Below are 54,697 nucleotides of genomic sequence, written 5' to 3'. Positions count from 1 at the left end.
ACTCGCCGTTTTCAGTTGCAGAGGCCGCGCTGGGCCCCGTCGAAATGCAGGTGATCCTCGTGGGCGGCGTTGTATTCCGGGCCCAGAACCGTGGCGAACACCTGACAGGCGCCCCGGCTGAGACGGCGCAGGAACACGGAGCCCTCGCGCCCGTTCGGGCCCTCGCCGTCCCAGTCCGCGGACAGGGTCACGCGCCGGCCGTCCTCCAGGGTCACGCCCGCCACGTCCAGCGCATTGGCGCGGGCGTGCTCGCTGGGCCGGTCGCTGACCCGGTCCGAGCCATAGATCCGGCGGCAGGAATAGGAGCCGTAATTGTCCACCCGGGCCACGTCCGAGCCGAAGGTCTCCCGCGCGGCGGGGCGCAGCACCTGCCGGTCCCAGATCACATAGCGCATGGCCAGGGGGCACTGCATGACCAGCCCGCCGGGCGCCAGGGGCGTCACGTCGCCGCCGGTGATGCGCACGGCCCCGCGCACGATGCAGAAGCCGCCGTCTTCGCGGTCCTCGGCCCGCTCGACCTCCACCCCCGCGTCGCGCAGCATCCCGATGCAGGCGTCGGTGACGGCGGTCGCTTCCTCGGCCGCCGAGGTGCGGGTCAGCTCGAAGTCCGACACCTTGGCCGCCGTGGCCCGGCCGATAGGAGCGCCCAGATCCAGCGGCTTCCACGGCAGATCCTGGGGCGGGGCGAAGGCGTTCAGCAGGAAGAAGCCCGCCGCCACGCCCAGCGCCAACTCCCACAGCAGATTCCAGAAGTCGGCCAGATCGCGATCCATCAGCCCTCTCTAGACCACGCTGGTGACGACGCCAAAACGGTTCGCGTGACCCGGGTCAGGTCTCCGGACGGATCAGGCGCAAGGCCAGCCCCTGGGTCGCCGGGCCTCCCCTGCCATGGTCGTTGGAGGCGGCCACGGCGGCCAGCCCCCGCGCGGGGGCCACGATGGTTGTGACGTGCCACAGGGTGTTGGAGCCCTCGTGGGCCAGCATCGGGCCGCCGGTCAGCGGGCTGTTCGCCGCCACGGCCCAGCCCAGGGCGTACTCCGCCCCTTCCGGAGGCGTGGTCAGCCGGGTGAGGGTCCCGGGAGTCACGAACCCGCCGCCGTCGGTCAGGAACAGCACGAGGAACCGGCCATAATCCGCCAGCGTCATGTGCGCCGTGCCCGCCGGTCCGAGGAACGGGGGGTTGTCCGAACCGGGCTGGTCCGGCTGCACCGGCACGGGTCCGCCCATGTTCATGTGGCCGCGCGGCTGGTCGCCGGTCGGCGGGCCGAAACCGCCGCTGGAGATGCCTAGCGGGTTGAACAGCCGCGCCCGCATGGCCTCTTCCCAAGGGTTCCGCGTGATGCGCTCGATGGCGGCGCCCACAAGGATGTAGTTCAGATTGCCATAGGCGAAGACGCCCGGTTCGCCCGTTGGCGCCGCGCTCAGGGCGCGGCGGGCCAGGTCAGTGCGCTGGTCCTCCATGGGGCGCGGATCGCTGAACCCGCCGGATCGGGTGGGCAGGTCCAGCACGGCTTCATCCAGCAGGCCCGCCCGGTGGGTCATCAGGTCCTCGATGGTCGTCTCCGCCCAGGCGGCGTCGATCTCCAGATCGGGGAACAGCGCGGGCAGGGTCGCGCCCCACCGGGCCAGCCCCTCCTCCACCAGCTTTCCGTACAGCATGGCCGTCATGGCCTTGGTGTTGGAGCCCAGGTGCCACAGGTCCTGATCGGTCACGGCGTCCTCACCGCCCGCGGCCCGAACCCCGGTCGCGGCGGTCCAGACCAGCCCCTCACGACCGATGACGGCCCCGGCCAGGGCGGGGGCGCCGGAACCTTCGAACACGGAAGCCAACATCTCATCGCGGGGCGAGCGCATGGCCAGGGCGGGCTCGGCGGCGGCGCTCGCCGTCAGGGCGGCGGCGCTCAGCATCAGGCGGCGGCGGTCGATCATGGCGAGGTCTCCTGTCGCTCGCATCCAGTCTAGCCGGATCGGGCGCCACGTCATCCCCGCTTGCGCCTGCAGCCCGCCGGACGCAGTGTAAGGCCATGGGAAAAACCGACGGTTACAAGGCGACCCTCAAGCGGCTCCAGCTGGAGATGGTGCGGACCCAGGCCTGGCTGATCGCCGAGGGCCGCCGGGTGGTGGTGGTTCTGGAGGGGCGGGACACCGCCGGCAAGGACGGCGCTATCCGCCGCATGACCGCCCACATGGCGCCGCGCGCCACCCGCGTGGTCGCCCTGCCCAAGCCCACCGAGCGCGAGACCACCCAGTGGTATTTCCAGCGCTACACCCCGCACTTCCCGGCGGCGGGCGAGTTCGTGGTGTTCAACCGCTCTTGGTACAATCGCGGCGGGGTCGAGCCGGTGATGGGCTTCTGCACCCCGGCCGAGCATGCGGCCTTCCTCGAGGACGCGCCGGAGTTCGAGGACATGCTGACCCGCCACGGCATCGCCCTGATCAAGCTGTGGCTGGACATCAGCCGCGAGGAGCAGGCCGACCGGCTGGAGGCGCGCCGGGAGGACCCGCTGAAGAAGTTCAAGCTCTCCCCCCTGGACGGCGAGGCGCAGAAACGCTGGGACGCCTATTCCACCGCGCGGGACCAGATGCTGTGGGCCACCCACACCGGCCACGCGCCCTGGACCATCGTCGCCACGGACCGCAAGAAGGACGCACGGCTGGGCGTCATGAGCCATGTCCTGTCCCGGCTGGAGCGGCCGGATCGGGAGGAGCCGATCAATCCCGATCCCGACATCGTCTTTCCGTTCCATGAAGCCGAAGGCCGCATGGCGCCCTGAGCGCCGGCTCGCTAGACCCTCCTCATGACTGCTTCGCCGCTTCCTGACGCCGCGCGCGCCAACTGGGTGGACCGCTTCGCGCCCGAGGGCCTGAAGCCGTGGCTGAAGCTGGGCCGGTTCGACCGGCCCATCGGGATCTGGCTGCTGTTGCTGCCCGGCTGGCAGGGGATCGCGCTGGCGCTGGCCCAGAACCGGACGGCGCCGGACGCTTATGGCTGGTGGTTGGTCGGCGCGTTCGCCGTCGGGGCCTGCCTGATGCGGGCGGCAGGCTGCGCCTTCAACGACATCGTGGACCGCGACATCGACCGGCAGGTGGCCCGCACCGCCGCCCGGCCCGTGGCCTCGCGCCGCATCAGCGTGAAGGGCGCCTGGGCCTTCGTCATCGGCTGTTCGCTGGTCAGCCTGCTGATCCTGCTGACCTTCAACCTGACCGCCATCCTGCTGGGCGTCGGGTCGCTGGTTCTGGTGGCGGCCTATCCCTTCATGAAGCGCATCACCTGGTGGCCACAGGCCTGGCTGGGCCTGACCTTCAACTGGGGCGCCCTGATGGGCTATGCGGCGGCGCTTTCCACGGTGGCCCTCGCAGGTCTCGAACCGTGGGCCGAGGCGGCGAATGTCTGGACCCTGTTCGCGGCCGACCCCTACGCTGTCCAGCATCACTACTGGATCGCGTTGACCCTTGAAGGCTTTGCACCCGCACTGCTCCTCTACCTCGGCGGCGTGTTCTGGACCCTGGGCTACGACACCATCTACGCCCTTCAGGACATCGAGGACGACGCCATGGTGGGGGTGAAGTCCTCCGCCCGGCGGCTGGGCGGCAGGGTGAAGACCGGCGTCGCGGTGTTCTACGGCCTGGCCGTGCTGTGCGCGGCGGGCGCCGGGGTGCTGGCCGGGCTCGGCCCGCTGTTCGCCCTGGGCCTGCTGGCTTACGCCGGGCATCTGGCCCTTCAGGTGGCCCGCGTGAAGCCCGACGACGGCGCCCTGGCCCTGCGCCTGTTCAAGTCCAACCGCGAGGCGGGCCTGATCCTGCTGGCGGCCGTCGCGCTCGGCGCGATCTCGTTGTAGGCTCGCCCTTCCTTCCCCGAGGAGACGTCATCCATGAAAACCGCTTCCCGCGCCCTGATCCTCTCCGCCGCCGTGGCCCTGACGCTGGCCGCCTGCGAGCGCCGCGAGCGCGAGGCCGCCCCCGATGCGCCCGCCCCGGCGACGGACGAGGCGCAGGTCACGCCCGCCGAGGGCGCGGCGCCCATGACCTACGAGAGCGAGAACCGCTTCGCCCAGGTGGAGCTGGAGCTGCCCGACGCGGTGCGCGCCCGGCCTGACCTGCACGCCCGCCTGTACGCCGAGGGCGTGCGGGAGCTGCGCACCTTCTCCGAGGGCGCCCAGGCGGACCGCACCGAATATGAAGGCGACATGGATCTGCCGCCCTACGCCAAGCATATCGACTATGTGGCTGCGGGCGAGACCGGCAAGCTGATCAGCCTGCAACGCAACAGCTCCGAATACACCGGCGGCGCCCACCCCAACCCGTCCTATGGGGCGGTGATCTGGGACAAGGCCCTGAAGCGCATCGTGCAGCCGGCCCAGCTGTTCCGCCGGGGGGCGGACCTGTCCTCGCTGGACCAGGCCCTGTGCGACGCCGTCAACGCCGCTCGTCTGACGCGCAACCCGAACGCCGAGCGTATCGGCCTGAACGAGACACAGGGGGGCTGGTCCTGCCCCCGCGCCGCCGCCACGCCTTTCGTGCTGGCGCCGTCCACCACGCCGGGCAAGGCGGGCGGGCTGATCTTTCTGATCGGACCGTATCAGGTGGGGCCCTACGCCGAGGGCGGTTACGAGATCGCCGTGTCCCAAGCCGAGTTCCGCGCCCTGCTGGCCCCGGCCTATGTGGACGAGTTCGCGGGCGCGCCGGTGCGCGAGGGCGACGTCACCGATCCCGCCGGCTGATCAGCGGCACGCCCTGACGCAGGCGGCGGCCAGCACCTGGAGGGTGTCGATCAGCGGGACGGCCAGGTCCCGCTCGCCCAACACCAGCGGAACCTCGGTGCAGCCCGCCACCACCGCGTCGGCGCCCTGATCCACCAGCCGGGCGGCCAGCCGGGCCATCCCGGCGCGCACCGCTGCGCCTGTATCACCCGCCTTGATGCGCCCGATCAGGTCCATGAACGCCGCCTGGTCCGCCTCGGCCAGCAGCACGGCGTCCAGACGCTGCGCGTGCAGCATCCGCCCGGCGCCCGTGCCCAGCACGCCGGGGCGCCGCGCACCGCGCCCATGCACCGCCCGCGCCGTCTCCTCGATGATGTGGATCAGCGGCAGACCAGACGCTTCCTTGATCGCCGCCGCATGGGCGTGGGCGGTGTTGCACGGCATGGCCAGCACCTGGGCGCCCGCATCCCTCAGGGCCGCCGCCATGCCTGCCAGTTCGCGCCCCGCCGCCTCCGGCTCGGTGTTGCGGTTGGGCACGCGGGGGTTGATGTCGGCGATGACGCGGATGTGGTCGGCGTCGCCCGCCGCCGGGGTCAGGGCCTGAAGCTGCTCCAGAAAGGCCACCGTGGCCGCCGGCCCCATGCCGCCCAGAACCCCCAGCACCTTGCCCATTACAGCTTGCCGTCCAGCTCGCTGTGATAGCCGAACAGGCCTTGCGCCCCGCCGGTGTGCAGGAACACCAGCGTCTCGCCCTCGAAGCGGCCTTGCCCCGCCAGGGCGATCATCCCCTTCATGGCCTTGGCCGAATAGACCGGATCCAGCACCAGCCCGTCGGTGCGCGCCGCCAGCTTGAGGGCCTCGATCACCCCGTCGTCGATCAGGCCGTAGCCCTCGCCCACATAGTTGCAGTCGGCGACCACCAGGTCGTCCTTCATGCGATCGCCGTGGCCCAGCAGGGCGCAGGTCTCGTGGGCCAGCTTGCGCACATTGGCTTCCTGCTTGTCCTTCGGCGCGCGGACCCCGATGCCCAGCACCGGAATGTCGGCCCCCATCACCGCCAGTCCGGCCACCAGCCCCGCATGGGTGCCCGCGCTGCCCGTGGCGGTGACGATGCGGTCGATCTCCAGATCCAGCTCATCGGCCTGGACCACGATCTCGCGGGCGCAGTCCACATAGCCCAGCGCCCCGATGGCGTTTGATCCGCCGCCGGGGATCACATAGGGCCGCCCGCCGCGCGCCCGCACCTCATCCGCCGTGGTCTCCAGCTCGGCGGCCATGTCCGTGCCGCCCGGCACGGTGCGGATCGCCGCCCCGAACAGCCGGTCCAGCAGCACATTGCCGTTGCCCACATAGTCCGTCGCCGTGGACCCGGTGCGTTCCTCCAGAATGATCTCGCACGCCAGCCCGCAGGCCGCCGCCGCCGCCGCCGTCTGGCGCACATGGTTGGACTGCACCGCCCCCTGGGTCACAAGCGTGTCCGCGTCCTGGGCCAGCGCATCGCCCAGCAGGAACTCCAGCTTGCGGGTCTTGTTGCCCCCGCCCGCCAGGCCGGTGCAGTCGTCCCGCTTGATCCAGATCTCCACCCCCAGCGCCTCGGACAGACGCGGCGCCGGCTCCAGCGGCGTGGGCAGATGCGCCAGGCGCACACGGGGAAAGCGGGAAAGATGCATGGGCAGGCTCCTGTCTGAAGTTTCCGGCTTACACGGCTGCGGGCGTTTCGTCAGGCCCGCGTCACGGGCTGGTCGGAACCGTGAAATCGGCGTAGGCTGGCCGCCTGTTCTCCCGGGGGCGGCAAGCGAGCCGCTGAGATAGAGGTGTCCCTCTGACCGGTCGAACCTGATCCGGGTCATGCCGGCGAAGGGACGGGAACGGGCGGCCCTCACGCCCCGGCGCCACAGGACCGCTCCGCCTTTTCTGATCGTCGGCGCACCCTCTTGCGAACGAAGAGGCCGCGCCATGAACATCCACGCTTCCCCCAAGAAGAACCCTTCCCGTGCGCCCGAGACGGGCGACGTCACCGTCGGCCCCCGCATGGGCGGCAAGAAGATTTACGAGCCCGGCGCCCTATTCCCCCACATCCGCGTACCGCACCGCCAGATCGACCTGCACCCCACGGCCGAGGAGCCCCCGGTGGTGGTCTACGACCCCTCCGGCCCCTACACCGAGGACGCCCCGGCCATCGACATCGCGCGCGGTCTGGGCCGTCACCGCGAGGCCTGGCTGGCCCGGCGCGGCGACGTGGAGCCGGTGGCCGACCCCCGGCAGGTCAAGCCCGAGGACAACGGCGGCGCGTCCGGCGCCCATCTGGCCCCCGCCTTCGACGACAGCGCCCGCCCGGTCTGGCGCGCCCGTCAGGGCCGCCCCGCCACCCAGCTGGAGTACGCCCGCGCCGGGATCATCACGGAAGAGATGGAATACGTCGCCATCCGCGAGAACCTGGCCCGCGACGCCGCCCGCGCGGTCATCCGCGACGGCGAGGACTTCGGCGCGTCCATCCCCGATCATGTCACGGCCGAGTTCGTGCGCGAGGAGGTGGCCCGGGGCCGCGCGGTGATCCCCGCCAACATCAACCACCCGGAGCTGGAGCCGTGCATCATCGGCCGCAACTTCCTGGTCAAGATCAACGCCAACATCGGCAACTCGGCGGTGCTCAGCCACGTGGCCGACGAGGTGGACAAGATGGTCTGGGCCACCCGCTGGGGCGCCGACACGGTCATGGACCTGTCCACCGGCCGCAACATCCACAACATCCGCGACTGGATCGTGCGCAACGCCCCGGTCCCCATCGGCACCGTGCCCATCTATCAGGCGCTGGAGAAGGTCGGCGGCGTGGCCGAGGACCTCAACTGGGAGGTGTTCCGCGACACCCTGATCGAACAGGCCGAACAGGGCGTGGACTATTTCACCATCCACGCGGGCGTGCGCCTGCCCTTCGTGCCCATGACGGCCAGGCGCGTCACCGGCATCGTCAGCCGGGGCGGCTCCATCATGGCCAAGTGGTGCCTGGCCCACCACCGCGAGTCCTTCCTGTACGAGAATTTCGCCGAGATCTGCGAGATCATGCGCGCCTATGACGTGACCTTCAGCCTCGGCGACGGCCTGCGCCCCGGCTCCATCGCCGACGCCAATGACGAGGCCCAGTTCGCCGAGCTGCGCACGTTAGGGGAGCTCACGAAGATCGCTTGGGATAAAGGCTGCCAGGTCATGATCGAGGGCCCCGGCCATGTGCCCATGCACAAGATCAAGGCCAATATGGATGAACAGCTCAAGCACTGCGGCGAGGCGCCGTTCTATACCCTGGGCCCGCTGACCACCGACATCGCGCCCGGCTACGACCACATCACCTCAGCCATCGGGGCCGCCATGATCGGCTGGTTCGGCACCGCCATGCTCTGCTACGTCACGCCCAAGGAGCATCTGGGCCTGCCCGACCGCGACGACGTCAAGACCGGCGTCATCACCTACAAGCTGGCCGCCCACGCCGCCGACCTGGCCAAGGGCCACCCCGCCGCCCGCCTGCACGACGACGCCCTCAGTCGCGCCCGGTTCGAGTTCCGGTGGGAGGACCAGTTCAACTTAGGGCTAGACCCCGAAACCGCCCGCAGCTTCCACGACGAGACCCTGCCGAAAGACGCCCACAAGACCGCCCACTTCTGCTCCATGTGCGGCCCCAAATTCTGCAGCATGAAGATCAGCCAGGACATCCGCGACGCCGCCGCGGCGCAGAACGATGCGGGCGGGAGTCTGGAGGAGGCCGAGAAGGGAATGGCGGAGATGAGCGCGAAATTTCGCGCCGGGGGCGGGGAGATCGAGGTGAAGGTGTGACGGTGCCGCTTGCTGTCGATTGGAACGCGGTATCGGCAGTAGCGGCGGCTGGCGTTCTGGCTTGGGCGGTTTGGGAGCATGGTCAAGCAGCTCGACAGAGGCGCAACCGTGATCTCGCTTTGCTTCGGGCTTTGATTGTGGTGACGCGCGGCGCCGAGAAAATTCTCCGCCGTCGCCGGGCCGAGGCGACCGAACAAGGCCTTCCGGCTGCTAAAGTTGCCCAGGCGCTTCTGTTCACCCGCGGCCTTGAAATCTCGATGCGAGCGTTAGAGGGCGTGTCGCTGCTTGACCTGCCGACCGCCAATGCCGTTGACGCTCTATTGGCCGCTCGCGCCGGAGTGGAAAATGCATTGGCCGCTGCTGAACTGATCGCTGCCGAACAAGCGCCCATTGAGGCACTGGATGCGGGGATCGCTGCCTTGTTTAAGGCTGCGGAGAAGTTCGATAGCGAACGGACGAAGCTGCGCCCGCTGATCGACAAGCTGCGCCGGAAGCCAGTGGAGTCAATTGCTTAAGGCGGACGGGACCATGGTGGCGATTCACACCCTTTAAGTTCATGGTTTGTTCTCATGGCCCAGCTATCTGACATCGAGTGGACCGACATCACGTGGAACCCCGTCGCGGGGTGCCTTGTGATCACACCTGGCTGCACCAACTGCTACGCGATGCGAATGGCGGCTCGTCTGGAAGCCATGGGCCTTGACAAGTACAAAGGCCTCACGCGCAAGAGTGGCAAGCGATACGTCTGGACGGGCAAGGTCCGGCTGGATGAGGCCTCGCTGGAGGCACCACTGAAATGGCGCAAGCCGCGCAAGGTTTTCGTCAACTCAATGTCGGACCTGTTCCATCCTGACGTGCCCGCTGATTTCGTGGCCAAGGTCTGGAGCGTCATGGAACGGACGCCGCAGCACACCTACCAAATCTTGACCAAGCGGCCGGAACGCATGCGCGAGGTTATTACCGCGTCAGGCTTACCCGCGCTGGAGCATGTCTGGCTCGGAACCAGCGTTGAAGATGCGGCCGTTTTGTCGCGCTTGGACGATTTGCGAGCAACGCCCGCGATAATCCGGTTCGTTTCGTTCGAGCCGTTGATCGGGTCCGTCGCCGGGGCCAATCTGGACAACATCCATTGGGCTATCGTGGGCGGTGAATCCGGCCCACGGGCCCGGCCGATGGAAAAAGAATGGGTGGATGAGATCCGGCTGACCTGTCTGGCTGCTGGCACCGCCTTTTTCTTCAAGCAGTGGGGCGGGACCAATAAGAAGGCGGCCGGACGGATGCTGCACGGCAGAGAGTGGAATGAGCTACCGGAATCAGCCACAAGTCTTGGGTGACAACCGGGAGTTTCGCTTATGGCGCGAGACAAGGCATCATATCTGGGCCGAGAACAGGCCTTCGTTAAACACTATTTGCTTGAGACCTACCTTGAGCGGTTATTTCAAATCACCGCCAGCCGCTTCGATCAAATCGTCTACGTAGATGGCTATTCCGGCCCTTGGCAGAGCCAAGGCCAGTCCTTGGAAGATACGTCGTTCTGCATAGCGCTCAGCGCGCTCAGAAAGGCGAAATCATTCCAGGCCGCAAGAGGCAAGGCTATTCAAGTCCATGCCCATCTGGTCGAGAAGTCCCCTCGGGCCTATCGCCTCCTTGAGACGATAACACCCAAATTTCCGGACGTTCGGATATCTACCTACAAGGCAGATTTTCGCAGCCAATCTAAAGCCATCGCCGCTCAGATACCTGAGGGCGCGTTCACCTTTGTACTCATCGACCCAAAGGGCTGGAGAATAAACACAGCTGAGCTCGCTCCGCTGCTTCGGCGCAAGAACTGCGAAGTGCTTTTTAACTTCATGTTCGATTTCGTTAATCGTGCAGCCAGCATGACAGAGGCCCCGACGGTAGCCGGCATCAACGAACTCATCCCCGGCGGTGAGTGGCGTGAGCAGCTAGCGGCGCTAACCGCAACGGGCGCGACCCCTGCTGAGCGGAAGCAGATACTGATTGGTGCCTTCTCACAGGGGCTTGCTGATATTGGAAATTTCAAGTTCGTCGCCGAGACCCCGGTCCTCCGTCCCCTCCACGACAGGGTTCTTTACTCCCTGATCTTTGCGACCAAAAAAGCGCGGGGATTAGAAGTATTCCGTGATTGCCAACTTCTTGCCTTGACCGAACAATCCAAAATCCGTGGCGAGGCAAAACTAAGAGATATTTCAACCAAGGCAAATCAGTTTGAGATGTTCGGATCTGTCACAGAGATGGCTCCGGACGACACTTTGTTGGATCTTCCCGCCGAAATCCGCCGGGCGGAAGCCACTCTCATGTCTCTAATTCCCCTCACGCCGGACAGCGTCGCCTATGGTGACGTTTGGCCTCAAGTCCTTGCCTCACACGTCGTCCGCCGGATGCACGTGGGTCAGATGGCAGCTCAGATGAGAACCAAGGGCCAACTGCGATTCGAAGGTTGGCCGCCGCGCAAACGAACGCCTGACGATGAGTACCGGGTTTCTAGGATTTGATTACGCCCCCGCCATCTTCCTGAGCGCCTCCTCAAACACCCCCGCCGGCTGGCCGCCGGAGATCAGCCACTTCCCCTCCACCACCACGGCGGGCACGGCGTTGACGCCGCGCGCGCGCCACAGGGCCTGGGCCTCGCGCACCGCGTCCACATAGCGGCCCGAGGCCAGCACCTCGGCGGCCCCGGCGCGGTCCAGGCCGGCGGCCTGCGCGGCCGCGGTCAGTTCGCCCGCGTCGGTCAGGTTGCGGCCCTCGGTGAAGTGGATGTGGAACAGGGCCTTCTTCAACTTCGCCTGTTGCTGCGGACCCGCCGTCTCTCCGGCCCAGTGCAACAGCCGGTGGGCGTCGAAGGTGTTCCAGATGCGGCTGTCCGCATCCATGCGCATGTCGAAGCCGACCTCCGCCGCCCGCGCGGTGATGTTGGCCCGGTTGGCCGCCGACTGCTCGGGCGTCGCGCCATATTTGCGGCCGATGTGCTCGGTGATGTTCTCCCCCTCGGGCGCCATGTCGGGGTTCAGCTCGAACGGCTGGAACCGCACCTCCGCCTCGATCCCCTCGCCCTTGAGCGTCTCCAGCGCCGTCTCCAGCCCGCCCAACCCCACCACGCACCAGGGGCACACCACGTCCGAGACGAAATCGATCTTCAGGGTCTTTGTCATGGATGGCACATGGGGGGCGGTGCGGGCCGGGGGAAGGGGCGTCGCCCCCTTGTCATCCCGGACGCGCAAGGCGCGATCCGGGACGCACAGCTCGCTCCCATCACCCGCCCGGAAGGCGCGCCTGTCCGGGCGACCGGTCGTTGCGGCCGCGCGGCTCCCGGCTCAGCCCTGACGGGCTGTCCGGGAGAGACTGAATGGCTTCCGGGCCGTCCCGGCTCTTCGCCGCTGCGCGGCTCGGCCGGGATGACAAGGGGACTGTGCGCCGCCTTCGGCTCACCCCCCCGTGGGCGCGGTGGAGAAGTCGAACTGTTCCGGCTGGCGGCGGGGGCCGGAGCCGAAGCTGTAGCTGAGGCCGATGTAGAAGGCGCGCAGGCGGATGTCCTGCTGGAACCGCTCGCGGAACAGGGGCGTCTCGAACGTCGTGTCGTTGCTGAAGCTGTTCAGCACGTCGCGCCCGGTGATGTTCAGGGACAGCTTGTCCGTCAGCTTGCGGCGGTAGCCGATGTTCAGCATGCCGCCGGCCTCGCGCGTGCCCTGGGCCAGCAGGGTCTCGCCCTGCCAGAAGCCGGACACCTGCACGAAGTCCTCCTCCGTCGGCTGCCAGTTCAGGCTGACCCGGCCGCTGGCCAGGGTCGCCTCGCGCTCGCCGCCGCCGGGAATGCCGGTGGAGTCGATCTGCTGGCGGAAGACATTGACGCTGCCGTTGTAGCGCAGGGTCGGGCTGAGGCGGCCGCTGGCGGTCAGCTCCACCCCCGCGTCCAGGCGCGAGCCCAGGTTCTCGGGCCGGGTCAGCAGGACGCCGCCGCCCACGTCGGTCACGGCCTCGGTGAAGGCGCCCTCGGTGTCCCGCACATAGGCGGTGGCCTGCCAGAAGGTCTGGCCCTCGCGGCGCTGCCACATCAGCTCGAAGGAGTCCGTCTCCTGCGGCTCCAGATCCGGATTGCCCGAGCGCAGGTTCTGGGGATCCTGATACGAGACGAAGGGGTTCAGCTGAGTCAGCTGGGGCCGCTGGATGCGGCGCGAATAGCTGGCGCGCAGGGTCTGGTCGTCGGTCAGCTGATACTGGACGTGGGCGGACGGATAGGCGCGGAAGTAATCCTGGGAGGCCGAGACGCCGCCGGTCAGGTCGTCCACGCGGATGTCCGCCTGCTCCAGCCGCAGGCCCCACTGGGCCGACAGCTTCTCGCTCAGCGGCCGCTCATAGGTGCCGTAGAGGGCGTGCACCGTCTGGCGACCCTCGAACCGGTTGCTGAGGCCGGGGATGACGGTCAGGCCGGCCTCGGACGGGCCGCGGGCGAATTCCACGTCCTGTTCCGGGCGCTGCTGGTTCAGCTCATAGCCCAGACGCAGCTGGCCAGCCTCCTCGAAGGGCCGCACATAGGCGCTGGTGAGGCCCACGCTGGCCTGTTCGCTGTCCTGGGCGGTGCGCTCGTACAGGTCCGGCGCGGCCGGCGCGGCGAACCGGCTGACGGCCAGGCCGCCGCTCTCGTTGGTGTTGGCGTCATAGCGCAGCTCGTTGGACCACTCGTGGCCCGCGTCGTCGAACCGGTGCACCACCCGCGCCGTGCCGCCGAAATTGGCGAAGTCAAAGCCCACATCGGTGTCGCGCGTATAGGCGGCGGTCACCGCGCCGCCGGCGTCGCGGGTCTGGAACACCGCGCTGTTCAGGCCGTCGCCGGAGAAGGCCACCCCGCGCAGCTCGCCGCTGAGGCTGGTGCGGTCGGTCAGGCGGTATTCGGCGGTGAAGCGGCCGAAGGCGCCGCTCTGGTCCATGTCCATGGTCTGGTCGGTGGTGGTGGTGGACACCACGGCGCCGGTGGCCGGATCCAGCTGCTCCCGCTCGCGCTGGAACGAGAACTGGTTCGGGTCGGACCGGTAGCTGAGATCCCCCGACAGGGTCAGGTCGTCCTTCTGGCGCGAGCCGCTGAGCCCCAGGTTCCAGCGCCCGTCATCGCCCACATTGGCCCGCACCGAGCCGGTGGACTGCACCCCCCGGCGCGGCGCCGTGGGCCGGGTGATCAGATTGATGACCCCGCCGGAGCCCTCGGGGCTGTAGGCGGCGGACGGATTGGTCATGACCTCGATGCGGTCGTACTGGTCCGCCGGCAGTTGCAGCAGGGCCTGGCCCCGGCCGGGACCGGACAGGATGCCCGAGGGGCGCCCGTCCACCAGGATGGTGACGCTGGAGTCCCCGCGCAGGGACACCCCGCCCTCCGGGTCCACGTCCACCGAGGGGATGTTGCGCAGGGCGTCCGCCAGACTGCCGGTGGTCGCCTGCAGGTCGTTGGCCAGGCTGTAGCTGATGGAATCGATGGAGGTGCGCACGGCGGTGGGATCGGTGGTGACCACCACCTCCTCGACCGTGGTGGCCTCTTCGCCCTCGGCGGGGGCGTCGGCCGTTTGCGGCGGGGCGTCCTCGGCCGGGGCGGTCTGGGCGTGGGCGGGGGCGCCGATCAGGGCCACAGCGGCGCCGGCCAGCAGGAGAGTCTTCAGTCGCATCATGATGGTCAGCCCCCTCGGACACACACGGTCCGCTCATGGTCGCCGATAGCAGGGTTGCGGCGGGGGCCTGAGTTAAATCGCCGTCATGAAACGGCGCGATTTCAGAAGGTTACGGGGGCGTTACGCTTGGGGCGGGATTGGGGCGGTCTTGTGCGGGTAAGGCACCAGATCAAATAACGATGGACGACGAACGCTGGTCCATACATCCTCCGCGTGTTCATGGCGCTGGGAGGGGCATATGGATCTGGCTGCGAAACTCGGAGAGTTGCACAAGCGCACTCTCGAACACCGGGAAGTGCTGCTGACTGAAGAGGCGGCGAAGACCGCGCTGGTCATGCCGTTCATCCAGGCGCTGGGCTACGACATCTTCAATCCGGGCGAGGTGATCCCCGAGTTCACCGCCGATGTCGGGATCAAGAAGGGCGAGAAGGTCGATTATGCCATCTGCAAGGATGGGAAGGTGACCATTCTGGTGGAGTGCAAACCCGCCTCGGTCGAACTGAGCATCAACCACGCCAGCCAGCTTTTCCGCTATTTCAGCGTCACGGAGGCCCGTCTCGCGATCCTGACCAACGGCGTCGTCTACAAGTTCTTCTCGGACGTCGAACGCCCCAACAAGATGGATGACAAGCCGTTCTTCACCTTGTCGATGGACGCCATCCGGCCCACCGATGTGAAGACGGTCGAGAGCTTCTCGAAGGCCACCTTCGACGTGGACCGGATCGTTCAGGAGGCCGGCAATCTCAAGCTTCAGTCGCTGTTGCGAAAGGAACTGGAGCGGGAGTTTGCGGAGCCGTCCGAGGAGTTCGTGCGCATGATGGCGGCCCGCGTCCATGACGGGCGAGTGACCTCGGCCGTGAAGGACAATCTTCGCAAGCTTCTGGTCGGGTCCATCGCCAGTTTCGTGCGCGATCTAGTCAATGAGCGGCTCTCGTCGGCGCTGAACGCATCCGGCGGCGACAACGAGACGCCGAAGAGCGATGCAGAGATCGGCGACATCGGCATCGCCACCACCGCCGAGGAAATTTCAGCCTTCCACATCGTGCAGGCCATCGCCTCGCGCCACGTGGATCCCAAGCGGATCATCATGCGAGACGCCAAGTCCTATTGCGCCATCCTGCTGGACGACAACAACCGTCGGACGCTCGCGCGGCTGCATTTCAACGGGATCACGACGAAGTATCTGGGCACGTTCAAGGCCAAGGATGAGGAGCGGCACCTGCTCGACGACCTGACCGACATCTACAAGTTCGAGAAGCAGATCAGCGCGCGGATCGCAGAGTTGGAGAGCGGGAAGGGTGAGGGTTGATTAATGGCTGTGAGCATCGCACCACAACTAGGCCTCTCTTCATTCTCCTGCCCCCACTGTCATGCACTAGCACATCAAGATTGGTTCTTAGCGTACGCAAAAGAGGGGGATAAAGGATGGACTCCGACTTCTTGGGAACCACAAGAAGCTGAGGAGCGAATCAAGAAAGAGAAACTAGATGATGGACTAGTCGACTTTCTTCGGCTCCTTGCGTCCCCAAAGCCATTTAGGTCTTCAGAGGGAGCGAGCATATACGCCTATTGGATGCCCAACATATCTCTGAGCGAATGTTTTAGCTGCAAGCAAACTGCTGTATGGCTAAAAAACAAACTGATTTTTCCGAATAACGAATTCGCCCTTGAAGCAAACGATGATCTCCCGGCGGACATTAAGAGAGATTTTGAAGAAGCCGTATCCATTGTTGGAAATTCCCCGCGCGGGGCAGCGGCCCTTTTGCGGTTATGTATTCAAAAAATTTGCGTCGAACTGGACCAGCCGGGCAAAAATTTAAACGCTGACATCGCCGCTTTGGTGAAACTGGGGCTAAGCAAAAGGGTGCAACAAGCGCTAGATCTCGTAAGGGTCGTGGGAAATGATGCAGTTCACCCCGGTACGATTGATTTGAGGGACGACGAGGCTACCGCTAGGCAACTATTCATACTGGTGAATTTGATTGCCGACAGCATGATTTCGCAACCAGCTCAAGTTGATCGGATGTACAAAAATCTCCCCCAAGAAAAACTCGCTCAAATCGAGATGCGTGATCGAGATAGGACGGAATAGGTCTTTCAGATAAGCGCACTAATGCACCGCCGCCTTCCCGTCCCGGCTCTCCGCCGCGCTTCAGCCGGGATGAAGCCCGGGCAGCCCAGGTCCTAGTGGACCTGGGCTTTTCCTATAACCAACCCATCCGCCCCCGCTGACACCGCGATAACCCCGCCGTCCTCGATCTCGCCGGCGAGGAGCTTTCTCGCGATGGGGTCGACCAGGTCCTTCTGGATGACGCGCTTCAGGGGGCGGGCGCCGTAGACGGGGTCGTAGCCGCGGTCGGCGAGCCACGCCAACGCCGCGTCGTCTATGGACAGGGTCAGGCGGCGGTCGGCCAGCAGCTTTTCGAAGCGGGCCAGCTGGATGCGGACGATGCCGGCCATCTGGTCGCGGCCCAGGCGCTGGAACAGCACGATCTCGTCGATGCGGTTCAGGAACTCGGGCCGGAAATGGCCGCGCACGGCCTCCATGACCAGCGGGCGCACGGTCTCCACGTCATCGCCCTCGCCCTGCCCGGCCAGATACTCGGACCCCAGGTTGGAGGTCATGATGATCAGGGTGTTGCGGAAGTCGATGGTGCGGCCCTGGCCGTCGGTCAGGCGGCCGTCGTCCAGCACCTGCAACAGGGTGTTGAACACGTCGGGGTGGGCCTTCTCCACCTCGTCGAACAGGACCACCTGATAGGGGCGCCGACGCACCGCCTCGGTCAGGGCGCCGCCCTCGTCATAGCCCACATAGCCCGGAGGGGCGCCGATCAGGCGGGAGACGCTGTGCTTCTCCATGTACTCGGACATGTCCAGCCGGGTGATGGCGGCGTCGTCGTCGAACAGGAACTCGGCCAGCGCCTTGGTCAGCTCGGTCTTGCCCACGCCCGTGGGGCCCAGGAACAGGAAGCTGCCCAGCGGGCGGTTGGGGTCGTTCAGCCCGGCGCGGGCGCGGCGCACGGCGTCGGAGACGGCGGCCAGGGCCTCGTCCTGACCCACCACGCGAGCCCGCAGCGCGTCCTCCATGGACAGCAGCTTCTCGCGCTCGCCCTCCAGCATCTTGTCCACGGGCACGCCGGTCCAGCGGCTGACCACGGCGGCGATCTGGGCGGCGTCCACCACCTCGGGGGTCAGGGGGCCGGCGGCGTCGGCCTCGTTCTTCTCGGCCTCGGCCAGCTGTTTCTCGATGCCGGGGATCTGGCCGTAGGCGATCTCTGACGCGCGGGCCAGGTCGCCGGCGCGCTGGGCGGCGGCCAGTTCGTTGCGCAGGCGGTCGAGGGTCTCGCGCAGCTGGGCGGACTGTCCCACCTTGTCCTTCTCCGCCTTCCAGCGGGCGGTCAGGTCGTCGGACTCGGCCTGCAAGCCGTCGATTTCCTCGTCCAGCTTTTCGAGGCGCGCCTTCGAGGCCTGATCGGTCTCCTTCTTCAGGGCCTCGCGCTCGATCTTGAGCTGGACCAGACGGCGGTCGATCTCGTCCAGGGCCTCGGGCTTGGAATCCACGGCCATGCGCACGCGGCTGGCGGCCTCGTCGATCAGGTCGATGGCCTTGTCGGGCAGGAAACGGTCGGTGATGTAGCGGTTGGACAGGGTGGCGGCGGCCACGATGGCGCCGTCGGCGATGCGCACCCCGTGGTGGACCTCGTACTTCTCCTTGAGGCCGCGCAGGATGGAGACGGTGTCCTCCACCGTCGGCTCGTCCACGAACACCGGCTGGAAACGGCGGGCCAGGGCGGCGTCCTTCTCCACGTGCTTGCGGTATTCATCCAGCGTCGTGGCGCCGACGCAGTGCAGCTCGCCCCGCGCCAAGGCGGGCTTCAGCAGGTTGGAGGCGTCCATGGCGCCGTCGGTCTTTCCGGCGCCCACCAGCGTGTGCATCTCGTCGATGAACAGGACGATCTGGCCCTCGGCGGCGGAGACTTCGTTCAGCACGGCCTTGAGCCGCTCCTCGAACTCGCCCCGGTATTTCGCCCCGGCGATGAGGGCGCCCATGTCAAGGGCCAGCACCTTCTTGTCCTTGAGGGACTCCGGCACGTCGCCGTTGACGATCCTCAATGCGAGGCCTTCGACGATGGCGGTCTTGCCGACGCCGGGCTCGCCGATCAGGACGGGGTTGTTCTTGGTTCGGCGGGCCAGCACCTGAATGGTGCGGCGAATCTCTTCATCCCGACCGATGACCGGGTCCACCTTGCCGTCGCGGGCGGCCTGGGTCAGGTCGCGGGCGTAGCGTTTCAGGGCGTCATAGGCGTCTTCGGCCGCGGCGCTGTCGGCGGTCTTGCCCTTGCGCAGTTCGTTGATGGCGTCGTTCAGGGCGTCGGGCGTGGCGCCGACGGAGGCCAGCACGGTGGCGGCGACCCCGCCCTCTTTCGCGATGGCGTGCAGGACGCGCTCGGTGGTGACGAACTGGTCGCCAGCCTTTTTCGCGGAGCCTTCCGCGGCCGCGAAGACCCGGGCGGTGTCGCCGTCCAGATACAGCTGGCCCGAGCCGCCGGAGACCTGTGCCCGCTTGCTGAGGGCGGTCTCCACGGCGGTTTCCGCCTTGGCCGCGTCGCCACCGGCGGCGGTGATCAGATTACGGGCCAGACCGTCGCGCTCCTCCAGCAGCACCTTGAGCAGGTGCTCGGGCGCGAACTGCTGGTGGCGGCGGGCCAGGGCCAGGCTCTGGGCGGACTGGATCGCGGTCTTGGCGCGGTCGGAATAGAGGTCGAGGTTCATTCAAGCATCCCCTGCGCACCCCCTGATGGGCGACGCGCTTTCTCAGTGGGCCGATACGGACAAGCCGCATCGGTCGCGGCGGATAATGCGCCCCTCGGCGCCCTTCGGAAAGCGACGCCATGAGCGGTCGGGGTGGAAGTGGGTGTGGCGATTTCGCAACGCAAGGGGTCGCGGAACCGGCGGAGCGCCGCTACGCTCCGGTCCCATGATCAAGTCAAAGATGAACCCGCGCGTGTTCTGGGGCGCCAGCCTCATCATCGGCGCCCTCCTGGCCGCCGCCCTGATCGCGCCGGGCGCCTCGGACTACGCCTTCGGTCACGCCCAGGATTGGGTCATCGCCACCTTCGGCTGGTTCTATGTGGCGGCGGTGGCCGGGTTCCTGCTGATCGTGCTGTGGCTGGCCATCGGCCCCACCGGGCGGCTGAAGCTGGGGCCCGACGACTGCGAGCCGGATTTCCCCTATCTGTCGTGGCTGGCCATGCTGTTCGCCGCGGGCATGGGCATCGGCCTGATGTATTTCGCCGTGGCCGAGCCGGTGCAGCACTACGCCGCCCCGCCGGACGCCGAGCCGGGCACCTTCGCCGCCGCGCGCGAGGGCATGGTCATCACCTTCATCCACTGGGGCGTGCACGCCTGGGCCATCTATGCGGTGGTGGGGTTGAGCCTGGCCTATTTCGCGCACCGCAAGGGCCTGCCGCTGACCCTGCGCTCGGGGCTGCATCCGCTGCTGGGCCGGCGCATCAACGGGCCCATCGGCGACGCGGTGGACATCTTCGCCATCTGCGGCACCCTGTTTGGCATCGCCACCTCGCTGGGGCTGGGGGTGGCCCAGATCAACAGCGGGCTGAACTATCTGACCGGCATGCCGACGGGCGCCTGGGTTCAGGTGGGGCTGATCGCGGCGGTCATGGGGGCGGCGACCATCTCGGTGCTGACCGGGCTGGACCGGGGCGTGCGGCGGTTGTCAGAGCTGAATCTGGTCATCGCCGTGGGCCTGATGCTGTTCGTGCTGATCGCCGGGCCGACCGGCTTCCTGCTGAAGGCGGCGGTGCAGAATTTCGGCCTGTATCTGGATCATTTCTTCGAGCGCACCTTCAACCTCTACGCCTATGAGCCGCGCGGCTGGATGGCCGACTGGACCCTGTTCTATTGGGCCTGGTGGATCGCCTGGTCGCCGTTTGTTGGCATGTTCATCGCCAGCATCTCGCGCGGCCGCACGGTGCGCGAGTTCGCCGCCGGGGTGCTGCTGGTGCCCACCGGCTTCACCTTCCTGTGGATGACCATCTTCGGCAACACGGCCATCGCCATCGACATGGGCGTGGCGGCCGGCGCCATCACCCAGGCGGTGCAGACGGACCTGTCCACCGCCCTGTTCCAGTTCTTCGAATATCTGCCGGGCACGGCGGTCACCTCGACCCTGGCGGTCATTCTGGTGGCGGTGTTCTTTGTGACCAGCGCGGATTCCGGCTCGCTGGTGATCGACACCATCGCCTCGGGGGGCGCGGACGACACGCCCCGCTGGCAGCGGGTCTACTGGTGCTCCATGGAGGGGCTGGCCGCGGCGCTGCTGTTGCTGGCGGGGGGACTGGGGGCGCTGCAGGCCGCGACCCTTGTGGCCGCCCTGCCGTTCGCAGTGATCATGATCCTGTTGACCGCCGGGCTGGTGCGCCAGATGAACGCCGACGCCGCCGGGCGCGAGATCGACACCGAACAGCCGCCGCTGGCCGAGCGGGTCAAGCGGCTGCTGGCCCCGGCCCGGCGCCGCGACATCGACCGCCAGATCGAGCGCCACGGCGTTCCGGCCATGGAGGGCGTCGCCGCCGCCCTTAGCGCCGAAGGGATCGAGACGGCGGACGTGGCCCTGCGCGAGGACGGCGCCGACCTGACCGTGCACCATCCCGGCTGGGCCGACTTCACCTGGCGGCTGACGGCGGGCTCGCGGCCCCTGCCCGCCCTGTCGCCGCTGGAGGCGCCCGAGGACCGGCGCACCGTGGAATGGCGCCTGACCGCCCAGGCCCAGGGCGGCCGCCGTCAGGACGTGACCGGCTTCACCCGCGCCCAGATCGAGGCGGAGATCCTCGACGATCTGGCGAAATGGCGACGGGGCTGAAGCCCGGACAGCGCGTCAGGAAACAGCGTCCCGGCCGTTGGGAATCACGAGCCGGAACACCGTGCCTTCGGGGCCCGTAGAGGTCAGACTCAACGCGCCGCCGTGGTTGGCGGCCAGCTCCCGCGCTATGGCCAGACCCAGGCCCGTGCCCCCCCGCGAGCCGGCCACGAAAGGCTGAAACAGTCGCTCGGCCACACGGGGCGCGATGCCCGGCCCGTCGTCGGCGATGGTCAGGACGATCCTGCCGTTCTGGGCATCCGCCTCTACGGTCACCTTGCCCCGGGCGTCCTCGCCGCGCGCGGTCTGGATGGCGTGGCGGGCGTTGCGCATCAGATTGACCAGGATGCGGTGCAGCTGGTCCGGGTCCGCCTGGATTGTCGCTCCGGCGGGAATTTTACGCACCAGACGAACGCCGCGCGGCTCCAGCCCCGCGTCCTCGGCGGCGGCGGCCACGGCGGTCTTGAGCGCCAGGGACTGACGCTCAGGCTCAGGCTCGGCGGTCTTGCCGTAGTCCAGCACATGGGTGGCCAGGCTGGAGGCGCGATCCAGCGCCCGCTCGAGGCGAGGCAAGGCCTTGGCCACCTGGGGATCGGCGCTGGCGGCCAGACGGTCGGACGCCATCTGGGCCGAGGTCAGCATATTGCGCAGGTCGTGATTGATGCGGGCCACCGCCTCGCCCAGGGCCGCCAGACGGGCGCGGGAGCGCAGGGCCTGACGCACCTCTTCTTGCATGCGGGCCAGTTCGTCCTCGACCCGGCCGATCTCGTCGCGGCGGCCCTGCGGCGGTTCGGACGCGGCCTCGGGGTCGGCGCGGAACCGCTCGATGGAGGCGGTGACCCGGCGCATGGGGCTGAGCACCAGCAGGGCCAGGGCCGCATAGAGCAGGCCTCCCGCCGCGCCCGCCACCACCAGCGAAAGCAGCAGGCTGTTGAACAGATAGGCGCGCAGCTCCTGACGCAGGGGCTCGGCCGGGGCCACCACCTCGATGAAGTCGCCGGAGCGGTAGCGCGGCCGCGCCATCACCCGCAGCGAGCGCTCCGGATGGCCCACCAGGGTGCGCCAGGGATCCATCAGGCGAGCGCCGGGGTCGGACTGGCGCAGGTCGATCAGTTCGGGCGTGCGCGGCAGGGCGGGCGCCTGCAGCAGCAGACGGCGCACCCCTTCCTCCTGAACCGCCACGGCCTGGACGCCGCTGATCTGCAGCAACTGGCGGGCGGTGTCGTCCTCCACCAGCGAATAGGGCAGTGCCTCGACGCCCACCGAGGCCAGCTCGGCGGCGCGGATGCGGTCCAGCAGCCAGCGCTCGTGGAACGAGGCCGCGCTGGGCGCCAGGATCAGCCCCACCACCGCCAGGGTGAACACCCCGGTCAGCAGCAACAGCCGCGCCGACAGGCCGTCCGGCCCGCGCAGGCGCGGCAGGCGCGAGCGCATCATGCCGAGGCCGCCCGCCCGCATCATGCCGCCGTTTCCGGCGCGCGCCGCCTCAGCCGCCGCATGATGAGCGGCAGCGCCAGGGCCAGAAAGGCGACGCCCATCAGCGGCCATGCGAACTCGTTGAACAGGGCGCGCAGGTCAGGGTCCTCATTGACCGACAGAATGTCGTTCAGCCCGTCCCCGATCCAGCAATAGATGAGATGCGCGGGCAAAAGGCCGATGAAGGTGGCCAGGGCATAGGGCTTCAGCGGCGCCGAAACGATCCCTGCCGCCACATTGATCAGATGGAACGGCACGGTCACCACCAGCCGCGAGACCAGCACATAGCGGAAGGTGTCCCGGTCCACGCCCTCGCAGACCGCCTGCACCACCCCCTGCCGGCGGGCGGCCCACTCGCGCAGGGTCTCCCCCAGGGCCGATCGCCCGGCGGCGTATACAACCAGTGCGCCAAGGGTGGCCCCAAGGGCTGTGGCCACGCCCCCCACCCATGTTCCGTAAAGGTATCCGGCGGTGACCGTCAGGAACACCACGCCGGGAATGACGCTGGCGGTCAGCAGGGCGAACAGCAGGATCAGGCCCAGCAGGGTCAGCACATAATGGTCCGCCACAAAGGCGTGCAGGGCCTCGCCATGATCCTTCAGGGTGTCCAGCGACAGATAGCGGTTCCAGCCCATGCCCAGAATGAGGGCCGCCAGGGCGACGACGCCCAGAAGGGGCGCCAGCCGGATGACCCATTGCCTGACCGTGCGCTTGCCCATGGGCCGCTTCATTCTCCTGAAGGCGCGCGGAAAGCCCGTTCGCCGTTGACTCCCGGACCAGCCCGACTTATACGCCCGCCCTTCCTGCAGCGGACACCCTTGCCCGCCGCACCACTCAGATTGCCGGAGCCTTATCGTGAAGCGGACCTATCAGCCGTCCCGACTCGTGCGCAAGCGCCGTCACGGCTTCCGTTCGCGGATGGCCACCAAGAACGGTCAGAAGATCGTTGCGCGTCGTCGCGCCAAGGGCCGCAAGCGCCTGACGGCGTAAGCGCCCTCTGCGCTTTTTTCAAAGGGCGCATGACGGACCATCCGTTCAAAATCGAACGCCTGAAATCGCGGCCCCAGTTTCTGGCGGCCGCGAAAGGCGTTTCAAAGGCCTCCGGCGCCGTGGTTGTTCAGGCCCTGGACCGGGCCGACGGCCGGGCTGCGGTGGGGGTCGGCTTCACCGCCACCCGCAAGGTGGGCGGCGCCGTGATCCGCAACCGCGCCAAGCGCCGTCTGCGCGAGGCCGCGCGTGCGCTTTTGCCGCTGCACGCCCACCCGGGATACGACTATGTTCTGGTGGCCCGCCAGGGCACGCCCGACCGCCCCTGGGACCGATTGCTTGACGATGTGAAAAGCGCGCTGATAAGGCTCGCGCCCAATCCCGGCCCGGCGCCCGCGCCCCCGGCCGCTTCGTCGATCTCCGACGTCTCTTCAACGCCGACCCGCGACCCTTCCGGCCAGGACCGCTGACCCATGCAGAATGAGAGCACCCGCAACACGATTCTGTTCATCGTGTGCACCGTGGCGATCCTGCTTCTTTATCAGGTCTTCGTGCTGCAGCCCTCCACCGAGCGCCAGCGCGCCCAGCAGCAGGCGACCACCGAGGCGGGGGCCGACGCCCCCAACACGGCGCTGCGGCCCGAGACGGCGGTGTTCACCGACCGCCGCACCGCCCTGGCCACCGGTCCGCGCGTGCCGATCAGCACCCCGGTCCTGTCCGGCTCCCTGTCGCTTCAGGGCGCGCGCATCGACGACCTGTTCCTGACCAACTACCGCGAGACCCTGGACGGCGACGAGCCGGTCGAGCTGTTCCGTCCGCAAGGGACCGAGCACGCCTATTTCGCCCAGTTCGGCTGGCTGGGTCAGAACGTCCCCGGCGTTCCCGGCCCCAACACCGAATGGACCCTGACCGAGGGCTCGACCCTGGCGCCCGGCGCGCCGGTCACCCTGACCTATGACAACGGGCAGGGCCTGCGCTTCACCCGCCGCATCGAGGTGGACGAGCAGTACGTCTTCACCCTGACCGACACCGTGGCCAATCTGGGGACCCAGGCCATCACCCTGGCGCCCTATGGATCGGTCCAGCGGCACGGCGTGCCCGACGATCTGGGCCGCCAGTTCATCCTGCACGAAGGCGCCGTCGGCGTTCTGGACGACCGGCTGCGGCTGGAGAAGTACCGCGACTGGGAAGACGAGCCGCGCATCACCTACGAATCCACCGGCGGCTGGCTGGGCATCACGGACAAATACTGGATGGCGGCCCTGCTGCCGGACCAGTCCGAGACCATCGATGCGGAACTGCGCGTGCGTCAGGTGGGCGAGATGAACGTCCACGAGGCCAACATCCTGGGCGCGGCGCGGGTCATCAATCCGGGCCGCCAGATCACCGAGACCCAGCGCCTGTTCGCCGGCGCCAAGCGGGCCGAGATCCTCGCCGCCTATGAGGATGATCTGGGCATCCCGCGCTTCGACCAGGCCATCGACTGGGGCATGTTCTGGTTCCTGACCCGGCCCATCTTCCTGACGGTGGAGTTCTTCTACGGACTGGTGGGCAATTTCGGCGTCGCCATCCTGCTGCTGACCGTGGTCATCAAGCTGCTGCTCTTCCCCCTAGCCAACAAGAGCTACGAGAGCCTCTCCAAGATGAAGATGCTCGCGCCCAAGATGGAGGAGATCAAGAAGAAGCACGGCTCCGACCCGCAGAAGCAGCAGCAGGAAATGATGGCGCTGTATCAGCGCGAGAAGATCAATCCGCTGGCCGGCTGTCTGCCCATCGTGCTGCAGATCCCGGTGTTCTACGCCCTGTACAAGGTGCTGTTCGTCACCATCGAGATGCGGCACGCGCCCTTCTTCGGCTGGATCCGCGACCTGTCGGCCCGTGACCCGTCCAGCATCTGGACCCTGTTCGGCGCCATTCCCTGGGACCCGGCGACGGTTCCGCTGATCGGCGGCCTGCTGAACGGGCCGCTGCATCTGGGCGTGCTGCCGATCTTCTACGGCCTGACCATGTGGCTGCAGATGTCCATGAACCCGCCCGCGGCTGACCCGGTCCAGCGCAAGATCTTCGCCTTCATGCCGTTCGTGTTCACCTTCATCATGGCCCCGTTCGCGGCGGGCCTGCTGATCTACTGGGCGTGGAACAACATGCTCTCGATCCTGCAGCAGTACGTGATCATGCACCGCTTCAAGGCCGAGAACCCCATCGACACCTTCATCGACCGGTACATCCGCAAGAAGGCTTCATGAACCAGTTCACCGACGAGGAGATCGAGGCGGCGCGGGTGCTGTTCGCGCGGCAGGCGACCTTCGTCATGGGCTGCGCCAAGATCGAGCAGCTGCCCGATCCCGACCTGCCCGAGGTGGCCTTCGCCGGGCGCTCGAACGTGGGCAAGTCCAGCCTGATCAACGGGCTGGTGGGCATGCACAAGCTGGCCCGGGCTTCCAACGAGCCGGGGCGCACCCGCGAGGTGAACTTCTTCGATCTGGACGGCAAGATGCGTCTGGTGGACCTGCCCGGCTACGGCTGGGCCAAGGCCTCCAAGGGCGAGGTGAAGCGGTTCCAGAACCTGGGCCGGGACTATCTGCGCGGCCGGGTGACCCTGAAGCGGGTCTATCTGCTGATCGACAGCCGCCATGGGCTGAAGAAAGTGGACGACGAGGCGCTGGACGCCCTGGACGAGGCCGCCGTCAGCTATCAGATCGTCCTGACCAAGGCCGACAAGCTCAAGAAGGGCGAGGCCGAGGCCATGGGGGAAAAGACCCTCAAGGCCGTCTCCAAACGCCCCGCCGCCTATCCCTTCGTGGCCGTGACCTCGGCGGAAAAGGGCCACGGCATCCCCGAACTGCGCGCCGAGATCATGCGCACGACGGGGGTGGAAATCTGATTCTTCTCCCATCGGGAGAAGGGGGAACCCGCGCACCGGAGCGCAAGGCGCGAAGGTTCCGGCGCGGGGGATGAGGGGTTACGGCGCCCTGATCCCGACCACCGAACCCCCTCACCCTCCCGCCGCATGGCGGCGGGCCCCTTCCTCTCCCCTTGGGAGAGGGGAAACGGACCCCATATGGGCGTCATGCCCAAGCTCTCCGTACTCGACCTGTCGCCGGTGCCCGAAGGGTCCGACGTTTCCCAGTCCCTCGCCAACACCCTGGACCTGGCCCGCCACGCCGAGCGGCTGGGTTATCACCGCTACTGGCTGGCCGAGCACCACAACATGCCCGGCATCGCCAGCGCGGCCACCGCGGTGGTCATCGGCCATGTGGCGGCAGGGACGAAGACCATCCGGGTGGGCGCGGGGGGCATCATGCTGCCCAACCACGCGCCCTATGTGATCGCCGAGCAGTTCGGGACGCTGGCGGCGCTGCATCCGGGCCGCATCGATCTGGGGCTGGGCCGGGCGCCGGGCACGGATCAGGCCACCTCGCGGGCCCTGCGCCGCACGCTGGACGGCAGTGTCGACGACTTCCCCCGCGACGTCATGGAACTGATGAACTGGTTCGAGCCGGCCGAGGAAGGCCAGCGCATCCGCGCCACGCCGGGCGAGGGCCAGGAGATTCAGGTCTGGATGCTGGGCTCGTCCACATATGGGGCGCAACTAGCCGCCCATCTGGGCCTGCCCTACGCCTTCGCCAGCCATTTCGCCCCGGCCGAGCTGGAGCGGGCGCTGGCCATCTATCGCTCGAGCTTCCAGCCGTCCAAGCGCCTGTCCGAGCCCTATGTGATGCTGGGCTACAACGCCTTCGCCGCCGATACGGACGAAGAGGCGAAGGACCTGTTCACCTCGGTCCAGCAGGCGTTCGTCAATCTGCGCACCGGAAAGGCGGGCAAGCTGCCGCTGCCGCGTCCCGGCTATGCGGAGGCGCTGGACGCCGGCGCGCGCTCCATGATCGATCAGGCCCTGTCCTGCTCGGCGGTGGGCTCGCCGGAAACGGTGAAAGCCCAGCTGGACGCCTTCGTCAATCGCCACAAGCCCGACGAACTGATGGTCACCAGCCAGATTTTCGACCACACCGCGCGGGTGAAGTCCTATGAAATCCTGGCCGAGGCCGCCGGTCAGGATCGGTAGGTTGCCGCCGGGGCCCGTCCCGGCCATGCCGGAGGGATGAAGCGCACCCTCATCACCGCCGCCATCCTCGCCCTGCTTCTGGGCGTCGCGCCAATCCTGAACCTGATCGACGGTCTGCGGCCGTTCGATCGCCCTGCGCTGACCGGCGAGCCTTGCGAGACAGTGTCCTGGGCCGAGATCGCGCCGCTGGACCTGGATTTCGAGGGCAAGACCGCCCAGACCCGAGGCCGCACCAACGGGGTTCAGATCCGCAGTCCCTGGGGTGAGCCGAACATCGGCTGTCGACAGCTGTGGCGCCGCGCCGACTGCACCGCCACGGGCCCCGTCCACGTGCGCGCCCTGTCCGACGAGACCAGCGTCTATTACCGCATCGCCGAGGGACAGACCGCCCGCATCCGCGCCCACCGGGGGCGCATCGCCTGTATGGCGAACCCGACCGCAGCGGGCTGACCTCCGGCCCTTAGTCTTTCGCGCCCTTCGGCTCGGGACCTTCCGGCGCCCGGCGCGGCGCCTCGAACAGATAGAAGCCGCGCTCCAGCAGTCGGCGCGCCAGTTCGGCGTCCAGCGCCCCGGGTTTCGGTTCTGTGTGGTCCCCATCCATGACCCTGTGAACCGGTCGTGTTCGCCATCGGTTCCGCGAACCGGCGACATCATTGCACCGCCCACTCTCCTAAGCGGGCAAGAAGAAGGATAGGGTGACAGGGCCGCCCATGTCCGCTATCGCGCCGGGGCGATGAACCAGGTTCCCATTACCGAAGACGAGCGGCAGTCCGAAGACCGCAGCTGGGCCACCGCCAGGACCCTGGCCGAGGCGCTGCCCTATATCCAGGTCTATGACCGCCAGACCGTGGTCATCAAATACGGCGGCCACGCCATGGGCGACGAGGCCGTGGCCAAGCAATTCGCCGCCGATGTGGTGCTGCTGAAGCTGATGGGCGTGAATCCCGTGGTGGTCCACGGCGGCGGCCCGCAGATCAGCGCCATGCTGGACCGGGCCGGGGTCAAGTCCGAGTTCGTGGACGGCCTGCGCGTCACCGACGCGGCCACCATGCAGATCGCCGAGATGGTCCTGTCCGGCGCGGTCAACAAGGAGATCGCCAACTGGATCACCGAGGCCGGAAAACAGGCCGACGTGCGCGGCGTGGGCCTGTCGGGCAAGGACGCCGGCCTGCTGACGGTTGAGAAGACTCGGCGCACCCGACGCGACCCCGACAGCATGATCGAGCACGAGGTCGATCTGGGCTTCGTGGGCGAGCCCACCAAGGTGGACCCCAAGCTGATCCGGGGCCTGATCGCCTCGGAGTCCGAGGACTGGGTACCGGTGATCGCCCCCATCGGCGTCTCCGACGACGGCAAGACTTACAACGTCAACGCCGACACGGTGGCGGGCGCTGTGGCGGGTTCATTGCAGGCCAAGCGCATGCTGCTGCTGACCGATGTGAAGGGCGTGCTGGACAAGGACGGCCAGGTGATCCGCCAGATGACCGTGGCCGAGGCCGAGCGGCTGATCGCCGACGGCGTCGCCACCGGCGGCATGATCCCGAAGCTGGAAACCGCCATGGCGGCGGTGAAGGCCGGGGTCGAGGCGGTGGTCATCCTGGACGGACGGCGCAGCCACGCCATGCTGGTGGAGCTGTTCACCGAGCACGGCGCCGGAACACTGGTGAAGGCGTGAGCCCCTCGCTCGATCACGTGGAGCACTGGGTGTTCGACATGGACGACACCCTCTATCCGCCCGAATGCGGCCTGATGGGGCGGGTGCAGGACCGCATCAACGCCTTCTTCGTGCGCACCGTGGGCATGGAGGCGGACGAGGCGCGGCTGCTGCAGCGCCAGTATCTGCGCGATCACGGCACATCGCTCAGCGGCCTGATGCTGAACCACGACGTGGATCCCCATGCCTTTCTGGACGAGGTGCACCGGGTCGATCTGGACTGTCTGACCCCGGACCCGGTGCTGCGCGAGGGCCTGTCGCGCCTGCCCGGACGGCGGCTGGTGTTCACCAACGGCGCGGCGGCCCATGCGGAGCGGGTGCTGGCGGCGCTTCAGATCGCCGACCTGTTCGACGACGTGTTCCACATAGAGGCCTCGGACCTGATCCCCAAGCCGGACCCGCGCGCCTTCGCCCGCATGATCGAACGACACGGGGTCGACCCGCGTCGCGCGGCCTTCTTCGAGGACACGGAGAAGAACCTGAAGCCCGCCGCCGACATGGGCATGGCCACGGTGCTGGTGGGCGCCCACGCCCCGGCCTCCACCGCCGCCTTCGTGGATCACCGCGCTGAAAGCCTGCCGCCCTTCCTGAACCGCCTTGCCTTGAGAGACGCCGCATGACCCAGCAACTGGAATCCGTGATCGAAGCCGCGTGGGAGGCCCGCGCCGATCTGTCGCCGTCCACCACCGGCGACGTCCGCGATGCGGTGATGGAGGCGCTGGACCTGCTGGATTCCGGCCAGGCCCGGGTGGCATCGCGCGGCGAGGACGGCGTCTGGACCACGCATCAGTGGCTGAAGAAGGCGGTGTTGCTGTCCTTCCGCCTGAACGACAACACGGTCATGTCCACGGCGGGCAAGGGCTTCGCCTCGCCCCACGCCGGGCACGGCCCGTGGTGGGACAAGGTACCCAACAAGTTCGGCGGCTGGCACGCCGAACAGTTCCGCGATGCGGGCTTCCGCGCCGTGCCGGGCAGCTTCGTGCGTCACGGCGCCTTCATCGGCAAGAATGTGGTGCTGATGCCGTCCTTCGTGAACATCGGCGCCTATGTGGACGAGGGCGCCATGGTGGACGCCTGGGCCACCGTCGGCTCGTGCGCCCAGATCGGCAAGAACGTGCACCTGTCCGGCGGCGCGGGCATCGGCGGGGTGCTGGAGCCGCTGCAGGCCAACCCCACCATCATCGAGGACGGCTGTTTCATCGGCGCCCGCGCCGAGGTGGCCGAGGGCGTCATCGTGCGCGAGGGCGCGGTGCTGGCCATGGGCGTCTATCTGTCGGCGTCCACCAAGATCGTCGACCGGGCCACCGGCGAGGTGTTCCGCGGCGAGGTGCCGGCCTACAGCGTCGTCGTGCCCGGCGCCCTGCCGGATCCCAAGGGCGGGCCGTCCCTGTACTGCGCCGTCATCGTCAAGCGCGTGGACGCCCAGACCCGCGCCAAGACCGGCGTCAACGAACTGCTGCGGGACTGATGAGCGAGCCTGACGACAAGACCGACGGCGCCCCGCCCACCTGGGGCCCCATGCGCTCGTTCGGGCGCATCCGCTCGCGCACGCTGAAGCCGCGCCAGGCGGCCCTGTTCGACACCCTTTTGCCGACCATCGCCCTGCCGGACCCGGAGGCGGGGCCGATCGATCCGAAGGCGTTGATGCCGGACGCGGCGGAAGTCTGGATCGAGATCGGCTTCGGCGGCGGAGAGCATCTGGCGGAACAGGCCCGGCGCCATCCCGACGCCCTGATGATCGGCTGCGAGCCCTTCCTGAACGGCGTGGGCTCGGCCCTGCGCCATGTGGAGGAGATGGCGCTGAAGAACGTGCGCCTGCACGCCGGCGACGCGCGGGCGGTGATGGAGGCCCTGCCGGACGCCAGTCTGGACCGGGTCATGATCCTGTTCCCCGACCCCTGGCCCAAGGCGCGGCACAACAAGCGCCGCCTGATCCAGGACGAGACGGCGGCGGAGATCTCCCGGGTGCTGAAGCCCGGCGGCCTGCTGCGCTTCGTCACCGACTGGAAGGACTACGCCGCCTGGGCCCACGAACGCCTCCTGCGCACCGAGGGGCTGGAGTGGCGGGCGGAGCGGGCCGACGACTGGCGCACCGCGCCCGCCGACCATGTCACCACCCGCTATGAGGAAAAGCAGCTGGGCGACACCCCGCCCATCTTCCTGGAGTTCATCCGGACCTGATCAGCTCGGGTCCGGCGTAATGGGCGGGGGCGAGCCCGCCGGGTCGGGATGGCCGGTGGTGCGGTACTTGACCGCCTCGGGCGCGATGACCCCGCCGGAGACGATGAACTGCACCGCTTCGTTCAGGGTCCAGTCCAGCCACACCAGCTGATCCACAGGCACGATCTCCACATAGCCCGAGGTGGGGTTCGGCGTGGTGGGCACATAGACCGCCGCCAGCTCCTCACCGGTGTCCGAGGCGCGGAACCGCTTGGTCACCAGACCCACCGCGCGCATCTCGGGCGAGGGGAACTGGATCAGAACCACCTTCTGCGCACCCTCGGTTGGGGACTGGAAGCTGGAGATCAGCTGGCGGGCCGACCCATAGACCACGCTGCCCACCGGGATGCGGGTGATGAAATCCTCCACCATCCGCCCGACGATGCGGCCCACCACGCCCTTGGCCATCAGGCCCACCACCACCAGCGCCCCGAGGGCCACCAGGATGTTCAGGATGGTCGCCGTCACCGGATGCAGCAGGAAGCCTTCCATTCCGGGCGCGATCGCCAGCACCGCGGCGTTGAACGGACTGGTCATCAGCCCGCCCACGAAGGCGGCCACCTGCAGCACCAGCCACAGGACCCACAGGGTGAGCGCCAGCGGCGCCACGGCCACCGCGCCCACCACCAGCGCCTCGGACGCCCGCGCGGCCCAGGACTTCACATGATGGCGCGCCCGGCGCAGTTCGTCTTCGGTGAGGGCCCAGCGGTTCATCAGAAGTCCACCGCCAGACCCTTTTTCTCCCAGTCGCCATAGCGCGTGGGCTCGGCCCCGCGCGGCCCGCCCTGCTCCGGCGGCAGGTCCAGCTGCGGCGCGGCGGCGCGGCGGGCGGCGGCCTCCTCCAGCGCACGGCGGGCTGCGGGGCTCAGCGCCTTGTCCTGGGCCGCGTCCGGCAGGTCCGGGTTCAGCATCACGGGGGTGTCTTCGGCGGGCTGATCGGTCACGGGTGCGGGCTCTTGAGGCGGGGACGGTCCCGCTCCACATAGTATGTCACGAGGTCGGCGACAAAGCCCGACCGCTCATTCGCACGGAAAACGATGAACCACATCAAGACCTTCATGCTGCTGGCCGCCATGACCGCCCTGTTCGTGGGCGTCGGCTATCTGATCGGCGGCGCCACGGGCATGCTGATCGCCCTGCTGTTCGCGGTGGCGCTGAACTTCGTCAGCTACTGGAACGCCGACAAGATCGTGCTGAAGATGTACCGGGCCCAGCCGGTGGACGAGAGCCACCCGGACCCGGTGGTGCGAAACTATGTTGCCGACACCAAGGCCATGGCGACGGCGGCGGGTCTGCCCCTGCCCAACATCGTCATCATCCCCAATGACCAGCCCAACGCCTTCGCCACGGGCCGCAATCCCGACAACGCGGCGGTGGCGGCCACCACCGGCCTGCTGCGCATGCTGAACCGGGCCGAAATCCGCGGCGTCATGGCCCACGAGCTGGCCCATGTGAAGAACCGCGACACCCTGGTCATGACCGTGACCGCCACCATCGCCGGCGCCATCGCGGCCCTGGCCAATTTCGCGTTGTTCTTCGGCGGGCGGGACCGGCCCGGCGGCATCATCGGGACCCTGGCCATCATGCTGCTGGCCCCCATGGCCGCCGCGCTGGTGCAGATGGCCATCAGCCGCACCCGCGAATACGGCGCGGACCGGGTGGGCGCCGAGATCGCGGGCGACCCCCAGGCCCTCGCCTCGGCCCTGGCCAAGATGGAGCGCTACGCCCGGGGCGAGCTGAACGTGGCGGCCGAGCGCAATCCCGCCACCGCCCACATGTTCATCGTCAATCCGTTGAACGGGAAGGGCGCGGACAACCTGTTCTCCACCCACCCGGCCACCGCCAACCGCATCAAGGCCCTGAACGACATGGGCGGCGGATCGCGCCCGGCCTTCTTCGCCGAACCGGAAGCCCCGCGCGGCGGCGCCTTCGTGCCGGTGACGGGCGAGCGGCGTGGGCCGTGGGGGTGAGGCCCTTTGTAAACCCGGAAACGCCGCAGGCGTTATCCGGGACGGGACGGGCCGGACAATAGAAAGCCGCTCACCCCGGCGAAGGCCGGGGTCCAGATCATAAGGCTAGATGGCTGGACGTCTTGCCGCGGCCGGTCCCCGACCATCCCGCTACGCCATCTGGATCCCGGCCTTCGCCGGGATGAGCGGGGGGTGTCGGCTGCGTCCCGGCTCTTCCCCCGGAACAAGTCCGGGGTTCGGCCGGGATGACACGGCCCTACCCGAACACCTCCACCCCGATCTCGCCTGACACGTCCAGCCAGGCGCGCTTCATGCCCTGGCTGTTGAAGGGATCGGCGCGGTTTCCGTGGCGGTCCAGGGCGATCAGGCCGCCGTCGCCGCCCATGGCGCCGATCTGGTCGATGACGGCGCGGGCGGCCGGGGCCAGGGGCTGGTTGGCGGCCACGCGCCAGGCGGTCTGGGCCGCCGCCGCCGTGCGGATGAAATATTCCCCCTGGCCGGTGCAGGACACCGCCGCATGGTCGTCGGCCCAGGTTCCGGCGGCGGGGATGGGGGTGTCGCCGACGCGGCCGGGCATCTTGCCGAACACCCCGGCGGTGGAGGTGGCAGCCGCCAGCCGCCCCTTCGCGTCCAGCACCACGCAGCCCACCGTGCCGTGGGCCAGGGTTCCCGGCGGATGGTTGTCGTCCCCCTGACCGGCGCGGGTGAACCACGCCTCCGGGTCATCCACGGCGTCCAGCCTCTGGTCCCGGGCGAAATCGGCGGCGCCCTGACCGGCCAGCATGACGTGGGGGGTCTTCTCCATCACCGCCCGGGCGGCGCGGATGGGGTTGCGGAAGCCCTGCAGGGCGGCCACGGCCCCGGCCTTCTGGGTGGCGCCGTCCATCAGGCTGGCGTCCAGCTCATAGCGGCCGTCCAGATTGGGCGAGGCGCCGCGCCCGGCCACATACAAACCCGAGTCCTCCAGCCTCACCACCGCCTCCACGGCCACGTCCAGGGCCGAGGCCCCGCCGGACAGCCGCGCGGCCATGGCCTCCACCACCTCGCGCATGTTCGCGGTCTCGCGGTCGTAGTTCACCGAGCGCCGGGCGCCGGCGCCCCCGTGCAGGATCAGGGCGGGACGGGTCATGGGACTTCCTGAGCGTAATCTGTCTTCGCCCTTTTCACGGGCCTTCGCGCTCATTAGCGTTCAGGAGGGGCGGACGCCACCGTCCGCCTGCCAGCTTCAAGCGAGGTTCGATTTGCGCGCTGTCCTGTCCCATGCCCCCGGCGGCCCCGAGACCCTGAAGGTCGAAGAGATCAACGACCCCACCCCCGGCAAGGGCCAGGTGGTGATCGAGGTGAAGGCGGTGGGGATCAATTTCCCCGACACCCTGATCATCGAGGACAAATACCAGTTCCGACCCGAGCGCCCCTTCGCGCCGGGCGCCGAGGTGGCCGGGATCGTCGAGGCCGTGGGCGAGGGCGTCAAGAATGTGCGCAAGGGCGACCGGGTCATCGCCGTGCCCGGCTGGGGCGGTCTGGTGGAGCGCATCGCCGTGCCCGCGACCCACGTCATTCCCATGCCTCAAGGCATGAGCTTCGAGGAGGGCGCGGCCCTCGTGATGACCTACGGCACCAGCTATTACGCCCTGAAAGACCGGGCCCGGCTGAAGGAGGGCGAGACCCTTCTGGTGCTGGGCGCGGCGGGCGGCGTGGGCGCTGCGGCGGTGGAGCTGGGCAAGGCCATGGGCGCGCGGGTGGTGGCCGCCGCCTCCACCAACGACAAGGTGGAGTTCGCGCTGGAGCTGGGGGCCGACAACGGCCTGATCTATCCCACCGGCCCCATGGACAAGGCGGCGCAAAAGGAACTCTCCGGCGAGCTGAAGCTGGCCACCGGCCGCGACGGAGCCGACGTGGTGTTCGACGGGGTGGGCGGGGACTACGCCGAGCCGGCCGTGCGGGCCATGGACTGGGACGGCCGCTATCTGGTGGTGGGCTTCCCGGCGGGCATTCCGTCTCTGCCGCTGAACCTGACCCTGCTGAAGTCGGTGTCCATCGTCGGCGTCTTCTGGGGCGCCCATGTGGCCCGCGAGCCGGAGCAGCACGCCGCCAACATGGCCGACCTGATGCGTCTGTACGCCGAGGGCAAGATAAAGCCCCGCGTCTCGCGCACCTTCCCCCTGCACAAGGCGGGCGAGGCCATCCAGGCGCTGGGCGACCGTCAGGCCCTGGGCAAGATCGTGGTGACGGTCGAGGACTGACCGTCCCTATTCGCGGCGCATGGCCTCCAGCGTCTGTTCCGCCGACTGGTAGTGGCGTCCCCGGATGTTGGAGCCCACCAGAGCGATCATGGCGGCGATCACCGCCGCGTCGTCGGTGAAGCCGATGCCCATGAACACGTCGGGAATGGCGTCCACCGGCATGACGAAATAGCCCAGCCCCGCCAGCATCATGGCCTTGGCGCGGAACGGCGTCTCCGGGTCCCGGGCCGCATGCCAGGCGGCTACAGCCTCCTTGGCGAAGGGGATGCGCGTGGCGGTGCGCCGGATCTTGGGCCAGAATCCGCGCCGCACCCGCTGGGCGTTGGTGCGGATCACGGCGGGGACCAGGGCGCGCGAGGGCTCCAGCACCTCTTCGGGCGTTTCAATTGAAGACGGTTTGGCGTTTGACGTCATGGCGTCTAAATCCTCGGCCCAGCTCTCAGTTCAATCAATATAGGGATGAATGCCATGAAACTGGACGGTTCAATCGCGGCGGTGGTGACGGGCGGCGCCTCGGGTCTCGGCGAAGGCACGGCGCGGGCCCTGGCGGCCAAAGGCGTCAAGGTGGCCATCTTCGACCTGAACGAGGAAGCGGGCGAGAAGGTCGCGTCCGAGATCGGCGGGGTGTTCTGCAAGGTCGATGTGACCGACGACGCCTCGGTGGCCGCCGCCTTCGAAAAGGCCCGCGCCGCCCACGGGCAGGAGCGCCTGACCGTCAACTGCGCCGGCATCGCCACCGGCCAGAAGACCGTGTCGCGCAAGAAGGACACCGGCGAGATCCGCGCCCACGACATGGCCCAGTTCGAAAAGACCGTGACGGTCAACCTGTTCGGCACCTTCCGCGTAGCGTCCCAGTCGGCGGCCGGCATGATCACCCTCGACCCCATGGACGACGGCGAGCGTGGCCTGATCGTCAACACCGCCAGCGTGGCGGCCCAGGACGGCCAGATCGGCCAGGCGGCCTATTCGGCCTCCAAGGGCGGCGTCTACGCCATGACCCTGCCCATGGCCCGCGACCTGATGAACGAGGGCGTGCGGGTCAACACCATCCTGCCGGGCATCATGTGGACCCCCATGATGGCGGGCATGGACCAGAAGGTTCAGGACGCCCTGGCCGCCATGATCCCCTTCCCCAAGCGTCTGGGCACCCCCGCCGACTACGCGTCCCTGGCCCTTCACCTGGCCGAGAACACCTACATCAACGGCGAATGCATCCGCCTTGACGGCGGAATCCGTCTCGCCCCTCGCTGAGGCGAGGGGGCGGGGCGCTACCGCTCGCGTCGCGGACGCTCGCTGCTTGAGCGCAGGTTTGGGCGCTACCGCTCGCGTCGCGGACGCTCGCTGCTTGAGCGCGTTTGATAAGGGGATTTCCGAATTTCGGCGATCCCCTCTTGCAGCCCCCGCCCGCGCTCGGCTATACGCCCGCCCTCGACTGAAGCGCGGGCGTAGCTCAGGGGTAGAGCATCACCTTGCCAAGGTGAGGGTCGGGCGTTCGAATCGCCTCGCCCGCTCCAGTCGAAACGCAAAGAGCCTCGTCTTCGGACGGGGCTTTTTTGTTTTGGGCGATGTGCTCAGTCCCCGGCATGGTTTGCGGACACGCCCCTGTCACACACTGGCCTCACCATAAGACATCCCCTTCATGACGGTCAGCGCCTTGCGCGGCCCCAGTTCAGGATCGCCCATGTCGCCGCGCAAGCTTCTTGTCGCCCTCGCCCTGTCGGCGGGGCTGGCCCTGTCGCACAGCCCGACCTTCGCCCAGTCGGGCTCGCCTCCGGCCGAGTCGCCCCACGCGCCGCTGGAAGCGTATGTCTCGGATATTCTGGACCGTATGGTGCGCGAGATGGGGCCGGACGAGCGTCTGGCCCTGACGCCGGAAAGCGCCGCGGCCTTCCTCAACGCGGAGGAGCGTGAGCGCCTGTCCACGGGCTTCGCCCGCTTCACCGTCGATCGGCCGTCGCGCCTGTTCGTGGCCTTCGACAGCGCGTATGGCGAGACGCCCTTCTGGCTGGCGGACATGGGCTTCCAGCGCCGGGCCGATCTGGACTTCGTCGTCGATGTGGAGGACCCCTTTCACGTCTGGGAGAAGGCCGTGCCCGCTGGCGAGGTGAACCTGGGCGTGCCCAGCCTGTCCGGCGAGCTGAAGCCCTACATCGTCTTCGCCGCCCCAGCCGAGGGCGAGGGGACCGTCGCCATCACCCCGCTGGTTCCGGGCGCCGATGTGCAGACCGCCCGCGAAGGCGGCGAGGCCTATGTGGACGACAACGACTATTTCAACGCCCTGCCCGCCGAACTGGACGGCCTGCCCGTGCTGCGCAGCTTCGAGAGCTGGGAGTTCACCTCGCGCATGGTGGGCTTCTTCCGCGCCACCGACTATCCGTCGTCGGCCCAGCCGGATCACCTGCAACTGACTTTCCAGGACGACCCTCGCACCGGCGTGACGGTGCAGTGGCGCACTGACGAGACGGTGGACGACTCCATCCTGTGGATCGCGCCTGCGGGCGACGACGGCGCGGGCCGCATGCTGACGGCCGAGGCCGCCGAGCTGACCAGCCGCCAGATCGTCAACGACCCCGACATCCGCATGCACCGGGTTCGGCTGGACGACCTGACTCCGGGCACGGACTATGAGTACGCGGTCAGCGCCGATGGCGGACAGACCTGGACCCAGCGTCGCCGTTTCCACACAGCGGCGGACGCGGGCGCCGAGCCCTACGCCTTCGTCTATCTGGGCGATCCCCAGAACGGGCTGGACGAGTGGGGCGATCTGATCCGCCGCGCGGACGGCCGCTTCCCCGAGGCGCGTTTCTACATGATCGCCGGCGACCTGATCGACCACGGTACCGAGCGCGACAACTGGGACCAGTTCTTCCACGAGGGCTCCACCGTGTTCGACCGCACGCCTGTGGTCCCGGCGCTGGGCAACCACGACAGCCACGGCGGCCACCCGACCCTGTACCTTCAGCAGTTCGCCCTGCCGGACAACGGGGCCGAGACCCTCGATCCGGGCCGCACCTATCACGTGACCTACCAGGATCTGCTGGTGGTGGTGATGGACTCCAACTACGACCTGGTGGAGCCGGAGCTTCAGACGGAATGGCTGGACCGGGTGCTGGGCGAAAGCGACGCCCGCTGGAAGGTGGTGATCTACCACCATCCGTTCTACGCCTCGCGCCCGGGCCGGGATAACTATCCGCTGCGCGACGCCTGGGGCCCGATCTTTGACCGGCACAATGTGGACATCGCCTTCCAGGGCCACGACCACGCCTATATGCGCACCGTGCCCATGCGCGGCCATGAGCCGGTCGCCGAGGGCGAGCACGGCACGGTCTATCTGGTGGCTGTGTCGGGGACCAAGATGTACGAGCAGACCCTGCCCGACTTCGCCGCCTTCGGCGCGGTCAACACCCGCACCTATCAGATCATCGAGGTGGATCCGGCGACCGGCGAGCTGAGCTATCGCGCCGTCGACGTGGATGGCCAAGTGATCGACAGCTTCGACCTGTCGAAGGACTGAAAGAAACAGGGGGCGGCAGGTGATCCCTGCCGCCCCCCAGCCTCAGAACTTCAGCGCGCGGCGCACCTCGCGCCAGTCCACCATTTTGAAGTTCTGCTGGTTGGGCCCGGAGTCGTCCTGGTCATCGTGCATGGCCAGCAGGCCCTGGGGGAAATCCCCGATGGGTCCCGACCAGGCGGTGACCCCGTCCGTCGCCGTCACCGCGTCGATGCCGTTGGCGTCGATGACGGCGAAGCGGCCCAGATAGATATGCTCGTCGCCCTCGATGCGGAACACCGGATAGGTGCTGTCGCCCTGGCTCGACACGATCAGATAGGACTGGCCGCCGTCGCGCATTATGGCGAGGCCCTCCACGTCGGCCGTCAGCCGTTCGTTGTCGACGCGGACGACGGACGTGGCCTCGGGCGAGCCGGCGGGATCCAGGTCGACGCGCCAGACGCCCACATCCTCTTCGCCCACATACACGGTGTCGCGTTCCTCGTCGGCGACGCAGCCCTCCAGCTGGGAGTTCAGGTTGACCGTCCGCATGGGGCCGACTTCGGGACCGTTCGCCCCGGCGCTCACGGCCCACTGGTTCACGGTCCCCGCCTTGGTGGTGGCGATCAGATAGAAGGTCTGGTCCACGTTGGCCATGCAGAAGCCGTAGGGCTCGCCGATGTCGGTAGGGATATGGCCATACTCGCGGACCTCAAGGGTGCGCGGGTCCAGCAGCCAGGTGTTGATGCCCAGATTGTCCAGGGTGTCGTTGGTGGCGGCCACCAGCACCATCTCACGGCCGTCGACCATGAAGCCTTCGCGCAGGTCCACATTGTTCAGCTGACCGGCCGGGAAGAACTGGCGCACCGTGCCGTCCAGATTGTGCACATAAAGGCCGTCGGACTTGTCCGTGCCGAACAGCACCGCGCGGGACGGATCGGCCGCATCGGCCCACAGGGCCGGGTCGTCGGCGTCCACTTCCGGATCCGTGGTGACCACCGTCTCCCCGACGGCCGGGACGCCGCGCGCCGGATCGCCGAGGGCGTGGATCCCTTGGGGGCCCTCGGTGGCGCAGGCGGTGAGCAGGGCTGTGATCGCAACAGTGGCGAGAAGGGCGGGAGATTTCATGCGGCGCTCCTGATGTTCGGGATATTTCCGTACACGGATAAAGAAAAGCGGGGCCCTTATCCAAATTCTCGCGGGCCATAGCGGCGCCAAAACCGCGCCACAAGAAAAATACGAACAACCGGCGCAGTTGTCGTTGAACTGTCATCAAGTCGTCAGGTCCATCGTCACGATCCTTTTCTAACTCCCCAACGACGACGGGTCGCGCTCGGTCCGTCGCAAGCGCGCTTGCGCCAAGAATTCGGGGATCACCATGTCGAAATCATTTTCCGCCCGGCGCTCCATGCTGCTCGCCGGCGTCGCGGCCCTTGCGCCGCTGTGCGCCGCCGCCGCGGCCCACGCCGATGTCGTCGACGCCGTCGCGGACGAAGTCGTCGAGACCCAGCCGGGTCAGGCCGTCACCCAGGTCGAGGAAGTCATCGTCACCGGCCAGATCGCCTTCCGGAACCGGACCGAGGACGAGAACCCGATCCTGTCCTACGACCTGGACTACTTCCAGCGCTTCGAGCCCGTCTCGGTGGGCGAAATGCTCAAGCGTGTCCCGGGCGTGACCTTCACCTCCGACGTGCTGGAGTTCGACGGCGTGTCCATGCGCGGCCTGCCGCCGGGCTACACCAACGTCCTGATCAACGGCCGACGCGCGCCGGGCGGCGAGGACGACGGCAGCTTCTTCGTGGACCGCATCCCCGCCGAACTGGTCGAGCGCATCGAGATCATCCGCAGCCCCCGCGCCGACCAGCCGTCGGACGGCGTGGCCGGCGCCCTGAACATCGTGCTGAAGGAAGGCGCCAGCATCGAGGGCGGATTCGTGCGCGGCGGCGCCCTGATCAACGAGGACGGCGGCGTTCGCCCCTCGGGCTCCATCGGCTATGCCGGCAACACCGAAAACACCAGCTTCTGGGCCGGTCTGAACTATCAGGGGCGCCGCAATCCCAAGGAAAAGACCTCGTTCCGCTACGACGGTGACGGAAACCTGGACAATATTGAACTGCAGGACGACACCCGCGACGGCGTCGACATCTCGGCCAACGCCGAGCTGACCCGCTGGTTCGACAACGGCCGCCTGCGCTTCAACGGCCTGGTGGTCGATACCGATCGCGACGAGGACGAGGTTTCACTGGAGTATGTGGACGACGGCACGGGCAGCTTCACCGAGCTGGACGGCGCCGAAATCCAGGCCGAGCGGATCAGCCAGCAGACCTACGCCCTGGGCATGGACGGCGAGTTCCGGATGGGCGTGGGCGAGCTGGACTTCGATCTGGCCTACTCTTCGTTCCGCGACGAGACCTCCAGCACGACCTGGGCCGGCGACGACGAAGCCAGCGCCGAGCTGGATGAGGTCGTGGCCCTGGACATCACCGACAACGAATATGGCGGCGGCCTGGCCTACACGGTCGAGAACGGAGCCTGGGAGTTCAAGTTCGGCATGGACGCCCTGCTGAAGGAGCGTGAGGCCTCCGAGATCGAGTTCGACATCGAGGACGACGGGACGGTCGGCGACCCCGACCCGGCGCCCGGCGCCATCTACACCATCGAGGAGCGCCGCCTGGAGCCCTACGTCCGCCTGACCTGGACGCCCTCGCCCCAGTTCACCCTGGACGGCGGCGTCCGGTTTGAGTCCACGGATCGCGATGTGACCAGCGACCTGGGCGAGGTGTCCTCAAGCAGCGAAGAGTTCTTCCCCTCGCTGCACGCCACCTGGCGGCCGACGGCGCAGGACCAGTTCCGCGCCTCGTTGGCCCGCACCCAGCGCCGGCCCGACTACAGCTTCCTGGCGCCCTATATCGCCAACGAGGAGCCCGGCGATGAGGACGCCCTGCGCGGCAACCCGGACCTGATCAGCGAAACCGCCTATGGCCTGGACCTGGGCTATGAGCACCGCATCGGGTCGCGGGGCGTGTTTGGCGTGAACCTGTTCTACCGCGACGTCAGTGACGTCATCGAACTGGTCAACACCGGCCTGGACGTGAACGAGGACGGCGAGACGCCGGGCGCCGACGACGTCTACAACCTGTATGAGCCCCGCAATATCGGCGACGGCACGACCTGGGGCGTCGAGATCGACTTCTCCGCGCCGCTGGACTTCGTCGGCCTTCCGGACACCGGCCTGTTCTTCAACTACACCTGGATGGACTCCGAGGTCACCGACCCGTTCACCGGCGTGGACCGTCCGTTCCGCAACCAGCCGTCCAACGTCTACAACATCGGCTTCATCCACACGGTGAATCCTTGGGACATGAGCTTCGGCGCCAGCCTCTACGGGCGTGATGAAGGCTATGAGTCGGGCCTGGATGAGACCATCGTGGTGGACTACGATCAGGACCTGGAAGCCTTCATCGAGCGCCGCTTCGGCGACCGCGTTGTGGTGCGTCTGGCGGCCATGAACCTGCTGGACAAGGAGAAGCGCGAGGACTTCCTGAAGTACGACGGCGACTCCGTCGAGGAGATCCTGGACAACCGCCGCAACGGGATCATCGACGAGATCGAGGCCGAGAGCGAGCGGTCGGGCGTGCTGTACCAGATCACCCTGCGCGCCACCTTCTAGAACCCTTTCTTCCCCCGCCTTTCGGGCCGGCCCTTCGCGGGGCCGGCCTTTTTTCTGGTCAACGAACGGTGACCGGCCCGGCTCTTGCACCGACGTCATGGAATACGGTGTAAGGCGAACGCATGTTTCTTGAAGGCGAGGTCAACTGGGCTCTGGTGTTCGGCGTGGTGGCGGCGATCTGCGTCGTCGTGGCCATTATGGGATTCATCGCGGCCGCCCGATGGGGTCTGGCGTATCGAAATGCGACGGCCCAGCTTGAACACGCCCTGATGAACCATGAGGGCTCGTCCCGGCGCCTGCGCGAGGTTCTGGACGCCATTCCGGTCGCCCTTGTCGAAACAGACCTCGGCGGCAAGTTCATCTTCGCCAACCGCGCGGCGCACCAGCTGCTGGGCCGCCGCGACGCCGAGCTTCTGGGCCTGCGCTTCCACTCCGCCACCTGGGGCATCACCTATCCCGACGGCCGGCCGGTGCCGCCCGACCTGCTGCCCAGCGCCCGGGCCCTGCGCGGCCAGACGGTCAAGGGCTTCCAGCACATCATGGCCAACCCCTCCAGCCGCCGTAAGATGCTGGTTTCGGTCACGGCCATGCCCATCGTCGGCCCGGTCGGCGAGGTGATCGGCTCCACCGCCGCCATCGTCGAGACCGAAAGCCTGATCACGCCTGAACCGGCGCCCGCTCCGGCGTCGGCCGCCGCCCCGGCGGATCCCGGCCTGACAAGGCGGGTGTTCGACGCCGCCTCCAGCGCCCTTGTGGTTGTGGACGCTGACGGCCGGGTGCGCGAAGCCAACCGCACGGCGCTGGAGCGCCACGCTCTGGATGCGGAGGCCGTCGAAGGCCTGGATTTCGCCGATCTGTTCCTGGCGCTGGACCAGCGCACCGAAGGCCGCATGGCCCTGAACGCCGCCCGCGCCGCTGAGCCGGGCGCGGCGGAGCCGATCGTCACGGCCTCGGGCCTGACCTGGCGCATCCTGCCCCTGCCGGGCGAAGACGGCGCCCTGCTGCTGGCGGGCGAACTCACCCCGGAGCCCTTGCCCGAGACCCCCGCCGAGCCCGCCCCCGAAACGCCTGTCGAAATCGCCACCGATGATGCGGCGGAGGCCCTGCGCGCCGAGCTGGAGCAGGCCCGCGCGCGCCTGACCGCGCTGGAGGACCGCGCCGCCGAGGACCGGGCCGAACTGACCGCCGCGCGGCGGCTGGAGAATGTGGGCCGCCTGACCGGCGGCGTAGCGCACGATTTCTCGGCCCTTCTCGGCGTCATGACCAGCGCCCTGGACATGTTGCTGAAACAGGCGGACCAGCCTGAACGGGTGCGCCGTCTGGGCGGCGCCGCGCTGAATGCGGGCCGGCGCGGCGAGGCCCTGACCCGGCGTCTGGCCGCCTTCAGCCAGGGCGAGGACGCGGTCATGAACCGGCTGGACCTGTCGGTGCTGCTGAAGAGCATGGAGCCGGCCCTGCGCCAGATGGCGGGCGAGGATGTGGACCTGATGATCGAGGCCCCGGACCGGCCCATGGAGGCGGTGATCGACCCGGCCGCCTTCGACGGCGCCGTACGCGCCTTGCTGGACAACGCCGTGAAGGCGCTGGAGGGGCGGGGCTCCATCGCCGTGCGGCTGGATGAAACGCCCGAGGGCCAGTGGCGCCTGTCGGTTCGCGACAACGGGCCGGGCATGGACAGCGACGTGCTGGCCCGCGCGTCCGAGCCCTTCTTTACCACCCGAGACGGCGCCACGGGTCTGGGCCTGTCGCAGGCTTACGCCTTCGCCCGCCAGTCGGGCGGACGGCTGTCTGTGGATAGCGCGCCGGGCGAAGGGACCGAGGCGGCCCTGATCCTGCCGCCCGTGCCGGAAGCGCCCGCCGAACCGGCGCCCGCGACGACCGAGACGGAACCCGCCGAGTCCTGAATCGGGATTTCGTCGTTCTGTCGACATCCGTCTCCTGCTAGTCTGCAGCCATAAGGGAGAGGGAGACGGTCCATGAAGATCCTGCGATTCATCCTGGTCATTGTAGTGATCGGCTATGCGGGCTGGCTGGCCTGGCCGTTCATCTCGCCGTTCCTCGAGGGCGCTGGCCCCGAGGCGGCTGCGGCCCGCTCCGGCGCGACGGTCGCCCTGGATTCCGGCGGCGACATGCCCACAGCCGCCCTGTGGATCGGCGCGGTGGTCCTCTATCTCATCAGCGCCCTGCTGCTCGGCGCGGGCAACCCGCGCGCGGTCGTGGCCTATTTCCTGGGCTTTCTGGCCGATATCGTCCTGCGCTTGGCCATAAGCCCGGACCGGGGCGTCTCCGCCGACATCGCCGCCCGCTCGGCCGAGGCGGTTCCGGCGCCTGCCGGGCTGGACCCCCAATGGATCGTCATCGCGGCCCTTGTGCTGGTGGGCCTGCTGGTCATGGCGGCCAGCCGCCGGGTGCGCCGACGCCGGCCGGTGGGATATCTGACGCCCTGACGCCGGACCTGACGCAAGACACGGGGCGGCTTGCTCTGGCGGCCGGTGAAGCCATATCAGGGGTGGAGACGGCCGCCTGTCATGGGTTATGAGCGGGCGCGCCTCCCCGCCAGACTCAAGGAATCCCCATGGCCGACGCCCCCCAATCCGCTTCGCAATATGACGTGGTCATCATCGGTGGCGGGCCGGGCGGCTACAACGCCGCCATTCGCGCGGGTCAGCTGGGCCTCAAGGCCGCCTGTGTCGAGATGCGCGATACCCTAGGCGGCACCTGCCTGAACGTGGGCTGCATGCCCTCCAAGGCCCTGCTGCACGCCTCCGAAATGTACGAGGCGGCCGGAAAAGAGTTCGCCGGGCTGGGCATCAAGGTCGCAGAGCGCGGGCTCGATCTGGGCCAGATGATGAAGCAGAAGGACGACAGCGTCGGCCAGCTGACCAAGGGCATCGAGTTCCTGTTCAAGAAGAACAAGGTGGACTGGCTCAAGGGCCGGGGCCGCATCGCCGGCAAGGGCAAGGTCGAGGTGGAGGCCGCGGACGGCTCCAGGACCACCGTGGCCGCCAAGAACATCATCATCGCCACCGGCTCCGAGCCCACCCCCCTGCCGGGCGTGGAGTTCGTCCCGGGCAAGGTGATCGACTCCACCGGCGCCCTGGCCCTGTCTGCGGTGCCGAAGAAAATGATCGTCATCGGCGCCGGCGTCATCGGGCTGGAGCTGGGCTCGGTCTGGCGGCGTCTCGGCGCCGAGGTCGAGGTGGTCGAATTCCTCGACAAGATCGGCGCGGGCATGGACGCCGAGGTGGCCACAGCCTTCCAGCGGGGCCTGACCAAACAGGGCATGACCTTCCGCATGGGGACCAAGGTCACCGGCGCCAAGGTGGCCAAGGACGGCGTCGAGCTGACCGTGGAGCCCGCCGCCGGCGGCAAGGCCGAGACTCTCAAGGGCGATGTGGTGCTGGTGGCCATCGGCCGCCGCCCCTACACGGCGGGCCTGGGGCTGGAGACCGTCGGCATCGAGACCGACAAGCGCGGCTTCATCGCCAACGACCATTTCAAGGCCGGTCAGGACGGGATCTGGGTCATCGGCGACGTGACCCATGGCCCCATGCTGGCCCACAAGGCCGAGGAAGACGCCGTGGCCGCCGTGGAGCTGATCGCCGGCAAGGCGGGCCATGTGGACTACAATCTGGTCCCCAGCGTCATCTACACCGGCCCCGAAGTGGCCTGGGTCGGCAAGACCGAGGAGCAGCTGAAGGAGGCTGGCGTGGACTACAAGAAGGGCAAGTTCCCCTTCGCCGCCAACAGCCGGGCCAAGATCAACCACGAGACCGACGGCTTCGTGAAGGTGCTGGCCGACCCGAAGACCGACCGCGTCCTGGGCGTGCACATCTATGGCCCGCAGGCGGGCGAGCTGATCGGCGCGGCCTGCATGACCATGGCCTTCGGCGGCGCCAGCGAGGACATCGCCCGCAGCTCCTACGCCCACCCCACGCGCTCGGAGGCCCTGAAGCAGGCCGCCATGGGCGTCGAGGGCTGGACCATGCAGGCCTGATCGCAGGCCCGGCCCGGCGTCAGGCGATGATGTCGGGCAGAATCCGGGCCTCGATCTTCACGATCTCGTCGCGCAGGGCCAGCTTTCGGCGCTTGATGCGGGCGATGCGCAGCTGGTCCGGAACGGGCATGGCTTCCAGCGCCTCGATGGAGGCGTCCAGATCGGCGTGCTCCTGACGCAGGGCCTTCACCCGGTCGTGCAGCTCGCGCTCTGCGGTATCGGAAAGGTCTTCGTCGTCGTTCATGCCGCCCCCGTCCGCGCCCTTATACCCAAGGCCGAGTCAGGCCGGAAGCCGTTTGGCCAGCGCTTCGGCCAGATGGCCCAGCGCCGGGCGCGGGATCTGATCGCCCCATTCGCGGGCCACGCGCACCAGTAGATCGACCATCGTCGGCGCCTTGCCGCCCGGGACCGGCGCCAGTCCCTCCAGCGCCAGCATCAGCCGTCGCTCGGCCTCCAGCTCGGCCGCCTTGACCTGGGCCCGCACCGCCTCGCGGTCGGCGTCGGCCATGTCGGGGCGGCGGGTTTTCAGGGCCCGGCGCAGCGCACGCAGCGGGACCACCGCATGGTCGGCCCAGACCCGCGTGGTGTCGATGGCGCCCTCGATAGCCTCCTCGTCCGGCGCGCGCCCGGTCTCGGCCTGCCACGCCGCCCACAGCAGAAGCGGCACGGCCTGTTCGTGCACATCCTGCAGGTGCAGGCATTCCTCGGCCACGCCGGGCGCCCTGTAAGCCGCCACGGCCCACTCCCAGAACCCGTCGCTCATTCAGCGTCCGCCGCCATGCCTTGCCAGCGCTGAACCGGCGCCCAGTCCAGACCGAACAGGTCCAGCGCCCGGCCCACCGACTGGTCGATCATCTCGTCGATCGATCCCGGCTTCGCATAGAGGGCGGGCAGGGGCGGGGCGATCACGGCGCCCATCTCGGCCAGGGCCGTCATGGTGCGCAGGTGGCCCAGGTGCAGCGGCGTCTCGCGCACCATCAGCACCAGACGGCGGCGCTCCTTCAGGGTCACATCGGCGGCGCGGGTCAGAAGGGTCGAGGTCACCCCGGTGGCGATCTCGCTCATGGTCCGCACCGAACAGGGCGCCACGATCATGCCCAGGGTGCGGAACGAGCCGGAAGACACCGCCGCCCCCACATCCCCGATCTTGTGGACCACCGAGGCCTTGTCGTTGAGCTCGGCGAGAGAAAGATCCGTTTCCTGGGACAGGGTCATGGCCGCCGCGCGGCTGACCACCAGATGGCTTTCGACGCCCAGCTCATTCAGGGCGTCCAGCGTCCGCACGCCGTAAGCCACGCCGGACGCTCCGGAAATTCCGACGATCAGGCGCGGCCGGGCGCCGGATACGGCTCTGTTCACATCATCGGCCATTTTGGGGGCCATGCTCCTCATGTCCGGCGCCGACCGCCCGTCACCAGAATGTGACTCCACAGACGGCCGCTTCGGGCGTTGGATTGTTTGGTCCCTTAAACATGGAGGCGCAAGCCATGGCCATTGACGCTCGCATTCGCGAACTGGGAAATCGTCACCGCAATCTGGATGAGACCATCCAGCAGGAAATGACCCACCCCAGCGCCGACTCGCTACGCGTCAGGGAGCTCAAACAGCAGAAGCTCCGACTGAAGGAAGAGATACGAACGCTCGAGGCGCGGCTGAACTAGCGGCGTCTCCGGACTGAAACGAGAAAGGCCCCGCCGGTGATCGGCGGGGCCTTTTGCATTCGGCGGTGAGGCCGGATCAGCCTTCTTCGCTGGAGCCAAACACCGATTCCGCCGTGGGCTCGGCGCCGCGGCGCTCACGGGCCTCGGGGGTGAATTCCTCTTCCTCGGGCTGGGCCTCGGCCTCGCCGGCGGGGGCCAGGGTTCCGCCGCCCTTCTTGGCGTCGTCCTTGGCCTTCTTCTCGGCGGCCTTCTTGACCAGCTCGTCCAGCTGCATCTGGCTGGTCAGGCCCAGGGTCACCGGGTCCACCGGCTTGATGTTGGCGCTGTTCCAGTGGGTGCGGTTGCGCACGCTCTCGATGGTGGCCTTGGTGGTGCCCAAGAGCTTGGATATCTGGGCGTCGGTCACCTCGGGGTGGTTGCGCACGAACCACGAAATGGCGTCCGGGCGGTCCTGACGGCGCGAGACCGGGGTGTATTTCGGGCCCTTCTTGGCGGGCTTGAACAGCTCGGCGTGGGCGCTGACCACGGCCTTCATGCGATAGTTTTCGTCGTTCTGGGCCTTGTCCAGCTCCTCGCGGGTCAGCTGGCCGTTGACCACGGGGTCGGCGCCGCGGATGTCGCGGGCCACGTCGCCGTCGGCGATGCCGCGCACTTCCAGCGGGTGCAGGCCGCAGAAGTCGGCGATCTGGTCGAAGCTGAGCGAGGTGTTGTCCACCAGCCAGACCGCGGTGGCCTTGGGCATCAGAATGTCGGTCATGCGGGAATCCCTTGGGATTGCGGCCCGCCGAAGCAGGCGTTGAAAACAGCGGCGCCCGACCTTTCGGCCGGGCGCGGATGGCTTTCCATACGCCCATTCCGGGCAAAAGGAAACGGGCGTGAGCTCAGGATCGAACCCTGATCACCGGTCGTTCGGCCAGGGTCTCGGGGGTCTGGACGCTCCAGGCCAGGCCCAGCCGCTCCAGCATCTGGATGAAACGAAAGCCCCAGTCGCTCTGGCCGGGATACAGGCCGATTCGGGCCGAGCCGGGAAAGGCGTGATGGTTGTTGTGCCAGGCCTCGCCCATGGTCGGAACGGCGGCCCATGGCACATCATGGGCCTGAACGCCGGCCTCCTTCACCAGCCACGTCTGGGGTCCGCGCCGGTGGGCCAGATGGCCGACGAACCAGTGGCCGACGACCGAGGCGGTCACCCGCGCGCACACGCCCCACACCACGAGGCTCCACCCGCCCATGAGATAGAGCGCGGCCGCGATGGGCAGTTGCTGCAGCATCCATGTCCGCTCCAGAAAGCGGTAGAAGGGGTCCTGTCCGATCCGCCCCAGCTCGAACGCAGGCGGGCGGGCCAGATCGAGGCGGCAATGCATCTGCCACACGGCGTCGATCAGCATGGGCCGTCGGTGCGCCAGATAATCGTGGCAGTCCGTCTGGCGTTGGGCCCAGTCGCGCAGGTCATGGGTGCGGATCATCCAGAACGGGCCGCTCATGCCGACGGCAGTCCCGAACCAGACCAGAACGCGCTCCAGCCACAGGGGGCACTCGAAGCTGCCGTGGATCAGACGTCGGTGAAAGCCCACCGAATGGCCCAGCAGCAGCCCGGCGCCGGTGGTGACGGCGAACACCGCCAGCGCGCCCCAGCTCAGCAGCAGCGGTCCGGCGATCAGGGTCGCCGCCAGCATGGCGCCGTTCCACAGCGAATGGACGGGGTCCCAGCGCACCCGGCCTTGGACCGAGCTGCATCCCGGTGTCTCCACCAGACTGTTGACCGCGCAGGGGTCGTGATGGTCCGGGGTCTCACGCACATCCGCCTCCATGTATTTAACTCATTCCTTAAATCATGAACTCCTGACTAGCAAGCCCTTCGTGAATCGCTTAAATACCCTCCCATGCAACGCGTGTTCGAAGCCCTCTCATCCACCGTCCGGCGCAAGATCCTCGCCTATCTGGCCCATGCGGACATGACGGCGGGCGAGATCGCCTCGCGGTTTGAAATCTCGAAACCGGCGGTGTCCCAGCATCTGTCCATTCTCGAGAACGCCGGGCTGGTGACCAGCGAGAAGCGGGGCCAGTTCGTGCATTACAGCCTCGTGCCCGACCATCTGGCCAACACCCTGAACGCCTATGCGCAGGAGGTCTGTCCGGTATCGGGGCCGCTCAAGGCGGAAAGCGCTGAGGTCGCCCGCAAGCGAAAGGGTGAAGGCGCCGGCTGACGCCCGCGTCGCGGCGCACTATGTTGCCCGCCATGTCCGAGCCCGCCGATTCCGCCACGCCCGAAAACACGGTCCAGATCGACCGGCCCCTGACCCAGGACGGGCCGCCGGTGCGGCTGTATCTGATCGACGCCTCGGCCTACATCTTCCGGGCCTATCACGCCCTGCCGCCGCTGACGCGCAAGTCCGACGGCCTGCCGGTGGGCGCGGTGCAGGGCTACTGCAACATGCTGTGGAAGCTGATGCGGGACTTCAAGGGCGAGGACGGCCCGACCCATCTGGCGGCCATTTTCGACCATTCGGAGAAGACCTTCCGCAACCAGCTGTACGACCAGTACAAGGCCCACCGCCCGCCGCCGCCCGAGGATCTGGTGCCCCAGTTCGCCCTGGTGCGCGAGGCCACCGCCGCCTTCGGCCTGCCGTGCGTGGAGCTGCCCGGCTATGAGGCCGACGACCTGATCGCCACCTACGCCTGCAAGGCGCGGGACATGGGCGGCAAGGCGGTGATCGTCTCGTCCGACAAGGACCTGATGCAGCTGATCGGCGACGGGGTGGTCATGTACGACCCCATGAAGGACGCGGTGCTGGAGCATGAGGCGGTCATGGCCAAGTTCGGCGTGGGGCCGGACAAGGTGGTGGACGTGCAGGCCCTGATCGGGGACTCCACCGACAATGTGCCGGGCGCGCCGGGCATCGGGGTCAAGACCGCCTCGGCCCTGATCGCCGAATACGGCGATCTGGATACGCTGCTGGCCCGGGCGGGCGAGATCAAACAGAACAAGCGGCGCGAGACCCTGATCGAATATGCGGACCAGATCCGCCTGTCGCGCGAACTGGTGCGGCTGACCTGCGACGCCCCGGCGCCCGAGCCCATCGAGGACTTCGCGGTGCGCGATCCCGATCCGGCGGTGCTGTCGGCGTTTCTGGACAAGATGGAGTTCCGCACGCTGGCGCGGCGCGTCGGCGACGGCAAGGCGCCGGACAAGGACGGGGCGACGTTCCCGAACGGCGGGCTGCGCGCCAAGCCGGTCAGCGCGCCTGTGGCCACACCCCGCTATGCGCCCGCCGAGAGCGTAACGCCGGCCGAGCCGCACCTGTTCGACACCGACGCCTATGAGTGCGTCACCACCATCGAGGCGCTGGAGGTCTGGATCGCCGAGGCGAAGGCGGCGGGGGTGATCGGCTTCGACACCGAGACGGATTCCCTGTCTTCCAGCCATGCGGAGCTGTGCGGCCTGTCGCTGGCCACCGGGCCGAACCGCGCCTGCTACATCCCCCTGACCCACGAGCACCCGGGCGAGGCGGACGGCGGCGGCGGGCTGGACTTCGAGGGCGCGGGCCGCACCCGGCCCGACCAGATCGAGATCGAGGAGGCGCTGGCGAAACTGAAGCCGCTGCTGGAGGCCCCCTCGGTCCTGAAGGTGGGCCAGAACATCAAATACGATCTGGCGGTGATGAAGCGGCACGGGATCGCGGTGGCCCCCATCGACGACACCATGCTGATCTCCTACGTGCTGGGCGGCGGGCTGCACCCTCACGGCATGGACGAGCTGGCCAAGCGCCATCTGGGCCACGAGCCCATCGCCTTCAAGACCGTGGCCGGGACCGGCAAGGCCCAGAAGAGCTTCCGCCATGTGGAGCTGAAACCGGCCACCTGCTACGCCGCCGAGGACGCCGACGTGACCCTGCGGCTGTGGCGCATCCTGAAACCGCAATTGGCGGCCGAGGGCCTGACCAACGCCTATGAGACGCTGGAGCGCGGCATGCCCGCGGTGCTGGCGGACATGGAGATCGCGGGCATCCGGGTGAATCCCGACAAGCTGCGGACCCTGTCCAGCGAGTTCGGCATGCGCATGGCCGAGCTGGAGATCAAGGCCCACGAGCTGGCCGGCCGCCCGTTCAATCTGGGCAGCCCCAAGCAGATCGGCGAGATCCTGTTCGGCGAGATGGGTCTGGAGGGCGGCAAGAAGACCGCCTCGGGCCAGTGGGGCACCGATGCGTCCGTGCTGGAGGAACTGGCCCTCACCCACGACCTGCCGCGCACCCTTTTGGACTGGCGCCAGCTGGCCAAGTTGAAGGGCACCTACACCGACGCCCTGGTGCAGGCGGCGGACCCCGAGACCCACCGGGTGCACACCAGCTTCCAGCTGGCGGCGGCCTCCACCGGGCGGCTGGCCTCGTCGGACCCGAACCTGCAGAACATTCCCATCCGCACCGAGACGGGCCGCCAGATCCGTCAGGCCTTCATCGCCCGGGACGGCCATGTGCTGATCAGCGCGGACTACAGCCAGATCGAGCTGCGCCTGCTGGCCCACATCGGCGACATCCCCGAGCTGAAGGCCGCCTTCAAGGCCGGGCTGGACATCCACGCGGCCACCGCCTCGGAGATGTTCGACGTGCCGCTGGCGGACATGACGCCCGAGACCCGCCGCCGCGCCAAGGCCATCAATTTCGGCATCATCTATGGCATCTCCGCCTTCGGTCTGGCGGCCCAGCTGGGCATCGGCCAGGGCGAGGCGGGGGCCTATATCAAGACCTATTTCGAACGCTTCCCCGGCATCCGCGACTACATGGACCGGACGAAGGCGCTAGTGCGCGAGCAGGGCTATGTCACCACCCTGTTCGGGCGGCGGGTTCACGTGCCGGCGATCCATTCCAACTCCGGCGCCGAGCGCCAGTTCGGCGAGCGCGCCGCCATCAACGCCCCGATCCAGGGCGCCGCGGCCGACATCATCCGCCGCGCCATGATGAAGATGCCGGGCGCCTTGCGGGACGCCGGGCTTCAGACCCGCATGCTGCTGCAGGTCCACGACGAACTGGTGTTCGAGGCCCCCGAGGCCGAGGCCGACCGCGCCATGGCCGTCATCCGCAAGGTGATGGAGACCGCGCCCCTGCCCGCCGTCCAGCTGACCGTCCCCATCGACGTGGAAGCCAAGGCGGCCGCCAACTGGGATCAGGCGCACTAGGTTACGCCGCCGCCCGCCCTGCCCCGCTCACCCCAGCGAAGGCTGGGGTCCAGATCAAAGATCGGGATGGTTGGACGAAGGGCGCGGTTTCCCCTGTCTGATGCTGGCGCCACCCATCTGGACCCCAGCCTTCGCTGGGGTGAGCGGAGAAAGGTGATGGTGTTGACTCCCTCCGCCTCCAAGCGGACAACACCGTCCTGCATGGTCCCGGCGCGCCCCGCCGGGGCTGTTTTCTTTTCAGGGAAGGAGCCCGTCGTGTCCGGTCATCTCATGGGAGTCTACAATCGCGCACCCGTAGAGGTGGAGCGCGGCGAGGGCGCCCGGCTGTATGCGAAGGACGGCACGGTCTATCTGGACTGCGTGGCGGGCATCGCCACCAATTCCCTCGGCCACCGGCACCCCCGTCTGGTGCAGGCGCTGAAGGACCAGGCCGACAAGCTGTGGCACACCTCCAACATCTTCCGCATTCCGGGGCAGGAGGCGCTGGCCGACCGTCTGGTTGCCGAGAGCTTCGCCGACGTGGTGTTCTTCGCCAATTCGGGAACCGAGGCGGTGGAAGCGGCCATCAAGACCGCGCGCCGCTATCACTACGCCAACGGAAACACCGACCGCATCGACATCATCGGCTTTGACGGCTCGTTCCACGGCCGGACCTATGCGGCCATCAATGCGGCGGGCAACCCGTCCTATGTGGAGGGCTTCGGCCCGCGCCTGCCCGGCTATGTGCAAGTGACCTTCGGCGACATGGTGGCCGTCAAGGCCGCCATCGACAGCCCCACCGCCGCCGCCGTCATCCTCGAGCCGGTGCAGGGCGAGGGCGGCGCGCGCGCCTTCCCCGACGCCGACCTGCGCCAGATCCGCCAGTGGTGCGACGACGCCGGCGTGCTGCTGATCCTCGACGAGGTTCAGGCCGGCATGGGCCGCACCGGCAAGCTGTGGGCCCACGAATGGGC

General features: G+C 68.1%; 52 protein-coding genes, 1 tRNA gene and 1 riboswitch (1 of these 54 only partly in view). Of the genes, 33 read left to right on the top strand and 20 right to left on the bottom strand.

The genetic code is table 11. From position 1 onward, the window contains the following. Positions 1-11 precede the first annotated feature (11 nt). Together ACI8U3_RS02465 and ACI8U3_RS02460 are read right to left on the bottom strand one after the other, a co-directional pair. The gene (locus ACI8U3_RS02465; RefSeq protein ID WP_415013279.1) at positions 12-773 is read right to left on the bottom strand and encodes an extensin family protein; all 762 of its coding nucleotides are present in this window, start codon (positions 771-773) and stop codon (positions 12-14) included. 55 nt (positions 774-828) lie between these two features. Then, positions 829-1,929, bottom strand: coding sequence for a serine hydrolase domain-containing protein (locus tag ACI8U3_RS02460; protein ID WP_415013278.1), 1,101 nt, complete (start codon positions 1,927-1,929; stop codon positions 829-831). Between the two features lie 95 nt (positions 1,930-2,024). On the opposite strand from ACI8U3_RS02460, the gene ppk2 reads away from it, so the two are divergent. The 3 genes from ppk2 to ACI8U3_RS02445 are packed head-to-tail and all read left to right on the top strand — an operon-like array spanning position 2,025 to position 4,721. After that, positions 2,025-2,774: a polyphosphate kinase 2 gene (ppk2, locus tag ACI8U3_RS02455; protein ID WP_415013277.1), complete on the top strand. Its 750-nt coding sequence runs from the start codon at positions 2,025-2,027 to the stop codon at positions 2,772-2,774. A 24-nt stretch (positions 2,775-2,798) separates the two neighbouring features. Next, the gene (locus ACI8U3_RS02450; protein WP_415013276.1) at positions 2,799-3,839 is read left to right on the top strand and encodes a UbiA family prenyltransferase; all 1,041 of its coding nucleotides are present in this window, start codon (positions 2,799-2,801) and stop codon (positions 3,837-3,839) included. 33 nt (positions 3,840-3,872) lie between these two features. Next, entirely contained in the window at positions 3,873-4,721 is an 849-nt protein-coding gene (locus tag ACI8U3_RS02445) for a PdaC/SigV domain-containing protein (protein WP_415013275.1), read from the top strand. On the opposite strand, the gene ACI8U3_RS02440 is transcribed toward ACI8U3_RS02445, so the two are convergent. Together ACI8U3_RS02440 and ACI8U3_RS02435 are read right to left on the bottom strand one after the other, a co-directional pair. After that, positions 4,722-5,372, bottom strand: coding sequence for an aspartate/glutamate racemase family protein (locus ACI8U3_RS02440; protein ID WP_415013274.1), 651 nt, complete (start codon positions 5,370-5,372; stop codon positions 4,722-4,724). After that, positions 5,372-6,370 carry a D-cysteine desulfhydrase gene (locus ACI8U3_RS02435; RefSeq protein ID WP_415013273.1) on the bottom strand — a complete coding sequence of 333 codons (999 nt, stop codon included), beginning with the start codon at positions 6,368-6,370 and terminating at the stop codon, positions 5,372-5,374. Before ACI8U3_RS02435 ends, ACI8U3_RS02440 begins: the two co-directional genes overlap by 1 nt. A 102-nt stretch (positions 6,371-6,472) precedes the next feature. After that, positions 6,473-6,581, top strand: a riboswitch (TPP riboswitch). A gap of 75 nt (positions 6,582-6,656) precedes the next feature. Between ACI8U3_RS02435 and thiC the strand changes: the two genes are divergently transcribed. Genes thiC through tcmP form a run of 4 tightly spaced genes read left to right on the top strand, consistent with a single transcriptional unit; the run spans position 6,657 to position 11,041 of the window. Beyond that, entirely contained in the window at positions 6,657-8,525 is a 1,869-nt protein-coding gene (thiC, locus tag ACI8U3_RS02430; RefSeq protein WP_415013272.1) for a phosphomethylpyrimidine synthase ThiC, read from the top strand. Beyond that, positions 8,522-9,040: a hypothetical protein gene (locus tag ACI8U3_RS02425; RefSeq protein WP_415013271.1), complete on the top strand. Its 519-nt coding sequence runs from the start codon at positions 8,522-8,524 to the stop codon at positions 9,038-9,040. The genes thiC and ACI8U3_RS02425 overlap by 4 nt, the downstream gene beginning before the upstream one ends. Before the next feature lie 54 nt (positions 9,041-9,094). Further along, the gene (locus tag ACI8U3_RS02420) at positions 9,095-9,859 is read left to right on the top strand and encodes a DUF5131 family protein (protein WP_415013270.1); all 765 of its coding nucleotides are present in this window, start codon (positions 9,095-9,097) and stop codon (positions 9,857-9,859) included. 18 nt (positions 9,860-9,877) lie between these two features. Continuing rightward, entirely contained in the window at positions 9,878-11,041 is a 1,164-nt protein-coding gene (gene tcmP / locus ACI8U3_RS02415; RefSeq protein ID WP_415013269.1) for a three-Cys-motif partner protein TcmP, read from the top strand. On the opposite strand, the gene ACI8U3_RS02410 is transcribed toward tcmP, so the two are convergent. Both ACI8U3_RS02410 and ACI8U3_RS02405 read right to left on the bottom strand, forming a co-directional pair. Then, complete coding sequence (locus ACI8U3_RS02410; RefSeq protein ID WP_415013268.1) at positions 11,042-11,698, bottom strand: DsbA family oxidoreductase; 657 nt, start codon at positions 11,696-11,698, stop codon at positions 11,042-11,044. It abuts the gene before it with no gap. Between the two features lie 273 nt (positions 11,699-11,971). Next, positions 11,972-14,200: a TonB-dependent receptor domain-containing protein gene (locus tag ACI8U3_RS02405; RefSeq protein ID WP_415013267.1), complete on the bottom strand. Its 2,229-nt coding sequence runs from the start codon at positions 14,198-14,200 to the stop codon at positions 11,972-11,974. Positions 14,201-14,438: 238 nt separating this feature from the next. Between ACI8U3_RS02405 and ACI8U3_RS02400 the strand changes: the two genes are divergently transcribed. Both ACI8U3_RS02400 and ACI8U3_RS02395 read left to right on the top strand, forming a co-directional pair. Further along, complete coding sequence (locus ACI8U3_RS02400; protein ID WP_415013266.1) at positions 14,439-15,509, top strand: type I restriction endonuclease; 1,071 nt, start codon at positions 14,439-14,441, stop codon at positions 15,507-15,509. Between the two features lie 3 nt (positions 15,510-15,512). Further along, complete coding sequence (locus ACI8U3_RS02395) at positions 15,513-16,292, top strand: DUF4145 domain-containing protein (RefSeq protein ID WP_415013265.1); 780 nt, start codon at positions 15,513-15,515, stop codon at positions 16,290-16,292. A gap of 92 nt (positions 16,293-16,384) precedes the next feature. On the opposite strand, the gene clpB is transcribed toward ACI8U3_RS02395, so the two are convergent. Beyond that, positions 16,385-18,973 carry an ATP-dependent chaperone ClpB gene (gene clpB / locus ACI8U3_RS02390; RefSeq protein WP_415013264.1) on the bottom strand — a complete coding sequence of 863 codons (2,589 nt, stop codon included), beginning with the start codon at positions 18,971-18,973 and terminating at the stop codon, positions 16,385-16,387. Positions 18,974-19,178: 205 nt separating this feature from the next. Between clpB and ACI8U3_RS02385 the strand changes: the two genes are divergently transcribed. Then, complete coding sequence (locus ACI8U3_RS02385) at positions 19,179-21,083, top strand: BCCT family transporter (RefSeq protein ID WP_415013263.1); 1,905 nt, start codon at positions 19,179-19,181, stop codon at positions 21,081-21,083. Positions 21,084-21,098: 15 nt separating this feature from the next. Here ACI8U3_RS02385 and ACI8U3_RS02380 read toward each other — a convergent pair whose 3' ends face one another. Further along, the gene (locus tag ACI8U3_RS02380) at positions 21,099-22,541 is read right to left on the bottom strand and encodes a sensor histidine kinase (protein WP_415013262.1); all 1,443 of its coding nucleotides are present in this window, start codon (positions 22,539-22,541) and stop codon (positions 21,099-21,101) included. Continuing rightward, positions 22,538-23,287 (bottom strand): TVP38/TMEM64 family protein, encoded by a 750-nt coding sequence (locus ACI8U3_RS02375; RefSeq protein WP_415013261.1) that lies wholly within the window; start codon positions 23,285-23,287, stop codon positions 22,538-22,540. The genes ACI8U3_RS02380 and ACI8U3_RS02375 overlap by 4 nt, the downstream gene beginning before the upstream one ends. A gap of 124 nt (positions 23,288-23,411) precedes the next feature. On the opposite strand from ACI8U3_RS02375, the gene rpmH reads away from it, so the two are divergent. The 6 genes from rpmH (at position 23,412) to ACI8U3_RS02345 (ending at position 28,056) form a co-directional block, all read left to right on the top strand. After that, positions 23,412-23,546, top strand: coding sequence for a 50S ribosomal protein L34 (gene rpmH, locus ACI8U3_RS02370; protein ID WP_003164000.1), 135 nt, complete (start codon positions 23,412-23,414; stop codon positions 23,544-23,546). A 29-nt stretch (positions 23,547-23,575) separates the two neighbouring features. Then, positions 23,576-24,013, top strand: coding sequence for a ribonuclease P protein component (locus ACI8U3_RS02365; protein WP_415013260.1), 438 nt, complete (start codon positions 23,576-23,578; stop codon positions 24,011-24,013). A 3-nt stretch (positions 24,014-24,016) separates the two neighbouring features. After that, positions 24,017-25,789, top strand: a complete 1,773-nt coding sequence (gene yidC, locus ACI8U3_RS02360) for a membrane protein insertase YidC (protein WP_415013259.1) — start codon at positions 24,017-24,019, stop codon at positions 25,787-25,789. Next, positions 25,786-26,427, top strand: a complete 642-nt coding sequence (gene yihA / locus ACI8U3_RS02355; RefSeq protein WP_415013258.1) for a ribosome biogenesis GTP-binding protein YihA/YsxC — start codon at positions 25,786-25,788, stop codon at positions 26,425-26,427. The genes yidC and yihA overlap by 4 nt, the downstream gene beginning before the upstream one ends. A gap of 186 nt (positions 26,428-26,613) precedes the next feature. Beyond that, entirely contained in the window at positions 26,614-27,606 is a 993-nt protein-coding gene (locus ACI8U3_RS02350; protein ID WP_415013257.1) for an LLM class flavin-dependent oxidoreductase, read from the top strand. A 36-nt stretch (positions 27,607-27,642) separates the two neighbouring features. Further along, positions 27,643-28,056 (top strand): hypothetical protein, encoded by a 414-nt coding sequence (locus ACI8U3_RS02345; RefSeq protein WP_415013256.1) that lies wholly within the window; start codon positions 27,643-27,645, stop codon positions 28,054-28,056. Between the two features lie 10 nt (positions 28,057-28,066). On the opposite strand, the gene ACI8U3_RS02340 is transcribed toward ACI8U3_RS02345, so the two are convergent. Further along, positions 28,067-28,207, bottom strand: a complete 141-nt coding sequence (locus ACI8U3_RS02340; RefSeq protein WP_415013255.1) for a hypothetical protein — start codon at positions 28,205-28,207, stop codon at positions 28,067-28,069. A 132-nt stretch (positions 28,208-28,339) separates the two neighbouring features. Between ACI8U3_RS02340 and argB the strand changes: the two genes are divergently transcribed. From argB to trmB, 4 genes are read left to right on the top strand one after another with little or no spacing between them, the layout of a single operon-like run. Beyond that, a complete protein-coding gene (gene argB, locus ACI8U3_RS02335; RefSeq protein ID WP_415013254.1) occupies positions 28,340-29,281 on the top strand; it encodes an acetylglutamate kinase in 942 nt (313 codons plus the stop codon). Continuing rightward, complete coding sequence (locus ACI8U3_RS02330) at positions 29,278-29,940, top strand: pyrimidine 5'-nucleotidase (protein ID WP_415013253.1); 663 nt, start codon at positions 29,278-29,280, stop codon at positions 29,938-29,940. The genes argB and ACI8U3_RS02330 overlap by 4 nt, the downstream gene beginning before the upstream one ends. Next, complete coding sequence (gene dapD, locus ACI8U3_RS02325; protein WP_415013252.1) at positions 29,937-30,788, top strand: 2,3,4,5-tetrahydropyridine-2,6-dicarboxylate N-succinyltransferase; 852 nt, start codon at positions 29,937-29,939, stop codon at positions 30,786-30,788. The genes ACI8U3_RS02330 and dapD overlap by 4 nt, the downstream gene beginning before the upstream one ends. Then, positions 30,788-31,501: a tRNA (guanosine(46)-N7)-methyltransferase TrmB gene (gene trmB, locus ACI8U3_RS02320; protein WP_415013251.1), complete on the top strand. Its 714-nt coding sequence runs from the start codon at positions 30,788-30,790 to the stop codon at positions 31,499-31,501. Before dapD ends, trmB begins: the two co-directional genes overlap by 1 nt. Here the strand turns inward: trmB and ACI8U3_RS02315 are convergent, their stop codons facing one another. Further along, positions 31,502-32,254, bottom strand: coding sequence for a DUF502 domain-containing protein (locus tag ACI8U3_RS02315; RefSeq protein ID WP_415013250.1), 753 nt, complete (start codon positions 32,252-32,254; stop codon positions 31,502-31,504). Next, positions 32,254-32,451: a DUF1674 domain-containing protein gene (locus ACI8U3_RS02310; RefSeq protein ID WP_415013478.1), complete on the bottom strand. Its 198-nt coding sequence runs from the start codon at positions 32,449-32,451 to the stop codon at positions 32,254-32,256. Before ACI8U3_RS02310 ends, ACI8U3_RS02315 begins: the two co-directional genes overlap by 1 nt. A 126-nt stretch (positions 32,452-32,577) precedes the next feature. Here ACI8U3_RS02310 and htpX point away from each other — a divergent pair, with 126 nt between their 5' ends. Beyond that, positions 32,578-33,510, top strand: coding sequence for a zinc metalloprotease HtpX (gene htpX / locus ACI8U3_RS02305; protein WP_415013249.1), 933 nt, complete (start codon positions 32,578-32,580; stop codon positions 33,508-33,510). A gap of 256 nt (positions 33,511-33,766) precedes the next feature. On the opposite strand, the gene ACI8U3_RS02300 is transcribed toward htpX, so the two are convergent. Continuing rightward, the gene (locus ACI8U3_RS02300; RefSeq protein ID WP_415013248.1) at positions 33,767-34,639 is read right to left on the bottom strand and encodes an isoaspartyl peptidase/L-asparaginase family protein; all 873 of its coding nucleotides are present in this window, start codon (positions 34,637-34,639) and stop codon (positions 33,767-33,769) included. A gap of 112 nt (positions 34,640-34,751) precedes the next feature. Between ACI8U3_RS02300 and ACI8U3_RS02295 the strand changes: the two genes are divergently transcribed. Then, positions 34,752-35,753, top strand: coding sequence for an NADPH:quinone oxidoreductase family protein (locus ACI8U3_RS02295; protein ID WP_415013247.1), 1,002 nt, complete (start codon positions 34,752-34,754; stop codon positions 35,751-35,753). A gap of 6 nt (positions 35,754-35,759) precedes the next feature. On the opposite strand, the gene ACI8U3_RS02290 is transcribed toward ACI8U3_RS02295, so the two are convergent. Next, a complete protein-coding gene (locus tag ACI8U3_RS02290; protein WP_415013246.1) occupies positions 35,760-36,167 on the bottom strand; it encodes a YkvA family protein in 408 nt (135 codons plus the stop codon). Between the two features lie 54 nt (positions 36,168-36,221). Between ACI8U3_RS02290 and ACI8U3_RS02285 the strand changes: the two genes are divergently transcribed. The 3 genes from ACI8U3_RS02285 (at position 36,222) to ACI8U3_RS02275 (ending at position 39,267) form a co-directional block, all read left to right on the top strand. After that, positions 36,222-37,004: an SDR family oxidoreductase gene (locus ACI8U3_RS02285; RefSeq protein WP_415013245.1), complete on the top strand. Its 783-nt coding sequence runs from the start codon at positions 36,222-36,224 to the stop codon at positions 37,002-37,004. Positions 37,005-37,192: 188 nt separating this feature from the next. After that, positions 37,193-37,267, top strand: a tRNA-Gly gene (locus tag ACI8U3_RS02280). 167 nt (positions 37,268-37,434) lie between these two features. Continuing rightward, complete coding sequence (locus ACI8U3_RS02275) at positions 37,435-39,267, top strand: fibronectin type III domain-containing protein (protein ID WP_415013244.1); 1,833 nt, start codon at positions 37,435-37,437, stop codon at positions 39,265-39,267. Positions 39,268-39,309: 42 nt separating this feature from the next. On the opposite strand, the gene ACI8U3_RS02270 is transcribed toward ACI8U3_RS02275, so the two are convergent. Then, positions 39,310-40,371, bottom strand: coding sequence for a phytase (locus ACI8U3_RS02270; protein ID WP_415013243.1), 1,062 nt, complete (start codon positions 40,369-40,371; stop codon positions 39,310-39,312). Between the two features lie 250 nt (positions 40,372-40,621). On the opposite strand from ACI8U3_RS02270, the gene ACI8U3_RS02265 reads away from it, so the two are divergent. The 4 genes from ACI8U3_RS02265 to lpdA all read left to right on the top strand — a co-directional run bounded on the left by ACI8U3_RS02265 (position 40,622) and on the right by lpdA (position 46,910). Beyond that, positions 40,622-42,913 carry a TonB-dependent receptor plug domain-containing protein gene (locus ACI8U3_RS02265; protein WP_415013242.1) on the top strand — a complete coding sequence of 764 codons (2,292 nt, stop codon included), beginning with the start codon at positions 40,622-40,624 and terminating at the stop codon, positions 42,911-42,913. A 122-nt stretch (positions 42,914-43,035) separates the two neighbouring features. Then, positions 43,036-44,817, top strand: a complete 1,782-nt coding sequence (locus tag ACI8U3_RS02260; RefSeq protein ID WP_415013241.1) for an ATP-binding protein — start codon at positions 43,036-43,038, stop codon at positions 44,815-44,817. A gap of 72 nt (positions 44,818-44,889) precedes the next feature. Beyond that, positions 44,890-45,360: a hypothetical protein gene (locus ACI8U3_RS02255; RefSeq protein ID WP_415013240.1), complete on the top strand. Its 471-nt coding sequence runs from the start codon at positions 44,890-44,892 to the stop codon at positions 45,358-45,360. Between the two features lie 128 nt (positions 45,361-45,488). Beyond that, positions 45,489-46,910, top strand: a complete 1,422-nt coding sequence (gene lpdA / locus ACI8U3_RS02250) for a dihydrolipoyl dehydrogenase (RefSeq protein WP_415013239.1) — start codon at positions 45,489-45,491, stop codon at positions 46,908-46,910. Positions 46,911-46,929: 19 nt separating this feature from the next. Here the strand turns inward: lpdA and ACI8U3_RS02245 are convergent, their stop codons facing one another. Genes ACI8U3_RS02245 through ACI8U3_RS02235 form a run of 3 tightly spaced genes read right to left on the bottom strand, consistent with a single transcriptional unit; the run spans position 46,930 to position 48,281 of the window. Next, on the bottom strand, positions 46,930-47,154 hold the full coding sequence (locus ACI8U3_RS02245; RefSeq protein WP_415013238.1) for a YdcH family protein: 225 nt from the start codon (positions 47,152-47,154) through the stop codon (positions 46,930-46,932). Positions 47,155-47,190: 36 nt separating this feature from the next. Continuing rightward, a complete protein-coding gene (locus tag ACI8U3_RS02240; RefSeq protein WP_415013237.1) occupies positions 47,191-47,673 on the bottom strand; it encodes a TIGR02444 family protein in 483 nt (160 codons plus the stop codon). Continuing rightward, on the bottom strand, positions 47,670-48,281 hold the full coding sequence (locus ACI8U3_RS02235) for a UbiX family flavin prenyltransferase (RefSeq protein ID WP_415013477.1): 612 nt from the start codon (positions 48,279-48,281) through the stop codon (positions 47,670-47,672). Before ACI8U3_RS02235 ends, ACI8U3_RS02240 begins: the two co-directional genes overlap by 4 nt. Positions 48,282-48,397: 116 nt before the next feature. Here ACI8U3_RS02235 and ACI8U3_RS02230 point away from each other — a divergent pair, with 116 nt between their 5' ends. Further along, the gene (locus ACI8U3_RS02230; protein ID WP_021698578.1) at positions 48,398-48,571 is read left to right on the top strand and encodes a YdcH family protein; all 174 of its coding nucleotides are present in this window, start codon (positions 48,398-48,400) and stop codon (positions 48,569-48,571) included. Positions 48,572-48,647: 76 nt separating this feature from the next. On the opposite strand, the gene ACI8U3_RS02225 is transcribed toward ACI8U3_RS02230, so the two are convergent. Both ACI8U3_RS02225 and ACI8U3_RS02220 read right to left on the bottom strand, forming a co-directional pair. Further along, complete coding sequence (locus ACI8U3_RS02225) at positions 48,648-49,328, bottom strand: DUF1013 domain-containing protein (RefSeq protein ID WP_415013236.1); 681 nt, start codon at positions 49,326-49,328, stop codon at positions 48,648-48,650. 124 nt (positions 49,329-49,452) lie between these two features. Further along, entirely contained in the window at positions 49,453-50,382 is a 930-nt protein-coding gene (locus ACI8U3_RS02220; protein ID WP_415013235.1) for an acyl-CoA desaturase, read from the bottom strand. A 72-nt stretch (positions 50,383-50,454) separates the two neighbouring features. Here ACI8U3_RS02220 and ACI8U3_RS02215 point away from each other — a divergent pair, with 72 nt between their 5' ends. The 3 genes from ACI8U3_RS02215 to ACI8U3_RS02205 form a co-directional block, all read left to right on the top strand. After that, on the top strand, positions 50,455-50,778 hold the full coding sequence (locus ACI8U3_RS02215; RefSeq protein WP_415013234.1) for a metalloregulator ArsR/SmtB family transcription factor: 324 nt from the start codon (positions 50,455-50,457) through the stop codon (positions 50,776-50,778). A 32-nt stretch (positions 50,779-50,810) separates the two neighbouring features. After that, positions 50,811-53,744: a DNA polymerase I gene (polA, locus tag ACI8U3_RS02210; RefSeq protein ID WP_415013233.1), complete on the top strand. Its 2,934-nt coding sequence runs from the start codon at positions 50,811-50,813 to the stop codon at positions 53,742-53,744. A gap of 270 nt (positions 53,745-54,014) precedes the next feature. Then, a protein-coding gene (locus ACI8U3_RS02205) for an aspartate aminotransferase family protein (protein WP_415013476.1) crosses the window boundary here: on the top strand, positions 54,015-54,697 show its 5' portion. Its footprint extends 493 nt past the window's final position; 683 of the gene's 1,176 nt are visible here — the first part of the coding sequence; the start codon lies at positions 54,015-54,017; its stop codon lies beyond the right edge, outside the window.

It is taken from the genome of Brevundimonas sp., assembly GCF_047617075.1.
GTDB lineage: Bacteria > Pseudomonadota > Alphaproteobacteria > Caulobacterales > Caulobacteraceae > Brevundimonas.
Note: the sequence above shows the minus strand (reverse complement) of the source record. Positions and strands in the feature narration are given on the sequence as shown.

Excerpts from the sequence above, each read along its gene's own strand:
- ACI8U3_RS02465 (WP_415013279.1), bottom strand. The coding sequence starts at position 773 with ATGGATCGCGATCTGGCCGACTTCTGGAATCTGCTGTGGGAGTTGGCG.
- ACI8U3_RS02460 (WP_415013278.1), bottom strand. The coding sequence starts at position 1,929 with ATGATCGACCGCCGCCGCCTGATGCTGAGCGCCGCCGCCCTGACGGCG.
- ppk2 (WP_415013277.1), top strand. The coding sequence starts at position 2,025 with ATGGGAAAAACCGACGGTTACAAGGCGACCCTCAAGCGGCTCCAGCTG.
- ACI8U3_RS02450 (WP_415013276.1), top strand. The coding sequence starts at position 2,799 with ATGACTGCTTCGCCGCTTCCTGACGCCGCGCGCGCCAACTGGGTGGAC.
- ACI8U3_RS02445 (WP_415013275.1), top strand. The coding sequence starts at position 3,873 with ATGAAAACCGCTTCCCGCGCCCTGATCCTCTCCGCCGCCGTGGCCCTG.
- ACI8U3_RS02440 (WP_415013274.1), bottom strand. The coding sequence starts at position 5,372 with ATGGGCAAGGTGCTGGGGGTTCTGGGCGGCATGGGGCCGGCGGCCACG.
- ACI8U3_RS02435 (WP_415013273.1), bottom strand. The coding sequence starts at position 6,370 with ATGCATCTTTCCCGCTTTCCCCGTGTGCGCCTGGCGCATCTGCCCACG.
- thiC (WP_415013272.1), top strand. The coding sequence starts at position 6,657 with ATGAACATCCACGCTTCCCCCAAGAAGAACCCTTCCCGTGCGCCCGAG.
- ACI8U3_RS02420 (WP_415013270.1), top strand. The coding sequence starts at position 9,095 with ATGGCCCAGCTATCTGACATCGAGTGGACCGACATCACGTGGAACCCC.
- tcmP (WP_415013269.1), top strand. The coding sequence starts at position 9,878 with ATGGCGCGAGACAAGGCATCATATCTGGGCCGAGAACAGGCCTTCGTT.
- ACI8U3_RS02410 (WP_415013268.1), bottom strand. The coding sequence starts at position 11,698 with ATGACAAAGACCCTGAAGATCGATTTCGTCTCGGACGTGGTGTGCCCC.
- ACI8U3_RS02405 (WP_415013267.1), bottom strand. The coding sequence starts at position 14,200 with ATGATGCGACTGAAGACTCTCCTGCTGGCCGGCGCCGCTGTGGCCCTG.
- ACI8U3_RS02400 (WP_415013266.1), top strand. The coding sequence starts at position 14,439 with ATGGATCTGGCTGCGAAACTCGGAGAGTTGCACAAGCGCACTCTCGAA.
- ACI8U3_RS02395 (WP_415013265.1), top strand. The coding sequence starts at position 15,513 with ATGGCTGTGAGCATCGCACCACAACTAGGCCTCTCTTCATTCTCCTGC.
- clpB (WP_415013264.1), bottom strand. The coding sequence starts at position 18,973 with ATGAACCTCGACCTCTATTCCGACCGCGCCAAGACCGCGATCCAGTCC.
- ACI8U3_RS02385 (WP_415013263.1), top strand. The coding sequence starts at position 19,179 with ATGATCAAGTCAAAGATGAACCCGCGCGTGTTCTGGGGCGCCAGCCTC.
- ACI8U3_RS02380 (WP_415013262.1), bottom strand. The coding sequence starts at position 22,541 with ATGATGCGGGCGGGCGGCCTCGGCATGATGCGCTCGCGCCTGCCGCGC.
- ACI8U3_RS02375 (WP_415013261.1), bottom strand. The coding sequence starts at position 23,287 with ATGAAGCGGCCCATGGGCAAGCGCACGGTCAGGCAATGGGTCATCCGG.
- ACI8U3_RS02365 (WP_415013260.1), top strand. The coding sequence starts at position 23,576 with ATGACGGACCATCCGTTCAAAATCGAACGCCTGAAATCGCGGCCCCAG.
- yidC (WP_415013259.1), top strand. The coding sequence starts at position 24,017 with ATGCAGAATGAGAGCACCCGCAACACGATTCTGTTCATCGTGTGCACC.
- yihA (WP_415013258.1), top strand. The coding sequence starts at position 25,786 with ATGAACCAGTTCACCGACGAGGAGATCGAGGCGGCGCGGGTGCTGTTC.
- ACI8U3_RS02350 (WP_415013257.1), top strand. The coding sequence starts at position 26,614 with ATGCCCAAGCTCTCCGTACTCGACCTGTCGCCGGTGCCCGAAGGGTCC.
- ACI8U3_RS02345 (WP_415013256.1), top strand. The coding sequence starts at position 27,643 with ATGAAGCGCACCCTCATCACCGCCGCCATCCTCGCCCTGCTTCTGGGC.
- ACI8U3_RS02340 (WP_415013255.1), bottom strand. The coding sequence starts at position 28,207 with ATGGATGGGGACCACACAGAACCGAAACCCGGGGCGCTGGACGCCGAA.
- argB (WP_415013254.1), top strand. The coding sequence starts at position 28,340 with ATGAACCAGGTTCCCATTACCGAAGACGAGCGGCAGTCCGAAGACCGC.
- dapD (WP_415013252.1), top strand. The coding sequence starts at position 29,937 with ATGACCCAGCAACTGGAATCCGTGATCGAAGCCGCGTGGGAGGCCCGC.
- trmB (WP_415013251.1), top strand. The coding sequence starts at position 30,788 with ATGAGCGAGCCTGACGACAAGACCGACGGCGCCCCGCCCACCTGGGGC.
- ACI8U3_RS02315 (WP_415013250.1), bottom strand. The coding sequence starts at position 32,254 with ATGAACCGCTGGGCCCTCACCGAAGACGAACTGCGCCGGGCGCGCCAT.
- ACI8U3_RS02310 (WP_415013478.1), bottom strand. The coding sequence starts at position 32,451 with ATGCTGAACCCGGACCTGCCGGACGCGGCCCAGGACAAGGCGCTGAGC.
- htpX (WP_415013249.1), top strand. The coding sequence starts at position 32,578 with ATGAACCACATCAAGACCTTCATGCTGCTGGCCGCCATGACCGCCCTG.
- ACI8U3_RS02300 (WP_415013248.1), bottom strand. The coding sequence starts at position 34,639 with ATGACCCGTCCCGCCCTGATCCTGCACGGGGGCGCCGGCGCCCGGCGC.
- ACI8U3_RS02290 (WP_415013246.1), bottom strand. The coding sequence starts at position 36,167 with ATGACGTCAAACGCCAAACCGTCTTCAATTGAAACGCCCGAAGAGGTG.
- ACI8U3_RS02285 (WP_415013245.1), top strand. The coding sequence starts at position 36,222 with ATGAAACTGGACGGTTCAATCGCGGCGGTGGTGACGGGCGGCGCCTCG.
- ACI8U3_RS02275 (WP_415013244.1), top strand. The coding sequence starts at position 37,435 with ATGTCGCCGCGCAAGCTTCTTGTCGCCCTCGCCCTGTCGGCGGGGCTG.
- ACI8U3_RS02270 (WP_415013243.1), bottom strand. The coding sequence starts at position 40,371 with ATGAAATCTCCCGCCCTTCTCGCCACTGTTGCGATCACAGCCCTGCTC.
- ACI8U3_RS02265 (WP_415013242.1), top strand. The coding sequence starts at position 40,622 with ATGTCGAAATCATTTTCCGCCCGGCGCTCCATGCTGCTCGCCGGCGTC.
- ACI8U3_RS02260 (WP_415013241.1), top strand. The coding sequence starts at position 43,036 with ATGTTTCTTGAAGGCGAGGTCAACTGGGCTCTGGTGTTCGGCGTGGTG.
- ACI8U3_RS02255 (WP_415013240.1), top strand. The coding sequence starts at position 44,890 with ATGAAGATCCTGCGATTCATCCTGGTCATTGTAGTGATCGGCTATGCG.
- lpdA (WP_415013239.1), top strand. The coding sequence starts at position 45,489 with ATGGCCGACGCCCCCCAATCCGCTTCGCAATATGACGTGGTCATCATC.
- ACI8U3_RS02245 (WP_415013238.1), bottom strand. The coding sequence starts at position 47,154 with ATGAACGACGACGAAGACCTTTCCGATACCGCAGAGCGCGAGCTGCAC.
- ACI8U3_RS02240 (WP_415013237.1), bottom strand. The coding sequence starts at position 47,673 with ATGAGCGACGGGTTCTGGGAGTGGGCCGTGGCGGCTTACAGGGCGCCC.
- ACI8U3_RS02235 (WP_415013477.1), bottom strand. The coding sequence starts at position 48,281 with ATGGCCGATGATGTGAACAGAGCCGTATCCGGCGCCCGGCCGCGCCTG.
- ACI8U3_RS02230 (WP_021698578.1), top strand. The coding sequence starts at position 48,398 with ATGGCCATTGACGCTCGCATTCGCGAACTGGGAAATCGTCACCGCAAT.
- ACI8U3_RS02225 (WP_415013236.1), bottom strand. The coding sequence starts at position 49,328 with ATGACCGACATTCTGATGCCCAAGGCCACCGCGGTCTGGCTGGTGGAC.
- ACI8U3_RS02220 (WP_415013235.1), bottom strand. The coding sequence starts at position 50,382 with ATGGAGGCGGATGTGCGTGAGACCCCGGACCATCACGACCCCTGCGCG.
- ACI8U3_RS02215 (WP_415013234.1), top strand. The coding sequence starts at position 50,455 with ATGCAACGCGTGTTCGAAGCCCTCTCATCCACCGTCCGGCGCAAGATC.
- polA (WP_415013233.1), top strand. The coding sequence starts at position 50,811 with ATGTCCGAGCCCGCCGATTCCGCCACGCCCGAAAACACGGTCCAGATC.